The sequence below is a fragment of the Cohaesibacter marisflavi genome (assembly GCF_963665895.2).
GTDB classification, from domain to species: Bacteria; Pseudomonadota; Alphaproteobacteria; order Rhizobiales; family Cohaesibacteraceae; genus Cohaesibacter; species Cohaesibacter marisflavi.
Genome location: NZ_OY762534.1, coordinates 4,547,501 through 4,605,171 on the forward strand (window position 1 = coordinate 4,547,501; position 57,671 = coordinate 4,605,171).

The 57,671-nt window shown below is 53.5% G+C and carries 48 protein-coding genes and 2 rRNA genes (2 of these 50 running past the window's edge); 24 read left to right on the forward strand and 26 right to left on the reverse strand.

Translation table 11 applies throughout. The features are described from left to right. The 6 genes from ACKPCT_RS21180 to ACKPCT_RS21205 all read left to right on the forward strand — a co-directional run. Window positions 1–2,519, forward strand: a 23S ribosomal RNA gene (locus tag ACKPCT_RS21180) (it extends 218 nt beyond the left edge of the window). Between the two features lie 121 nt (window positions 2,520–2,640). Next, a 5S ribosomal RNA gene (gene rrf, locus ACKPCT_RS21185) occupies window positions 2,641–2,755 on the forward strand. Between the two features lie 509 nt (window positions 2,756–3,264). Continuing rightward, entirely contained in the window at window positions 3,265–4,662 is a 1,398-nt protein-coding gene (locus ACKPCT_RS21190; RefSeq protein ID WP_319567891.1) for a short-chain fatty acid transporter, read from the forward strand. Between the two features lie 320 nt (window positions 4,663–4,982). Further along, window positions 4,983–5,765: a hypothetical protein gene (locus ACKPCT_RS21195; RefSeq protein ID WP_319567892.1), complete on the forward strand. Its 783-nt coding sequence runs from the start codon at window positions 4,983–4,985 to the stop codon at window positions 5,763–5,765. Between the two features lie 123 nt (window positions 5,766–5,888). Continuing rightward, the gene (fghA, locus tag ACKPCT_RS21200; RefSeq protein ID WP_319567893.1) at window positions 5,889–6,722 is read left to right on the forward strand and encodes an S-formylglutathione hydrolase; all 834 of its coding nucleotides are present in this window, start codon (window positions 5,889–5,891) and stop codon (window positions 6,720–6,722) included. Between the two features lie 342 nt (window positions 6,723–7,064). Then, window positions 7,065–8,345 (forward strand): uracil-xanthine permease family protein, encoded by a 1,281-nt coding sequence (locus ACKPCT_RS21205; RefSeq protein ID WP_319567894.1) that lies wholly within the window; start codon window positions 7,065–7,067, stop codon window positions 8,343–8,345. A gap of 70 nt (window positions 8,346–8,415) precedes the next feature. On the opposite strand, the gene ACKPCT_RS21210 is transcribed toward ACKPCT_RS21205, so the two are convergent. After that, entirely contained in the window at window positions 8,416–9,351 is a 936-nt protein-coding gene (locus ACKPCT_RS21210) for a LysR family transcriptional regulator (RefSeq protein ID WP_319567895.1), read from the reverse strand. Window positions 9,352–9,463: 112 nt separating this feature from the next. On the opposite strand from ACKPCT_RS21210, the gene ACKPCT_RS21215 reads away from it, so the two are divergent. Beyond that, complete coding sequence (locus ACKPCT_RS21215; RefSeq protein WP_319567896.1) at window positions 9,464–9,598, forward strand: hypothetical protein; 135 nt, start codon at window positions 9,464–9,466, stop codon at window positions 9,596–9,598. Between the two features lie 109 nt (window positions 9,599–9,707). Here the strand turns inward: ACKPCT_RS21215 and ACKPCT_RS21220 are convergent, their stop codons facing one another. Continuing rightward, window positions 9,708–10,886, reverse strand: a complete 1,179-nt coding sequence (locus ACKPCT_RS21220; RefSeq protein WP_090073178.1) for a pyridoxal phosphate-dependent aminotransferase — start codon at window positions 10,884–10,886, stop codon at window positions 9,708–9,710. A 153-nt stretch (window positions 10,887–11,039) separates the two neighbouring features. Here ACKPCT_RS21220 and ACKPCT_RS21225 point away from each other — a divergent pair, with 153 nt between their 5' ends. From ACKPCT_RS21225 to ACKPCT_RS21240, 4 genes are all read left to right on the forward strand, one after another. Next, window positions 11,040–11,825 carry a creatininase family protein gene (locus ACKPCT_RS21225; RefSeq protein WP_319567897.1) on the forward strand — a complete coding sequence of 262 codons (786 nt, stop codon included), beginning with the start codon at window positions 11,040–11,042 and terminating at the stop codon, window positions 11,823–11,825. A 72-nt stretch (window positions 11,826–11,897) separates the two neighbouring features. Continuing rightward, window positions 11,898–14,141 carry a heavy metal translocating P-type ATPase gene (locus ACKPCT_RS21230; RefSeq protein WP_319567898.1) on the forward strand — a complete coding sequence of 748 codons (2,244 nt, stop codon included), beginning with the start codon at window positions 11,898–11,900 and terminating at the stop codon, window positions 14,139–14,141. Window positions 14,142–14,359: 218 nt separating this feature from the next. Beyond that, a complete protein-coding gene (locus tag ACKPCT_RS21235; RefSeq protein WP_175528068.1) occupies window positions 14,360–15,025 on the forward strand; it encodes a DUF1007 family protein in 666 nt (221 codons plus the stop codon). Then, the gene (locus ACKPCT_RS21240; protein WP_319567899.1) at window positions 15,016–16,089 is read left to right on the forward strand and encodes a nickel/cobalt transporter; all 1,074 of its coding nucleotides are present in this window, start codon (window positions 15,016–15,018) and stop codon (window positions 16,087–16,089) included. The genes ACKPCT_RS21235 and ACKPCT_RS21240 overlap by 10 nt, the downstream gene beginning before the upstream one ends. 50 nt (window positions 16,090–16,139) lie before the next feature. Here the strand turns inward: ACKPCT_RS21240 and ACKPCT_RS21245 are convergent, their stop codons facing one another. Both ACKPCT_RS21245 and ACKPCT_RS21250 read right to left on the reverse strand, forming a co-directional pair. Continuing rightward, window positions 16,140–16,802 (reverse strand): response regulator transcription factor, encoded by a 663-nt coding sequence (locus ACKPCT_RS21245; protein WP_319567900.1) that lies wholly within the window; start codon window positions 16,800–16,802, stop codon window positions 16,140–16,142. Between the two features lie 146 nt (window positions 16,803–16,948). Beyond that, on the reverse strand, window positions 16,949–18,238 hold the full coding sequence (locus tag ACKPCT_RS21250) for a cache domain-containing protein (protein WP_175528069.1): 1,290 nt from the start codon (window positions 18,236–18,238) through the stop codon (window positions 16,949–16,951). Window positions 18,239–18,501: 263 nt separating this feature from the next. Between ACKPCT_RS21250 and ACKPCT_RS21255 the strand changes: the two genes are divergently transcribed. The 3 genes from ACKPCT_RS21255 to ACKPCT_RS21265 all read left to right on the forward strand — a co-directional run bounded on the left by ACKPCT_RS21255 (window position 18,502) and on the right by ACKPCT_RS21265 (window position 21,958). Then, a complete protein-coding gene (locus tag ACKPCT_RS21255; protein ID WP_090073191.1) occupies window positions 18,502–19,590 on the forward strand; it encodes a TRAP transporter substrate-binding protein in 1,089 nt (362 codons plus the stop codon). Window positions 19,591–19,835: 245 nt separating this feature from the next. After that, window positions 19,836–20,372 (forward strand): TRAP transporter small permease subunit, encoded by a 537-nt coding sequence (locus tag ACKPCT_RS21260; protein WP_090073192.1) that lies wholly within the window; start codon window positions 19,836–19,838, stop codon window positions 20,370–20,372. Then, window positions 20,372–21,958, forward strand: a complete 1,587-nt coding sequence (locus ACKPCT_RS21265) for a TRAP transporter large permease (RefSeq protein WP_090073195.1) — start codon at window positions 20,372–20,374, stop codon at window positions 21,956–21,958. The genes ACKPCT_RS21260 and ACKPCT_RS21265 overlap by 1 nt, the downstream gene beginning before the upstream one ends. A gap of 114 nt (window positions 21,959–22,072) precedes the next feature. Here ACKPCT_RS21265 and arsH read toward each other — a convergent pair whose 3' ends face one another. The 4 genes from arsH to ACKPCT_RS21285 all read right to left on the reverse strand — a co-directional run bounded on the left by arsH (window position 22,073) and on the right by ACKPCT_RS21285 (window position 24,384). Then, complete coding sequence (arsH, locus tag ACKPCT_RS21270) at window positions 22,073–22,822, reverse strand: arsenical resistance protein ArsH (RefSeq protein ID WP_090073197.1); 750 nt, start codon at window positions 22,820–22,822, stop codon at window positions 22,073–22,075. A gap of 10 nt (window positions 22,823–22,832) precedes the next feature. Continuing rightward, window positions 22,833–23,240, reverse strand: a complete 408-nt coding sequence (gene arsC, locus ACKPCT_RS21275; protein WP_090073199.1) for an arsenate reductase (glutaredoxin) — start codon at window positions 23,238–23,240, stop codon at window positions 22,833–22,835. Then, window positions 23,240–23,617 carry an ArsR/SmtB family transcription factor gene (locus tag ACKPCT_RS21280; RefSeq protein WP_319567901.1) on the reverse strand — a complete coding sequence of 126 codons (378 nt, stop codon included), beginning with the start codon at window positions 23,615–23,617 and terminating at the stop codon, window positions 23,240–23,242. Before ACKPCT_RS21280 ends, arsC begins: the two co-directional genes overlap by 1 nt. A gap of 122 nt (window positions 23,618–23,739) precedes the next feature. Continuing rightward, on the reverse strand, window positions 23,740–24,384 hold the full coding sequence (locus ACKPCT_RS21285; protein ID WP_319567902.1) for a hypothetical protein: 645 nt from the start codon (window positions 24,382–24,384) through the stop codon (window positions 23,740–23,742). Window positions 24,385–24,781: 397 nt separating this feature from the next. Between ACKPCT_RS21285 and ACKPCT_RS21290 the strand changes: the two genes are divergently transcribed. Both ACKPCT_RS21290 and ACKPCT_RS21295 read left to right on the forward strand, forming a co-directional pair. Then, on the forward strand, window positions 24,782–25,753 hold the full coding sequence (locus ACKPCT_RS21290) for an SPFH domain-containing protein (RefSeq protein ID WP_319567903.1): 972 nt from the start codon (window positions 24,782–24,784) through the stop codon (window positions 25,751–25,753). Window positions 25,754–25,804: 51 nt separating this feature from the next. Beyond that, window positions 25,805–26,272 carry an NfeD family protein gene (locus ACKPCT_RS21295; protein WP_319567904.1) on the forward strand — a complete coding sequence of 156 codons (468 nt, stop codon included), beginning with the start codon at window positions 25,805–25,807 and terminating at the stop codon, window positions 26,270–26,272. A 105-nt stretch (window positions 26,273–26,377) separates the two neighbouring features. Here ACKPCT_RS21295 and ACKPCT_RS21300 read toward each other — a convergent pair whose 3' ends face one another. From ACKPCT_RS21300 to ACKPCT_RS21315, 4 genes are all read right to left on the reverse strand, one after another. Next, window positions 26,378–27,472 carry a cation diffusion facilitator family transporter gene (locus ACKPCT_RS21300; RefSeq protein ID WP_319567905.1) on the reverse strand — a complete coding sequence of 365 codons (1,095 nt, stop codon included), beginning with the start codon at window positions 27,470–27,472 and terminating at the stop codon, window positions 26,378–26,380. A gap of 80 nt (window positions 27,473–27,552) precedes the next feature. Continuing rightward, window positions 27,553–28,407, reverse strand: coding sequence for an OmpA/MotB family protein (locus ACKPCT_RS21305; protein WP_090073209.1), 855 nt, complete (start codon window positions 28,405–28,407; stop codon window positions 27,553–27,555). Window positions 28,408–28,467: 60 nt separating this feature from the next. Beyond that, entirely contained in the window at window positions 28,468–29,238 is a 771-nt protein-coding gene (locus ACKPCT_RS21310) for a MotA/TolQ/ExbB proton channel family protein (protein WP_090073210.1), read from the reverse strand. 224 nt (window positions 29,239–29,462) lie between these two features. Then, on the reverse strand, window positions 29,463–30,452 hold the full coding sequence (locus ACKPCT_RS21315) for a KpsF/GutQ family sugar-phosphate isomerase (RefSeq protein WP_319567906.1): 990 nt from the start codon (window positions 30,450–30,452) through the stop codon (window positions 29,463–29,465). 289 nt (window positions 30,453–30,741) lie between these two features. Here ACKPCT_RS21315 and ACKPCT_RS21320 point away from each other — a divergent pair, with 289 nt between their 5' ends. Further along, complete coding sequence (locus ACKPCT_RS21320; protein WP_319567907.1) at window positions 30,742–32,091, forward strand: outer membrane beta-barrel protein; 1,350 nt, start codon at window positions 30,742–30,744, stop codon at window positions 32,089–32,091. A 22-nt stretch (window positions 32,092–32,113) separates the two neighbouring features. Here the strand turns inward: ACKPCT_RS21320 and ACKPCT_RS21325 are convergent, their stop codons facing one another. The 3 genes from ACKPCT_RS21325 to ACKPCT_RS21335 all read right to left on the reverse strand — a co-directional run bounded on the left by ACKPCT_RS21325 (window position 32,114) and on the right by ACKPCT_RS21335 (window position 37,974). After that, on the reverse strand, window positions 32,114–34,099 hold the full coding sequence (locus tag ACKPCT_RS21325; RefSeq protein ID WP_319567908.1) for a DUF882 domain-containing protein: 1,986 nt from the start codon (window positions 34,097–34,099) through the stop codon (window positions 32,114–32,116). A gap of 361 nt (window positions 34,100–34,460) precedes the next feature. Next, entirely contained in the window at window positions 34,461–36,206 is a 1,746-nt protein-coding gene (locus ACKPCT_RS21330; RefSeq protein WP_319567909.1) for a L,D-transpeptidase family protein, read from the reverse strand. A 148-nt stretch (window positions 36,207–36,354) separates the two neighbouring features. Then, complete coding sequence (locus tag ACKPCT_RS21335) at window positions 36,355–37,974, reverse strand: sigma-54-dependent transcriptional regulator (protein WP_319569451.1); 1,620 nt, start codon at window positions 37,972–37,974, stop codon at window positions 36,355–36,357. A 413-nt stretch (window positions 37,975–38,387) separates the two neighbouring features. Here ACKPCT_RS21335 and ACKPCT_RS21340 point away from each other — a divergent pair, with 413 nt between their 5' ends. From ACKPCT_RS21340 to ACKPCT_RS21350, 3 genes are all read left to right on the forward strand, one after another. Further along, window positions 38,388–40,253, forward strand: coding sequence for a M3 family oligoendopeptidase (locus ACKPCT_RS21340; protein ID WP_407652502.1), 1,866 nt, complete (start codon window positions 38,388–38,390; stop codon window positions 40,251–40,253). A gap of 36 nt (window positions 40,254–40,289) precedes the next feature. Continuing rightward, a complete protein-coding gene (locus ACKPCT_RS21345) occupies window positions 40,290–41,708 on the forward strand; it encodes an ABC1 kinase family protein (RefSeq protein ID WP_319567911.1) in 1,419 nt (472 codons plus the stop codon). A 153-nt stretch (window positions 41,709–41,861) separates the two neighbouring features. Then, window positions 41,862–41,996 (forward strand): aa3-type cytochrome c oxidase subunit IV, encoded by a 135-nt coding sequence (locus ACKPCT_RS21350; protein ID WP_319514146.1) that lies wholly within the window; start codon window positions 41,862–41,864, stop codon window positions 41,994–41,996. Window positions 41,997–42,137: 141 nt separating this feature from the next. Here ACKPCT_RS21350 and ACKPCT_RS21355 read toward each other — a convergent pair whose 3' ends face one another. The 5 genes from ACKPCT_RS21355 to ACKPCT_RS21375 form a co-directional block, all read right to left on the reverse strand. Then, window positions 42,138–42,977: a tetratricopeptide repeat protein gene (locus tag ACKPCT_RS21355; protein WP_319567912.1), complete on the reverse strand. Its 840-nt coding sequence runs from the start codon at window positions 42,975–42,977 to the stop codon at window positions 42,138–42,140. A gap of 377 nt (window positions 42,978–43,354) precedes the next feature. Then, on the reverse strand, window positions 43,355–43,582 hold the full coding sequence (gene rpsU, locus ACKPCT_RS21360) for a 30S ribosomal protein S21 (RefSeq protein WP_090073227.1): 228 nt from the start codon (window positions 43,580–43,582) through the stop codon (window positions 43,355–43,357). A 156-nt stretch (window positions 43,583–43,738) separates the two neighbouring features. Next, window positions 43,739–44,821 carry a 5-(carboxyamino)imidazole ribonucleotide synthase gene (locus ACKPCT_RS21365; protein WP_319567913.1) on the reverse strand — a complete coding sequence of 361 codons (1,083 nt, stop codon included), beginning with the start codon at window positions 44,819–44,821 and terminating at the stop codon, window positions 43,739–43,741. 26 nt (window positions 44,822–44,847) lie between these two features. Continuing rightward, a complete protein-coding gene (purE, locus tag ACKPCT_RS21370; protein WP_090073230.1) occupies window positions 44,848–45,348 on the reverse strand; it encodes a 5-(carboxyamino)imidazole ribonucleotide mutase in 501 nt (166 codons plus the stop codon). 267 nt (window positions 45,349–45,615) lie between these two features. Next, window positions 45,616–45,822, reverse strand: coding sequence for a YdcH family protein (locus ACKPCT_RS21375; RefSeq protein ID WP_090073232.1), 207 nt, complete (start codon window positions 45,820–45,822; stop codon window positions 45,616–45,618). 202 nt (window positions 45,823–46,024) lie between these two features. Here ACKPCT_RS21375 and ACKPCT_RS21380 point away from each other — a divergent pair, with 202 nt between their 5' ends. Next, a complete protein-coding gene (locus tag ACKPCT_RS21380) occupies window positions 46,025–46,195 on the forward strand; it encodes a YdcH family protein (protein ID WP_090073490.1) in 171 nt (56 codons plus the stop codon). 190 nt (window positions 46,196–46,385) lie between these two features. On the opposite strand, the gene ACKPCT_RS21385 is transcribed toward ACKPCT_RS21380, so the two are convergent. Then, window positions 46,386–48,014: an acyl-CoA synthetase gene (locus ACKPCT_RS21385; protein WP_319567914.1), complete on the reverse strand. Its 1,629-nt coding sequence runs from the start codon at window positions 48,012–48,014 to the stop codon at window positions 46,386–46,388. A 211-nt stretch (window positions 48,015–48,225) separates the two neighbouring features. Next, window positions 48,226–48,981 carry a sulfite exporter TauE/SafE family protein gene (locus tag ACKPCT_RS21390; RefSeq protein WP_090073492.1) on the reverse strand — a complete coding sequence of 252 codons (756 nt, stop codon included), beginning with the start codon at window positions 48,979–48,981 and terminating at the stop codon, window positions 48,226–48,228. A 161-nt stretch (window positions 48,982–49,142) separates the two neighbouring features. Between ACKPCT_RS21390 and ACKPCT_RS21395 the strand changes: the two genes are divergently transcribed. Continuing rightward, window positions 49,143–51,041 carry a propionyl-CoA synthetase gene (locus ACKPCT_RS21395; RefSeq protein ID WP_090073236.1) on the forward strand — a complete coding sequence of 633 codons (1,899 nt, stop codon included), beginning with the start codon at window positions 49,143–49,145 and terminating at the stop codon, window positions 51,039–51,041. Window positions 51,042–51,155: 114 nt separating this feature from the next. Here the strand turns inward: ACKPCT_RS21395 and ACKPCT_RS21400 are convergent, their stop codons facing one another. The 3 genes from ACKPCT_RS21400 to ACKPCT_RS21410 form a co-directional block, all read right to left on the reverse strand. After that, window positions 51,156–51,872: a DUF1013 domain-containing protein gene (locus ACKPCT_RS21400; RefSeq protein ID WP_090073237.1), complete on the reverse strand. Its 717-nt coding sequence runs from the start codon at window positions 51,870–51,872 to the stop codon at window positions 51,156–51,158. Between the two features lie 180 nt (window positions 51,873–52,052). After that, window positions 52,053–53,675 carry a TadE/TadG family type IV pilus assembly protein gene (locus ACKPCT_RS21405; RefSeq protein ID WP_090073239.1) on the reverse strand — a complete coding sequence of 541 codons (1,623 nt, stop codon included), beginning with the start codon at window positions 53,673–53,675 and terminating at the stop codon, window positions 52,053–52,055. 219 nt (window positions 53,676–53,894) lie between these two features. Then, entirely contained in the window at window positions 53,895–54,923 is a 1,029-nt protein-coding gene (locus tag ACKPCT_RS21410) for an NAD(P)H-quinone oxidoreductase (protein ID WP_319567915.1), read from the reverse strand. Window positions 54,924–55,729: 806 nt separating this feature from the next. Here ACKPCT_RS21410 and rcdA point away from each other — a divergent pair. Continuing rightward, entirely contained in the window at window positions 55,730–56,278 is a 549-nt protein-coding gene (gene rcdA, locus ACKPCT_RS21415; RefSeq protein ID WP_090073241.1) for a protease adaptor protein RcdA, read from the forward strand. 189 nt (window positions 56,279–56,467) lie between these two features. Here rcdA and rpmE read toward each other — a convergent pair whose 3' ends face one another. Beyond that, window positions 56,468–56,692, reverse strand: coding sequence for a 50S ribosomal protein L31 (rpmE, locus tag ACKPCT_RS21420; protein WP_090073243.1), 225 nt, complete (start codon window positions 56,690–56,692; stop codon window positions 56,468–56,470). Between the two features lie 332 nt (window positions 56,693–57,024). On the opposite strand from rpmE, the gene ACKPCT_RS21425 reads away from it, so the two are divergent. Beyond that, window positions 57,025–57,671: the 5' end (the start) of an ABC transporter transmembrane domain-containing protein gene (locus ACKPCT_RS21425; RefSeq protein WP_319567916.1), read on the forward strand. It continues 1,147 nt past the right edge of the window; only the first 647 of its 1,794 coding nucleotides appear in the window; its start codon is at window positions 57,025–57,027; its stop codon lies off the right edge, out of view.

The window sequence follows — 57,671 nt, forward strand, 5'->3', positions numbered from 1 at the left end:
CAACAGAGACTCCGTTAGTAGTGGCGAGCGAACGCGGACCAGGCCAGTGCTTCATATTTTTTAACCTGAATAGTCTGGAAAGGCTAACCGAAGAGGGTGACAGTCCTGTAGGGGTGTTAAAGATATGAAGACTTGAGTAGGGCGGGGCACGTGAAACCTTGTCTGAACATTGGGGGACCACCCTCAAAGCCTAAGTACTCCTTGTCGACCGATAGTGAACAAGTACCGTGAGGGAAAGGTGAAAAGCACCCCGACGAGGGGGGTGAAAGAGATCCTGAAACCGAACGCCTACAAGCAGTCGGAGCCCGCAAGGGTGACGGCGTACCTTTTGTATAATGGGTCAGCGACTTAATTTATCGAGCAAGCTTAAGCCGTTAGGTGTATGCGCAGCGAAAGCGAGTCTTAATAGGGCGTTAGTTCGATGGATTAGACCCGAAACCGGGTGATCTAGCTATGAGCAGGCTGAAGGTGCGGTAACACGCACTGGAGGGCCGAACCCACGCCTGTTGAAAAAGGCGGGGATGACTTGTTGCTAGGGGTGAAAGGCCAATCAAACCCGGAGATAGCTGGTTCTCCGCGAAATCTATTTAGGTAGAGCGTGGGATGAATACCTTGGGGGGTAGAGCACTGGATGGGCTAGGGGGTCTCACCGACTTACCAAACCTAACCAAACTCCGAATACCCAAGAGTACTATCCTGCAGACACACGGCGGGTGCTAACGTCCGTCGTGGAGAGGGCAACAACCCTGACCGCCAGTTAAGGTCCCTAAGTCATGGCTAAGTGGGAAAGGATGTGAGGATCCCAAAACAACCAGGATGTTGGCTTAGAAGCAGCCATCATTTAAAGAAAGCGTAACAGCTCACTGGTCTAAATAAGGGTCTTTGCGCCGAAAATGTAACGGGGCTAAAGCCATGCACCGAAGCTGCGGGTGTAGCTTATGCTACGCGGTAGCGGAGCGTTCTGTAGGCTGATGAAGGGTGACCTGTGAGGGCACCTGGAAGTATCAGAAGTGCGAATGCTGACATGAGTAACGATAAAGAGTGTGAGAGACACTCTCGCCGAAAGTCCAAGGGTTCCTGTGCAATGCTAATCAGCGCAGGGTTAGTCGGCCCCTAAGGCGAGGCAGAAATGCGTAGTCGATGGGAATGAGGTTAATATTCCTCAACCAGTGGGATGTGACGAATTCCGGTAGTTGTATTGTCTTATTGGATTGATGATGCAGCGTAGGAGTTCCAGGAAATAGCACCCACATTAGACCGTACCCTAAACCGACACAGGTGGACAGGTAGAGTATACCAAGGCGCTTGAGAGAACTATGCTGAAGGAACTCGGCAAATTGCTCCCGTAAGTTCGCGAGAAGGGAGACCCGTTAGAAGGCAACTTTTAGCGGGTGGCACAGACCAGGGGGTTGCGACTGTTTATCAAAAACACAGGGCTCTGCGAAGCCGCAAGGCGACGTATAGGGTCTGACGCCTGCCCGGTGCCGGAAGGTTAAGAGGAGATGTGAGAGCATCGAATTGAAGCCCCGGTAAACGGCGGCCGTAACTATAACGGTCCTAAGGTAGCGAAATTCCTTGTCGGGTAAGTTCCGACCTGCACGAATGGCGTAACGACTTCCCCGCTGTCTCCAGCATAGACTCAGTGAAATTGAATTCCCCGTGAAGATGCGGGGTTCCTGCGGTCAGACGGAAAGACCCCGTGAACCTTTACTATAGCTTTGCGCTGACAGTTGTGTTGGCATGTGTAGGATAGGTGGTAGGCTTTGAAATTTGGGCGCCAGCTCAGATGGAGCCATCCTTGAAATACCACCCTTGTTGTCATGGCTGTCTAACCGCGGTCCGTTATCCGGATCCGGGACAGCGCATGGTGGGTAGTTTGACTGGGGCGGTCGCCTCCCAAAGAGTAACGGAGGCGCGCGATGGTTGGCTCAGACCGGTCGGAAATCGGTCGTTGAGTGCAATGGCATAAGCCAGCCTGACTGCGAGACTGACAAGTCGAGCAGAGACGAAAGTCGGTCATAGTGATCCGGTGGTCCCGTGTGGAAGGGCCATCGCTCAACGGATAAAAGGTACTCCGGGGATAACAGGCTGATGATGCCCAAGAGTCCATATCGACGGCATTGTTTGGCACCTCGATGTCGGCTCATCGCATCCTGGGGCTGGAGCAGGTCCCAAGGGTTTGGCTGTTCGCCAATTAAAGCGGTACGTGAGCTGGGTTCAGAACGTCGTGAGACAGTTCGGTCCCTATCTGCCGTGGGCGCAGGAGAATTGAAAGGAGCTGACCCTAGTACGAGAGGACCGGGTTGGACGCACCTCTGGTGGACCTGTTGTGGCGCCAGCCGCATTGCAGGGTAGCTATGTGCGGAAGGGATAACCGCTGAAAGCATCTAAGCGGGAAGCCCACCTTGAGACGAGTTCTCCCTGAGAGCCGTGGAAGACCACCACGTTGATAGGTCAGGTGTGGAAGCGCGGTAACGTGCGAAGCTTACTGATACTAATAGCTCGATAGGCTTGATTACTCTCATTTGTCTATATTCATTCAAAGCGGGTTGCTCTTTAGCAACACGAAAAAACTAAGCGCTAGGTGATTGGATAAAATCACCGTTAGCAACTCCAGCTTCTCTGTTTGTTATTCGCCGGCCCGGTGGTTATGGCGAGGACACCAAACCCGATCCCATCCCGAACTCGGCCGTTAATATCCTCTGCGCCAATGGTACTCCGTCTTAAGACGTGGGAGAGTAGGTCGCTGCCGGGCCTGCTAATAACAAACATTCAAAAACCCCCCGTGCTCCATAAGCCGGGGGGTTTTTGCGTATATGGACAATATATATAGGCTAGCACTAAAGTGGTGCGACGTCCGTAATTCTCCGATTTTCCTAAATTTCAAAAAATCGTTCTAATTGATTTCAATGAATTATGAAACTAGCGGTTTTTGAAACAGAATATATTTCTAAAATTATATATAAAGACAATATTAGACAAATTAGGGCCTGAAAGTGGGCAGCGTTGTGCTTTGTAAAATGGCGTGTCTAAGGACATTGGAACTTCGTTTTGAATAGTTAAATTATTGATTTAATTGGTGAAATTAAATTTACATAAGATCCTGCTTGTGTTCTGCAATATAATATCTAGTATTTATTTGTATCGTAATGCGATTAAAATGCATTATAATGTGGGCATTCTAATGACCTCCTCTTAGATCAGGCGACTATAAAGAGTAAGATTATCAGTATCTTACCGCGCTTGTGGACTGAAATCTACAAAGTGCATCACATTGTGGTTAATCATAAAGGGAGGAAATTTATGGAGCACGCCAAAAGTACGGATCACGGATCCTTTTTGTGGCGCTTTTCGAAAAAATTCAATTTTGCAGCAGATAAGTTGATCCCGGAATCCTTTGTTTTCGCTCTTATCCTGACTGCTATTGTTTTCGTACTTGCCTTTTTCCTGACTGACTCCGGTCCGATGAAGATCGTAAACGCCTGGTACGGTGGTCTCTGGTCTATGATCTCGTTTGCTTTTCAAATGACGATCATGGTCGTTTTGACCAGCATGGCGGCTAAATCGCCGCAGTTGGAAAAGATTCTTTCTTCTATCGCCAGTACCCCGAAATCGGCTGCCAGCGCTTATGTCATCTTGATTATATTTGCAACGGTCGCCAGTTGGATCAACTGGGCGTTCGGAACCATTCTATCGCCTGTATTGGCGATGTATCTGTCCAAGAATATCAAGAAGGTGCATTTCCCTCTGATGATCGCGGCTGGATATGCCTGCATGATCATGGTTCAACCGATTTGTCCAAGCATTTCGGCTGTAGCTCTGCTAGCTTCTCCTGACCACTTTATGGTGGATCAGGTGGGCGTGATGCCTGTGAGTGAAACCGCGTTCAACCCGCTTGGCTTGATCATGGTTGCTATCCTGTTTGTGGTGACTTTGATGGTTGCTATCAAGACAACTCCACCGGAGGATGAGGTTGTTTCTTTTGATGGTGAAATCAACCTACAGGTAGAGGGAAAAGATGAAGCGAATGAAACTTTCGCGGATAAAATGAATAACAGCCGGTTGGTGCTGGGTGTCTTTTCGCTCATAGGAATCGTCTATTTCATCTATCATTTCATGACAGGCAATGGCCTGACGCTTAACTTCATCATCTTTATCTTCCTGATTGCCGATCTTATTCTCTATAAGACACCGAAAAAGTTTGTTGATGCCGTCAAACATAATATGGTGCTGGCAGCTAACGTTATGATCCAGTTCCCCTTTTATGGTGGCATCATGGGGGTCATGGCAAAGACCGGCCTGACGGGGGTTCTCGCCAATGGCCTCATTTTTCTTGCCAGTGAACACACCATTTATTGGTTCTCCTATGTTTCCGCTTCGATTGTGAACCTGTTCGTACCGTCTCAGGGCGGTCAGTGGATTGTGCAGGGGCCAATTCTGGTTGAAGCTGCCCAGGCGTTTGATGCACATATGCCATCTATCGTAACGGCTTTCATGATGGGGGATGAAGCAACCAACCTCATTCAGCCGCTCTACATCATTCCGGCATTGGCGCTGGTTGATATCGAGCTGAAGAAGGTTTGGGGCTTTATGGCCTTTATTTGGTTTATCTGGTTCATAACATCCACAATCGGACTGATTTTGTTGCCGATGATTTTATAGAAGAGCACCCTCAACATACGATCGATAGGGCTCTCGAATTGGTTTTCGGGAGCCCTTCTAGGTTGTTTTATAGTTTTGGCTGATTCTGAAGAGGCTTTCCCATAAGGTGTCTTTTGCTCGTATCCTGGCCGATATCTATGCGAGCGGTGAAGAACTGACTCAATTTTTCGTGGATTTTGGCGTAGTATTGCCATAAAGCAGATGATTTTTTAACGGGACCCAAACGGAGCATTGCGAAAATAGCAAAAGCAGAAGACACTTTTGGTTAAGTTGTTACATTGCGTGTTTGTTGAACGCTTCGATGGGAAGAGGGAGAAGCTATGAGTTTGTTTTTCGTAAAAAAGGCTGCCAAACTGGCTCAGGTTTGTGCCGCTGCATTGTTGGTTCCTGCGGTTTTCTCCGGTCCCGTTCTGGCGGCAAGTGATACGCCTTTTTTCACCGGCGTGTGGGAGCTGAATGACGGCAAGACCGTTCGGCCTTTGGTCATGAGCGACTGGCTTATCTTTGACGGCAAATTGCCCAACACGTGGCTCTATATGGCAAAGGGTTCTGTTCCTGGGCAGCAATATCGCTTTCTGGCGCGCAATGTTGGCGTCAATGGCGTTTCGGCTGCCTTGGTCGATGTAGCCCGTGTCGATGATACACATATGACCTATCGGGTGAGTGCCAAGGGGGCGATCATCGAGCAGGGCGAAGCCACGCGTCTAAGTGTACCTAATGCCAATGACTCCTGTCTGGCCGTTGATACCGAGTTGAAGGATCTGCTTGGAAACTGGGTTGTAGCGAACGATAAGAAAAAACGGGTTAAATTGAGTGAAGCGGAGCTGAATTTTGATGGTCAGAAGCAGGCCGTTGAACTGCGCCCCATCCGTACGGGTCAGGTTGGCCTGGTTGTGAATGGGGCGCCTTATGCGCTCTTTACTGATGCAGGCGGCGATTATGCGGTCTTGCAAGTTTTGCCAACCGGTACTGCATCCTTTGCAGGCGGCCCGATCGGGCAGCATGTGAATTTCGCTCAAGAGGTTGTTTTGCGTCGGACCAATGGTCGGTGTGATGCTGCGATAGCAGGACGTCTCAAGCTGCTTGGCAAGCCGCATAAATAAGTGAAATCTCGCCTTTGCTAATTCTGCGCTGTCAGTGGTTGCTGGGCCTTGGCCTGTCATGAAACCGACAGCCGCAGTATTTAGCATGTCCGCTTTCATCTGCTGTGCAAAGGAAGGTCCGTTATGAAACTGATTTCAAAGGCCAAAGCATTTGGTGGAGAGCAGCGGCTCTATCGGCACCAGTCCAAGGTCACTGGAACCGAGATGGAATTCTCGGTGTTCCTGCCGCGTGAAGCGTTGGAGGGTTTCGTGTGTCCAACTCTCTTCTATCTGTCGGGGCTGACCTGTAGCTGGGAAGAAGTGGTAACCCAAGGCTTGCCACAAATGCATGCGGCCAAGCATGGGCTTATCTTTGTTGCGCCGGACACCAGTCCGCGGGGCGATAATGTTGCTGATGATGATGCCTATGATCTGGGACAATCTGCCAGCTTCTATCTTGATGCAACAGAAGAGCCTTGGTCGGACCATTTCAAGATGGAGACCTATCTGACATCTGAATTGCCCAAGCTTCTAATGGGGGCCTTGCCGGTGGATGAAGATGCAATGGGCATAACCGGCCATTCCATGGGCGGACACGGCGCCTTGACGCTGGCCTTGCGTCATCCGACACTGTTTCACTCGGTTTCTGCGCTGGCACCGATCTCCAATCCGGTTTCCTGCCTTTGGGGACGCAAAGCCCTTGAGGCTTATTTGGGCGATGAAGAAGCCCATTGGGACGATCACGATGCCTGCGCGCTGATCGCCAAACTAGGCTGGGAAGGGCAGATCCTCATCGATCAAGGGCTGGCCGATGAATATCTGGAAGACCAACTGAAGCCATGGGCTTTTGAAAAAGCCTGCCGCCTGGCAAATGTCGATCTGACCATGCGGCTTCATGGTGGCTATGATCATTATTATCATTTCATCGCCAGTTTCATGGCCGATCATATCGAATGGCACGCGAAGCGCCTCGAGTGATCCGGGCCGAGTGCGCTCGTCGTTGTTGCAATCCTGACGCGATGCTGAGACTGCCCGCCTGAGGGGAACTACGCACATTTTGCGGGTTATCCTCAAGCGGGAGCAGATTCCTAACGAATTGCTAATTTTTTTCTCCCCTTTGACGATCAGAATCAGGCACATGTGATTCTCGATCCATATATCCTGATTTCAACATGGACCAGCTGTCATCATGGGCTGGATCATCTGCGGCTGGTCGACCGTATGCTGCGAGGTGTGAGGCCTTTGCTTTTGGGGCATATGGGTAGAACGAGCCGTTCATTTGTCGCAAGGCTATTTGAAAAGGCTCCGAGGGAGATAATAATGTCCGAAGAGTCTACTTCGGTTGGCAATCAGGCCCAAGAGGGTCTTGGTCGCCAAGTGCTGTTGGGTGCGCAAATGCTGTTCGTGGCATTTGGGTCGTTGGTTCTGGTTCCACTCCTAACCGGTCTGAGTTCGTCGGTTGCACTGTTTACTGCAGGGGCTGGCACGCTGGTTTTCCAACTTGTCACAAAGCGTTCTGTACCGGTCTTTCTGGCTTCGTCCTTTGCCTTCATCGCGCCGATTATTTACGGCACCGAGCAATGGGGCGTTCCAGCTACGATGTCGGGCCTGTTTGCAGCCGGCTTGGTGTATGTGGCGCTGTCTTTCCTCGTGCGCTGGAAGGGGCAAAAGATCATTGACAGGGTGTTGCCGCCCATCGTTATTGGTCCGGTCATTATGGTCATCGGGCTTTCGCTTGCTCCTATTGCGCTTAATATGGCGCAGGGCAAGACAAGCGATGGGTCGGTACAGTTGGTGCCCTTTGATCAGTCTGTCATCATCGCGCTGGTATCGGTAAGTGTAACGGTGCTTATCACTCTGCTGGGCAAAGGCATGTTCAAGCTGGTGCCGATCCTGTCTGGTATCCTGTCTGGCTATGCGGTTAGCGTAATGTTCGGCGTGGTGGACTTTTCTGCCATTTCTGCCGCTCCTGTCGTGGCCGTTCCGCCGTTCGTCTTCCCGGAGTTCAATCTGGAAGCCATTCTGTTCATTCTGCCTGTTGCCATCGCTCCGGCGATTGAGCATATCGGCGATATTGCGGCAATTTCCGGTGTCGCCAAGAAAGACTTCTTCACCAAACCTGGCCTCAAGAACACGTTGCTTGGTGATGGTCTGGCCACCAGTCTGGCTGCCTTGTTTGGTGGACCGCCGAACACCACCTATTCGGAAGTGACCGGCGCTGTTGCCCTGACCAAGGCTTTCAATCCAGCCATCATGACATTCGCTGCGATCTGGGCTGTTGTGCTGTCTTTCTCCGGGACGCTTGGCGCTGTTCTGGCGACCATTCCGGTGCCTGTCATGGGCGGCATTGAGGTGATCCTGTTTGGTGCCATCGCCGTGGTTGGCGTTTCGACGCTTCTCAAGGTCGGGGATGAGCTAACCGAAGCCCGCAACCTGATCATTGCTTCTGTTGTTCTGGTGATCGGTATCGGCGGACTGGAAGTTGGTATCGGCGATTTCGCGATCAAGGGCATTGGCCTTTGTGCCATCGTGGCCATTCTACTCAACCTGATCCTGCCAAAGCAGAGATCTGAAGAAGCCAAGGTTGAAGCGGCTGAATAAAAGGGGCCCGCTCCCCTTGCTCTAAAACGAACACAAAAGGCCGCGTCGGACGATGCGGCCTTTTTGCTTGTCAGCATCCCACATGGTTTGCCTTGTCGGTTTCGTTATAAAAGCGGGCCAAGGTTTCTGAAACCAAGGCCTGAAGCCGGTCTTTTACATGGCGCTTGACCGGGTGGGCCTTAAGGTCCGGATGGTAGACAAGCCAGGCTTCCTGCGGGTGATAAATCGTATCGCTCACTTGAACAAAGCCTTCCTCATGGCCAATCCAGGCTGGAAGGATACCCATGGCATTGCCCTTCTTGATCATGTCGATGAGGCCTTCCTGCTGGTTGGCGATAAAGCGCGGAGATTTCCCTTCAAGGATTGAGGCAATTGCCTTGTTTGAACTGGAATGTGGGCGGGTGTGGCCAAAGCCGACCCAATTCTGTTGTTGCCAGCTGTCGGGATCGAAGGCGTCGGGATGGGTCTTGCAATAGTCCTGCGAGCCGAAAATACGATAGGTGAGATAGCCCAGCTTGATCGAGATGAGATTGCCCTGTTTGGGCACCTTGTTTCGAATGGCAAGGTCTGCTTCAAGGCGCGATATGCTGAGATATTCATCCTGAGACAGAAAGGTGAAATTGACGGGCGGCGTGTCTTCCGCCTGAAGCATGGACGGTGTCAGGCGCTCGATATGTCTTGATGCTAGCCGCAGGGACCATGGCCGCACCTCGATCGTCAGGCGAACGGATTCCCGGGCCGGATTGGCTGCACTGGCGCGGCGCTGCAGGTCTGCCGCAGACAGGGCCATATTGTTGGCAGCTTCGAGCAATTGCTCGCCGGCCTGGGTCAATTCAAAACCCTGCTGATTATGGTCGAACAGGCGGAGGCCCAAATTGTCCTCAAGGCGAGAGATATGCCTCCCCACCGTTGGCTGCGAGAGCCCCAGATCGGCGGCGGCTGCGCTGAGGGTTCCCGCTTTCGCAACACGCAAAAAGCTTCGGATGGCGTTCCAGTCAAAATCCATATTGCTTGCTCCTCGCTATTCAAAAATGAATAACAAGATAGGATATTATTGGATTATTTTTGATTGGCAAGGGCGTAAAAGGAAGAGGGTCCAACAGATACAGGAGGTCTTCATGCTTGTCTGGATTGGCACGAAATTCGGCATTGATTGGTTTGGCAAGGCCCGCGCGGCGAAGCGGCGACCAAAGGCGGATCAGCTTCCCGATTGCGACGCTATGCGCGATTTGATCAAGGGGCTCTATTTTTAAACGCGGGTTTTGTCGCTCCTGCGTTGATTGCTGACGTTGAAAAAAATCTGGCCAAACCGCCTGCTCACGGAGCGTCGGTTTGGCCAGATTTTTGTTTTCTCACAGCAATTCAGGGGCGGTTCTTTTCCAGAAAGGCGCCCATGCGCTCCACGGCCTTGAGAATATTTTCAAGGCTGTTGGCATAGGAAAGCCGGATATAGCCTTCGCCATAAACGCCAAAGTCCGGCCCGCCAATGGTGGCGACACCTGCTTCTTCGAGTAGACGCGAAGACAGCTCCTTTGCCTTGAAGCCTGTTTGCGTCACATTCGGGAAGGCATAAAAGGCTCCTTTGGGCATGACGCAGGAGACATTGGGCAGCTCATTGAGCGCTGCGACCACGGCTTTGCGGCGCGTGTCGAACTCAACCATCATCGCGTCGGCTGCGTCCTGAGGGCCGGTTATGGCGGCGATGCCTGCGAACTGGGCGGCGGAGTTGACGCAGGAATAGGAATTCACTGCCAGCTTGCGGACATGATCATAAAGGCTTTCAGGCCAGACCGAGAAGCCCAACCGCCACCCTGTCATGGCATAGGTCTTGGACCAGCCATTGAGCAGGATCAGCCTGTCTTCCAGTTCAGGATAGGAGGAGAGGCTCTGGTGTTCGAGGCCGTCAAAGGTCATGCGTGAATAGATTTCATCGGACATGATGGCCACCTCCGGCCAATCGGCGAGGCCCTTGACCAGTTTGTCGATCTCGCCTTTTGGCGTAACGCCGCCCGTCGGGTTGGACGGGCTGTTGACGATGATGAGGCGGGTATCCTTGGTGATCAGAGACAGCAACTCATCGGCCGAGAAAGCAAAGCCGTTTTCCTCGCGCAACGGTACTGGAATGGGCCGGGCGCCGGTGAATTCGATCATCGAGCGATAGATGGGAAAGCCCGGATCGGGATAGAGAATATCAACGCCGGGTTTTCCGAATAGCGTGATGGCCATATACATGGTGACCTTGCCGCCGGGCATGATCATGATGCGGTCTGGCGAAATATTAGCGCCATGGTGGGCCTTAAGATCTCCTGCCACCACCTCTCTGAGGCGTGGAATGCCAACGGCGGGGGTATAGCCGTGCTCTCCGGCCCTCAACGCCTCAATGGCGGCTTCGACAATATGGTCGGGGGTTTTGAAATCCGGTTGCCCGATGCCGAGATTGATGATGTCTTTGCCCTCGGCTGCCAACTGATTGGCGCGAGCGAGCACGGCAAAGGCATTTTCGTCACCGAGATTGAGGAAATTGTCGACGGGGTGGAGCATTGGGTCTCTCTCCGAGGCTGAATTGCTTTATGGTTGGCAACAGGATAGGGGCTGGGCAAAGGCGCGTAAAGTCTGTTGAGATACTGGTCTTTGCGCAAGCAAGCCGCTAACTTGGGCAGGACCAAATCAGTTTGACGATTAAGGGAGCCAACCATGATCAAAGCTTTGTGGAGTGAGATGGGGCGCGATGATTTCGCCGATCCTGCGCTGGCTGATGCGGTGGCCGTGCTTCCCATTGCGGCGATTGAACAGCATGGTCCGCATTTGCCTACCGGTACGGATGCTATTTTGGCTGAGGGCTATATCGAAGCGGTTCTTGCGGAAAAGCCTGATGATCTGCCGATCATATTCCTGCCCGTGCAACAGGTAGGCTGGTCCGAGGAGCATCTGGATGGGGCTGGTACCCTGACGTCGAACTGGAAGCATCTGCTCCCGCTCTGGACGGACATTTGCCTTTCCGTGAAAAGGGCCGGTGTCAAGCGGCTCATCATCATCAGCAGCCACGGCGGCAATGTGCCTTTGATGGATATTCTCATTCAGGATCTGCGCGTGCATCATGGCATGGTGGCTTCGGCTACCAACTGGCTGCGGCTGGGCTATCCGGAAGGGCTGTTCGAGCCGGACGAGATCGCCTATGGCATTCATGGTGGCGATGTGGAAACCTCCATGATGCTGGCCTTGCGGCCTGATCTGGTTTGCCTTGATGAGGCCGGGGTGTTTCCATCGCGCCAGCAAGAGATGGCAGAAGGCAACGAGCATCTGCGTTTTTATGGGCGCAAGCAGTTGGGCTGGATGGTGACGGATCTGAACGAAGCCGGCGTTGTGGGTGATGCTGCTCGGGCAAACGCTGAGAAGGGCAGAAAACTCATAGAGTATATTGCAGGGCAGTTTGTTTCCTATGCCAGAGAGGTTGTGAAAGTGGCGCCTTTCAGCTCTTGACCTTCCTGTTACTGGAACCCCTATATGTATTCTTGACTTTAAAATTCCTGTTAAAAGCTGGTCTTGATACTCATGTCTGAAACGGTTCTTTCTTCCCCAAGGGATGCTGCGCAAGCGGCGTCCGATACGCTTGTTTTTGATGTTAGCGGCATGCATTGTGCTGCCTGTTCGGCCCGTGTCGAGCGGGTGTTGAACGCCAAGCCCGGCATTGAGGCGCATGTGAATCTGGCGCTGGAACGCGCCGATGTCTCTGTGAGTGGAGGCCAGAGCGCCGATGACATCAAGGCGATGATCGAGAAAACCGGCTTCGGGGCCAGCCTCCGCCAAGGCAGCCTGTCTGAACGGCAGGCTCAGGCCGAACAGGTGGATGAAGGGCGCGAACGGGAAGAACGGCACTCTTTCTATCTTTTCCTTTTCTCCGCCCTTCTCACGTTGCCGCTCGTCGCACCCATGGTTGCTCACTGGTTTGGCGCAGCCTGGCACATGCCGCCATTTGTGCAGCTTGTGTTGGCGGCTGTCGTGCAGGTGGTTGTCGGGGCGCGCTTTTATCGTGGTGCGGCCAGCGCGCTTTCCAGCGGTGCTGCCAATATGGATGTGCTGGTCGCCATGGGCACCAGTTCGGCCTTTCTCTTCTCGCTTTATCAGATTTTTGCGCTTGGTGAAAACGCGGTCGGGCATCTCTATTTTGAAGCCTCGGCGGCTATCCTGACGCTGATCGTTTTTGGCAAATGGCTTGAAGGGCGAGCCCGGCGCAGCGCTGCCGATGCTCTGCGTGCGCTCATGGGGTTGCGTCCGCGCGAAGCGCGTCTGGTGTCTGTTGACGGAGCCGGTGATCAGATGGTGCCGATTGAACAGGTCAAAACAGGGGATCACGTGCGTGTGTTGCCCGGTGAGGTGGTTCCCGTTGATGGGCTGATCCTTGAGGGCCGTAGTGAATTTGACGAAGCCCTGCTTTCTGGCGAAAGCGAGCCGGTGTTGCGCGAAGAGGGCGAGAAGGTGATCTCCGGCGCGGTGAATGGTGAGGGGGCAGTGGTGCTGGATGTGGTCGCGCTTGGCGATGATACGGTGCTCGCGCGCATCATTCGTCTGGTCGATCAGGCCCAGACCGGCAAGGCCAAGATGCAGAATCTGGCGGACCGGATTTCGGCCGTGTTCGTTCCGGTTGTGATCGGGCTGGCGCTGCTCACCTTCATCGTCTGGCTTGCCATGGGCGGTGGCTTCGAGGCGGCGGTTGTGGCTGCTGTATCTGTTCTCGTGATCGCCTGCCCCTGTGCGCTTGGTCTGGCGACACCTACGGCGCTGGTCGCCGGAACGGGAGCGGCCGCCAAAAGCGGTGTGTTGATCCGCGATATCGATGTGCTCGAAGTGGCCGGCAAGGTGACCCATGTGGTGTTTGACAAAACCGGAACGCTGACTGAGGGCAAGCCAAGTCTGGTGGGCATCAATATGCTTGGTGCATCCAGGGATGAAGCCGAGCTTGTGGGGGCTGTTGCAGCCGTGCAATCGGGCAGTGAGCATCCGTTGGCCAAGGCCTCCGTTGATGCCGCCAAGGAAAGAGGCGCCCGTATGCCGCAGGCAAGAGGTGTGACGGCCCATGTGGGTGAAGGCGTTGAAGGAACAATTGACGGGAAAACCGTTCTGATCGGAACGCGCGCCTTTCTGGACCGGAATGGCGTTGATCTTGCCGCCTCCGAAGATGCATTTGCCGGGATGGAACAGGAGGGGCTATCGGTCTCGGCGGTCGCCATGGATGGAGCACTGGTTGCTCTGCTCGGGTTCCGCGATGAGGTGCGCGCTGAATCAAGAGGGGCGATAGAGGCGCTGAAGGCTCGTGGTCTGAAAACGGTTCTACTCTCTGGCGATGCACCCGAAACGGTGCGTCGGGTAGGTGAGGCGCTTGGCCTTGATGATGTCAAAGGCGGCGTAACGCCCAAGCAGAAGCTTGATTATCTGACTGACCTGCAACAAGAGGGGCATGTGGTTGCCATGGTCGGGGATGGTCTTAACGATGCTCCGGCACTGGCTCAGGCTGATGTTGGCATCGCTATGGGGTCGGGCACAGATGTGGCCATCGGCGCGGCGGCCATTACGCTAATGCGCGTGGATGTCGGACTGGTTGGCGCTGCCTTCGAAATCGCGCGCCATACCTATCGCAAGATCTGGCAGAATCTGTTCTGGGCCTTTGTCTATAACGTCATCGGTATTCCGCTGGCCGCCTTGGGGTTGCTCAATCCGGCGATTGCGGGTGCTGCCATGGCCTTCAGCTCGGTGTCGGTGGTCTCCAACGCCCTGTTGCTAAGGCGCTGGAAAGCGTGATCTGAAGGGTAGGGATTCTGGAAACAAAAAAGCAGTTCTGAAAAGGACTGCTTTTTTGGTATTTTGTTGCCTTTGTGATCGAGTAGATCTGACTGGCTATGGTCAATTTGCCATCTTCCTGTCTTAGTCGCGATTTAATACCCTCAATGCTGAATCATTTCTGCGGTACAGATACCTGCTCTGGACCACCCAACCCGTGATCACTGAGGATGTCTTTCATGCCTTTCCGCCTTTGGTTTCTCCCAGCCGCTCTTGTGGTGTCATGTGGCCTTTATACTACTGCTCAGGCGCATCCCCATGTTTGGGTCTCTGTTCAGAGTGAGCTGGTTATGGACGGGCAAAAGATCACGGCGATCAATCACCGCTGGACCTTTGATGAAGCCTTCAGCGCCTTTGCGAGCCAGGGGCTGGATGAAAATGATGATGGTGTGCTTTCGCGTGAAGAGCTGCAGCCGTTGGCACAAGTGAATGTGGAATCCTTGTCCGAGTATGGCTATTTCTCAGAGCTGTACCAAAAGGGGGCTCCTGATACCGGCGAGACGGCCTTCGGTGACCCTTATGATTATTGGTTGTCTGTTTCCGGTGATCAGCTTGTGTTGCACTTCACATTGCCGGTGGTTGCAGATGTCGACACCCATCAGGAAGCCGTTCTCGACGTCTATGATCCCAGTTTCTTCGTCGACTTTACCTTTGCCGACAAAAGCCCTGCCAAACTTTTGAATGCTCCCGCCAATTGTCATGCCCGTGTCGAGCGCCCCAAGGGGCTGGATGATGATGTGGCCAGCCAGCTGGCGGCGATCCCAGCTGATCAGCGCGCTATTCCTTCCGATCTGATGCAGTTTACGGTCGCCATGGCCAATCAGGTATATTTGAAATGCGATTAAGTCTCGGGCCGTTCAGGCCTTCTGTCGGCACGCTGTTTGCTGGCTTTGCCCTTGTTATGCTGAGCGCGGCCTTTCTGTGGGTGGCAATGCCCCTCGCTGCTCATGCAACGCCGTCGCCATTCGGAGTGGCCTTGCCGGATACGACTGGTCCTATGGCAACCTCTGGCTTATGGGCCGATATCCAGCGCTGGATTTTGGCGCGGCAGTCTGATTTCTATATGGCACTTAAGGATGCGGTGAAGCTGGTGCGCACGAGTTGGCCCGCCTTGTTTTTGCTGCTCGGGCTTTCCATGGCCTATGGGCTTTTTCATGCTGCTGGTCCGGGACATGGCAAGGTGGTTCTGACAACCTATTTGTTTGCCAGCGGAGCCTCGGCGCGCAAGGGGGCCATTCTGGCTTTGGTGGCGGCAATGGTGCAGGCCAGCGTCGCTGTTCTGTTGATCGGCATCGCTGCGGTTCTGCTCAATCTCACCTCCATCGTGATCACCCAGACAGCCCAATTGCTTGAATTGGCCTCTTACGCCATGTTCGTCATATTGGGAGGCTGGCTTATCCTGCGGGCGATGCGTTCGGCGAGTCATGAATGGGGGCGTTTGAAAGGTAATGAGCCTGCCGTTGCGCATCATGTTGATCATCATGGCCATGACCATGACCACCACCACCACCATGACCATCATCATGATGAGGCATGTGGCTGTGGCCACAGTCATGCGGCTCCGCTGGAGGTGATAGAGCAGGCCAAAGGTGTGCGCGGCATGGCGCTGGCAGTCATTTCCATGGGGCTGCGCCCTTGCTCAGGCGCGTTGATCGTTCTGGTCTTTGCCTTGTCGCAGAAAGTTTTCTGGGCCGGGGTGCTCTCTGCTTACGCGATGGGGCTTGGCACGGGATTGACGGTGGCTGCACTGGCTCTGATCGCGGTTTATGCGAGATCATTTTCGCAGGCGCTCGCCAACAGGGGGCTTCCCAGCAAAGCTCTGGACTGGTTCGGCGTGATCATTCTGTTTCTCGCCGGTGTCATCGTGTCGATGTTTGGTGGCATTCTGCTGCTTGCCAATCTGCTTTAGTGACATAGAGGCGTCAAACCTATCGCCCCGGTTTGGGGGGGGGCGAACAGTCAGGGTGCAAGTGTGCTTGATGTTGATTTGTCGACCAAGCCAAGTTCCATGGCCATGTGCGTCAATTGAGCCGCATTGCCTCCGCCGAGCTTTTCACGCATGCGCTGTCTGTGGCTTTCGACGGTTCTGACGCCGATGCCAAGGTCACCGGCGATCTCCTTGTTGGCCTTGCCCAAGGCGATGCCCCTGAGTACCTCAATTTCTCTCTCTGTCAGGTTGAAGGGGTTCTCGGGCTTTTCTTTCGCAGGCTTGAGGGCGTCAACGGAGATATTCTTGGAAAAATAATAGTCCCCTTGCGAAATGGTCTCGATCGCTTTCACCATGTCGCTGGCGCCAATATCCTTGAGCAGGAAACCCGAGGCGCCTGATTTGACAGCGGCGCGCACATATTCGGGATTGTCATGCATCGACAGGAACAGAATGCGACTGTCTGGCGATACGATATGGATCTGCTCCGCCGCTTCCAAGCCGTTGCAGTTGGGCATGGAGATGTCGAGCATCAGGATGTCTGGTTGGAAATCCCGTGCTTTCTCGATCGCCTGAAAACCATCTTCGGCCTCAGCGACGATTTCGATAGTCTCTTCAAGCTCTAGACGTGCGCGAATGCCGTCTCTAACCAGAGCATGGTCATCGGCGATGACTATACGAATTTTTTCTTTCATTTTTCGAACGCTGTTGGGAGATGCTTTGTAAAACGGGAGTGATTCCAGCCTTGGCTTGTTTCTCCGTTAGGATATAGTCACATTGTGGCAATTGAAAGCACACAATGTTCTGATTTGTACTTAATGAGTCATTTAAGGTATGGTTCTTAAGCTTGTGGTATCTTGATTGTGATTTTTAATCCACCCAACTCTCCTTTTGCAAATGTAAGGGCACCACCATGACTTTCAACCCTCTCGACCATGTTGCGCAGGCCAAGGCCGGAATCTGTGGTCAGTGAACTGGGGTCCGTGAAGCTCGTACCATCGTCTTCAATCGACAGTGTGATGGTCTTTTTTCCTTTTGTTCTTTCTTCAATGCAGAGGAAGATTTGTAACCGCTTGGCATCCGTGTGACGGACAACATTGGTGAGAGCTTCCTGGGTTATTCTGAACAAGGCTATCTTGGCCGCTTCAGGCAGCAGATAATCAACGCGGGTTGCTATGACATTTGTCTTGATCAGCGTGCTGTCTTCAAAATCCTGTCCCAATTCCCTGATTGCTTCGCTTAGGCCGATATTGGCCAGAGCCGAAGGGTGCAGTGCTTTTGAGATGCGGCGCACATCGGCAATCGACGTATCCAGAATTGCCAGACTCTTTTCCATGAGTGGTTGAGCCACTGCAGGTTTTGATATCTGCTCCACGGCCAGCTCAAGCCTGTGTCGGATGCTGACCAAGAGCTGGTTGAGACCATCATGCAGGTCATTTGATACGCGCTTGCGTTCCTCTTCCTGCACATCGATGATGCGTTGCGTTAATGCCTTGAGCTTTTCATCTGCTAGTTTGTGTTCGTTGAAATGCAGTGCGGCGATGGAAAGGGCTGTGATGCCTATAATCAGCAAGGACATGATCAGGAACGTGATTTCCGTATGGCGTGCCGTCGCGCGCATATCTTTGTTCAAAACCGATATTTCCTGCTTGATGTCGTCAAGGTAGGACCCGGTTCCGATCATCCAGCCCCAGTCCGGCAGAAAAGTTGCGTAGCCCAGCTTGAGGGTGTCCATTCCCGTTGATGGTTTGGGCCATTTGAAAGTGTAGTAGCCGCCACCATCGACGGCTCTTTTCATCAGTTCCTGAAGAAAAAAACGTCCTTGATCGTCGCGCTTGTACCAGAGATTTTGACCCAGAAGATCCGGGTTGGGGGCATTGACCAGATTGGTGCCGGCACGGTCATAGGCGAAAAAGTAGCCGTCTTGTCCGTAATTGAGATTGTGCAATATCTGGCGTACGGCCTCTCGGGCTTGTGGCGTCTCCTCGCCGTTGTTTGCATATTCATGGCGAATGGCGGTCAGGGCGAGTGAGGTATAGTTTTTCAGCTCCTGCCGACGAACCTCAAGGATTCGGTTCTCAACCAACTCGACTTCTTTTGAGATGAGGCGATTTGCCTCAGTGTGGATCATCCATCCTGTCAGTCCTGACACCAAAATGATAGGCAAGATAGCAATCAGCAAAATTTTGAGCTTAAATGCTAATTTTCCGTTGGCATTCGGGCAGTTTTGTGGTTGTTTCTTGCTCATGTTCCGACCCCGGACTGTTGTCTTGCATAGTGATACAGTATCTGGCTTTCTGATGCTATCATCGCAGCTTTTCGTTTTTTACATATTCGAACAAAATTGGCTAAGGCAGTCTGAAAATTAGAAAACAGCTCAAGGAGGAATCCTAAATGGATCGTCGCGATTTCTTGAAAAAAGCCAGCCTCGTGTCTGGCGGCGCCGCTGCAAGCACGCTCGCAGCTCCAGCTTACGCTCAGGGTAAGCGCACTTTGAAAATGGTCACGAGCTGGCCGAAAAACTTCCCCGGCCTTGGCACCGGTGCTCAGCGTTTGGCTGACAACATCACCGCCATGACCGATGGCCGCCTGACCGTGAAAGTCTATAGTGCTGGCGAATTGGTTCCTGCTTTTGAAGCCTATGATGCCGTGATGACCGGCACCGCCGACATGTATCACGCATCCGAATATAACTTCGTGGGCAAAAGCAAGTCTCTGGCTTTCTTTACCACCGTGCCAATGGGCATGACGGCAACCGAGTTTGACGCATGGATTCACCATCAGGGCGGTCAAGAACTCTGGGACGAACTGGCAGCATCATTCAATGTCAAATCCTTCCCTGCTGGCAACACCGGCGCTCAGATGGGTGGCTGGTTCAACAAGGAAATCAAGTCTCTTGACGATATCAAGGGCCTGAAAATGCGTATGCCGGGCATGGGGGGTGAAGTGCTTCGCCGTCTGGGTGCATCCGCTGTTTCCTTGCCGGGTGGCGAAATCTTCCAGGCTCTGCAGTCCGGCGCAATCGATGCGACCGAATTTGTCGGCCCTTGGAACGATCTGGCTCTGGGCTTCTACAAGACCACCAAATTCTACTACTATCCTGGCTTCCATGAGCCAAGTGGCGGTATCTCCGTTGGTGTGAACCTGGATGTCTTCAACGACTTCTCGAAAGCTGATCAGGCCATGTTGAGAACTGCCTGCATCGCAGAAAACAACCTGCTGTCTTCTGAATACAACGCTCATAACGGTGCAGCTCTGGAGCAGTTGGTCAACAAGCATGGCGTCGTACTCAAGAAGTTCCCGGATGACGTTTTTGACGCCATCGGTAAGGTTTGCGAAGAAGTGGTTGCTGAATTCGGCGCTCAGGACGAATTGTCCGGTCGTATTTATGAAAGCTATCTGGCTGCCCGCAAGAATGTTGGCGACTGGATGCGTATTACCGAGCGTCCGTTCTTGGATGGTCGTGACCGCGTTCTTGGCTAAAGCTTCTGAAATGCTTGCTCCGCTCTCCCCAGATTTGGGGGGAGCATCTTTATGCCTGAAATTTGTTCTGGTTTATTTCAACATTTTCAGGTTCTCACACATAAGACCTTCACATCCGGGTTGAAGCGCTCGACCGGGTTGTGTATGCCAAACAACAAAAGTTCCGACCTCCCTTTGAGCGAACAAAATGGGTTTGTTTGCTTTTGTCTTATTGTTTGTTTTCGGTCGTGGACAGGAGTTAAACGATGCGCGCTCTGGCAGACCTGATTGATCGGGTCAATGTAGCGACGGGCAAAGGACTTGCCTGGTTCGCTCTTATCGTTGTTCTAATACAGTTTGTTGTCGTGTTGATGCGCTACATCTTTGGTGTTGGCTCCATCTGGGCCCAGGAACTGATTGTATACGTACACGCTTTTCTTTTCATGCAGGCTTCGGCCTTCACTCTTTCCAGAGACGGCCATGTGCGCGTGGATATCTTCTATCGTGAAGCGCATCCGCGCACGAAGGCCAAGATCAATATGTTTGGCGCAGTTGTTCTGCTTGTTCCTGTCTGTGTTCTGCTCGTCTTTGTCTCCTGGGATTATGTCTATAATAGTTGGGCGATTCTGGAAGGCAGTGCCGAAACATCCGGTATTCAGGCGCGCTTCCTGCTTAAGAGTGCCATCATCGTGTTCGCTATACAGATGGCCCTGCAGGGCTTTGTGATGTTCATGAGATCATGGTGTGCCCTTCAGGGTGATGAGATTGAATTGCAGCGCTTGCAGCAGATGGGAGAAGGCTGATGGAAGCGATTGCGCATTCTCTTGACCTGATGATGTTCGCTGCGGCTTGTGTCGTGCTCATGCTCGGCTTTCCGGTGGCTTTTAGCCTTGCTGGCGTTGCTCTTATCTTTGCTCTGATCGGTTGGGGCTTTGGTGCCTTTGAAATGTCGTTCCTGTCGGCCCTGCCGCAGCGTATTTTCGGCACCATGACCAACGAGACCCTCGTGGCTGTTCCTCTGTTCGTCTTTATGGGCGTTGTTCTGGAACGCTCGAAGGTTGCTGAAGAATTGCTCGATACGATGGGGCGCATGCTCGGGTCGGTCAATGGTGGTCTCGGTATTGCCGTGTCCATCGTGGGGGCCCTGCTGGCAGCGTCTACCGGTATTGTCGGTGCGACGGTTGTCACCATGGGGCTCTTGTCTCTGCCGAGCATGCTCAAGCGTGGTTATTCTGCTGAACTGGCCTGTGGCTCGATCGCCGCTGCCGGTACCTTGGGGCAGATCATTCCGCCATCTATCGTGCTCGTCATTCTGGGCGACCAGCTCTCCAACGCCTATCAGAAAGCGCAGCTGGATATGGGTATTTTCTCGCCGGATCCGATTTCGGTGGGCGACCTTTTTGCTGGTGCATTGATACCGGGCTTGATGCTGGTTGGTTTCTATATCATCTATCAGATCGTCATTGCGACGGTGAAGCCGAGTGTTGCGCCTTCTATCCCGAAAGAAGAACGTGAGAAAGTGACTGTAACGGAAGTTTTCCACGCGCTGCTGCCACCACTCATCCTGATTCTTGCTGTTCTCGGCTCCATTTTGGGTGGTGTTGCCACGCCAACCGAAGCGGCCGCTGTTGGTGCCGTGGGTGCCATTTTGCTCGCTGGCTACCGTTTGGATGAAAAACGCGGCAAGAGCATCATTGCTGCCGCAGTTGGCCTTGTTGTTGCTCTGTTCCTGTCAGAATTCATGGATCTGCGCATTGCACGGGATCATATCGAGCCAATGGATCTGGCGGCCATCATCGTGGCAGCGATCTGCGTATTGCTTTTGGGCTGGGGTATGCTGACCGCGCTGATCCGGACCTATAAGAACGGTGTTCTGAGAACCGTCATGGAAGGCACCACTGAGGTGACAACCATGGTGTTTCTCATTCTGATCGGTGCTTCGCTCTTCTCGCTGGTGTTCCGAGGACTTGGCGGCGAAGAGATGATTCAGGAAGCCCTGGCCAGCATGCCGGGAGGCGCTGTGGGGGCTATGATTGCGGTTATGCTGCTGATGTTCTTCCTCGGCTTCTTCCTCGATTTTCTTGAAATCGTGTTTGTGGTTGTGCCGATGGTTGCGCCTGTGTTGCTGCAGATGGAAATGCCAAATGGCGATACCATGAGCCCGATCTGGTTGGGTATCATGATGGCGGTCAACTTGCAGACCTCCTTCCTGACGCCACCATTCGGCTTTGCGCTGTTCTATTTGCGCGGTGTGGCGCCTGCCTCCGTGCGCACGGGCCAGATTTATCGCGGTATCATTCCGTTCGTCTTCATTCAGGCGTTCGCCCTGTTGATCCTGTGGTACTTCCCGGAATTGACTACATGGTTGCCGCATCTGATCTATCGATGATCGGACGTCACTGACGAGAATGCATAAAAAGGCCCGCTGGATGAATCCGGCGGGCCTTTTTCATGGACATGACTATATGTTGCTGCGCATTGGGCTGTTTATGCGTTCGTCAGATCAAATCTTCTTCATATTGACCCGGTCGATCAGCTGTTGGCCGGTTTCGACCCGTTCTGAATATCGGTCAACCAGATAGTCGGAACGACTGCGGGTCATCCATGTGAATTTCATCAGCTCTTCGCAGACATCGATGATGCGGTTGTAGTAGGGCGATGGCTTGATGCGATCATCCTCGCCAAATTCGGTAAAGGCCTTGGCTATGGAGGATTGGTTCGGGATGGTGATCATTCGCATCCAGCGCCCTAGAAGCCGCATCTGGTTGACGGCATTGAAGCTTTGGGAGCCGCCTTCCACCTGCATCAGTGCAAGGGTCTTGCCCTGTGTCGGGCGCACGGCACCCAGCGATAGGGGAATCCAGTCGATCTGCGCCTTCATGATGCCTGTCATGGCACCGTGGCGCTCTGGTGAAACCCAGACCATACCTTCGGCCCAGGATGAGAGGTCTCGCAATTCCTGCACCTTGGGGTGGCTTGCATCGGCATCATCGGGCAGGGGGAGCCCTGAGGGGTCAAACAGGCGGCATTCCGCGCCAAGTGCCGTGAGCAGTCGGGCTGCCTCATAGGCAACGAGACGCGAGAAGGAGCGTTTGCGCAGGGAGCCATAGAGTAGCAGAATGCGAGGCGGGTGGCCATCGTCACTCGGGCTGGCCAGATAGCTGTGGTCTATGGCATGCAAAAGCGCAGGATCGGCAAGGTGATCCTGTGCATCAAGTGCGATGCCGAAGGGCTTGTCTGTCGTGATATCCATGACGGTTCGTCTAGCTCTTATCGGACGTTACCACTTCACCATCTTCCTTGGTGAAGCTGCCGATATCAGTGGGAAGAAGCTCCATGACCTTTTCTGACGGGCGGCACAGATTGACTCCCTTATCGCTGATGACGATTGGTCTGTTGATGAGGATCGGATGGTCCATCATGGCATCAATCAGATCATCGTCAGTGAGCTCTGGATCAGCCAGCCCCAGTTCATCATAGGGAGTACCCTTCTGGCGCAAAAGGTCTCTGGCCGTGATGGGCATGGCATCGAGCAGCGCAACCAATTCGTCGCGTGTCGGTGGCGTTTTGAGATATTCAATGATGGTCGGCTCGATACCGGCTTTGCGGATCATCTCAAGGGTGTTGCGTGATGTGCCGCAGGCAGGATTGTGATAAATGGTGATGCTCATCAAAATGGTTCGCTCAATTCACTGGTTCTAGATGGAATTGGGGTGCAGCCGAGGCTACAGGTTGCTTCAATAATCGGTGCGCATTGTTCGGCATTGCCTCCGCAGCAGTCTTCAAGCAAGAAGCTGACGAGCGCGCCAATGCCTTCCATGTCAGCAAAATAGCGCACGGATCGTCCCTCCCGCTCGTTGCGGATCAGGCCCGCCCTGAGCAGAATGTTGAGATTTGTCGACATGGTGTTCTGCTTGACGTCAAGCATCTGTCCCATCTCTCCGGACAAAAGGCCGTCAACACCCGCCTTGATGAGCAGGCGGAAAACGTCGAGCCTTGTGGGCTGGCTTAGAGCCGAAAATGCAATCGTTGCTTCATTAGTATCCATATTTCATGAATATTTGATATAATTTAATCTGTCAAGAATGACCGGGTCTATCGGTGTGGGCGACATAATGATTTGTTGCTTGCATCCGCTTGGTGTCTGGAAAACTGATGAAACGAGGGGAGCTAGATCAGGAATGCATCTGCTTCGGCTTTGGTTTTTTCTTTCTCAGACTGGCCACTAGCGGTTCGTCTTTGAAAGATTTCGTCATAATCATCGAACATGTCATTTTCGAAAAAGTCATCCTGCTGGATAGGGCGCGATGATGAGGTTATGCTGGAGAGAGAAACAGGATCAAGATCGCGATTGGCAATGCGGGCTGCCTGTTGTGCCTGATTGTCTTTGAGCGATCTGGCCACTGGGGCGTTGGTATCCAGATGGTCCGGATTCATCACTGCTCTGATTCTGGCATTGAGGGCATTCGTCGAGAAGGGGCGAGAAATGATCCAGTGCGCGCCATGGGCGATAGCGCTGGTGACACGATAGCGGGTTGGATTCTCCATGATAAAAATCAGGTAGGTCGCTTCTCCTAAATAGGTTTTGCTGATATCCGGCCGCCCTCTGAGTAATTCGGAACTGGAAGCTGTGTTGTAGTCAAGAAAGAGAAAATTCGGAAACGTACGTTTGGCTTCATCAAGGCCGAATTCGAGTTTGTCGAATTCCGCAACACGAATGAACCCCGAAGTACGCAAGACCGAGCGCAGCAGCTTGCGCTGAAACGTGTTGCCATCGACAATCACGGCAGAGCCATGTTGAACAGCAGTCGGCATCAGTCGTCCCCACTTTCTGTTTGTGAGCAGACCCCCATCTGCTCTCTTGTCATAATTTACAATGACAACTAAAAATCGGTAAATTATTTGATGTGTCATCAAGATTGTTTCTAATATCGGAATTTTTGAATGATTTGTTGGTTTCAGTAAACCTGAAGGTCAGAGAGCCGAGGCTTTTTCTTTTGTTGGTATGGTTCTGCCAAACAATTGGAACCAATGGGGCTTGTTCAGGCATTGGAGCTCGTTAAACAGGGAAGGGCATTTTTTCAAAGCCATTGCTTTGTCAACCTGCTACAACACTCGGAATTGGCAAGTGCGTCGCTTGTAATTCAGGCGTAAGATACAATCTTCATAATGGTCGCATCTTTTGTCTTCCTCTCACATCGGAGATCGTTCAGTGGATATTACGGGATTTGATATTTTTGTTATCGTCCTGGTGGTGTTGTTCATTCTCATCCTGCTTGCAGGGGTGAAGACCGTACCTCAGGGATATAATTTTACCATCGAGCGGTTTGGCGCCTATAAGCGGACGTTGAAACCGGGGCTGTCGCTGATCGTGCCGTTTATAGACCGGATTGGTGCCCGGATGAATATGATGGAGCAGGTGCTTGATGTGCCCAGCCAAGAGGTTATCACGCGCGATAATGCCAGCATCACCTCGGATGGCGTGGCCTTTTATCAGGTGATGAATGCCGCTGATGCCGCCTACGAGGTTAATAATCTCGAACAGGCTCTGCTCAACCTGACCATGACCAACATCAGAACCGTGATGGGCTCGATGGATCTGGATGAATTGCTCTCCAATCGCGATGAGATCAATTCCCGTCTGTTGCATGTCGTTGATGAAGCGGCAGCTCCATGGGGCGTCAAGATTTCCCGCATCGAGATCAAGGACATCAACCCGCCTACAGACCTTGTGGAAGCCATGGGACGTCAGATGAAGGCAGAGCGCGAAAAGCGCGCATCCATTCTTGAAGCTGAAGGGGATAGACAGTCTGCCATTCTGAGAGCTGAAGGGGAAAAACAGGGCAAGATCCTGCAGGCTGAAGGCGAGCGACAAGCACAGTTTCTGGCTGCTGAAGCCAGAGAACGTGTTGCCGAGGCGGATGCCAAGGCGACTGAAGTGGTCAGCAAGGCTATTGCCGAGGGGGACATTCAGGCCATCAACTATTTTGTTGCCAGCAAATATGTCGATACTTTGGGCGAAGTGGTCAAGGCTCCGAACCAAAAGGTCGTCATGCTGCCGCTTGAGGCGACATCCATTCTGGGCGCTCTTGGTGGCATAGGTGAATTGAGCAAACAGGTGTTTGGCAAGGATGGCACACCGCCTGCCCGCGCTGGACGTGTGCCCACGGTCAAGGAAGACTGATCGGATGGCTGCATCAGGGCTTTACGGGCTCGGCAATTGAAGGATGGATCAATGATTGCACATTGGATGGTGGTGCTAGGGCCATGGTTCTGGGTTGTTGTGGGCGTGATATTGCTGGTGCTGGAAATATTGGCGCCGGGGACCATGTTTCTCTGGTTTGGCGTGGCGGCACTGCTCGTGGGCGGCTTGTCATTCGTGATCGATTTCGGGTGGCAAAGCGCGCTCATTCTGTTTGCAGTCCTGTCGCTGCTTTCTGTCATCGTGGGGCGTTTCATTCTGAGCAAGACGGCCAAGAGCGGCACGGACAAGCCCCTGCTCAATGATCGGGCCCAAGCGCTGGTCGGTGATGTCTATCAACTGGACGAACCGATTGTGAATGGCCATGGGCGGGTCAAGGTACGCGACAGCTATTGGCGTATTTCCGGCCCTGATTGTTCCGCAGGGAGCCGCGTCAAGGTGATCGGCGGAGAGGGGACAGAACTCGAGGTCGTCCTTGTCGAACCAGACAGTCAAAGCTGATAAGTCAGAGAAGCTCGTTAAGTCAGACAAGGTCGTTGAATAAAGAAAGCCCCCGAAGAGCATGGTCTTTTCGGGGGCTTTCTTTCTTTGGCTGTGTGCGCAGGGTCAGGCTTTGCGATCTTGCGGGCTCACCTCAATGCAAGATACCCCTTCGCACTGGTGTATTTCCACCGTGATGTGTGCGAGTTCGGGAATGGTGGCCAGCATTTCTTTATAATGCTCCACCGCTCTTGGATAGTGAGTGACCAGTGCCACGATCGCGGCATATTTGTTGGCGCCGACATACCAGACATGGAGGTCAACAACACGGTTGTCGGCTCTGTTTTCAATCTCTGCTTTGATCCTGTCGGCAAGATCCATTTTGCTGACGCGATCCAGCAGGATGCCGCCGGTTTCCTTTATCAGCAGGAAGGACCAGCGGCCGATGAGAGCCGCGCCAACCAATCCCATGAGAGCGTCGGTCCATGTCCAGCCAAAAAGCTTGCCCATGAGCAGCGCCGCAATCGCCAGAACAGAGGTCAGCGCGTCTGCCAGCACATGAAGATAGGCGCCCTTGAGATTGCGATCATGGTTTTTGTCGTGGGCGTGTTCATCGTGGCTGTGATGGGCAGCCGCATGGCTGTCGTGGCTATGGTGGTGATCGTCGTGATCATCATGCGTATTATGATGGTGGTGGTGGTGATCATGATCATGATCATGGCTATGATCATGCGAATGACCATGACTATGCCCGTGATGATGATTGTCACCCAATAACCAGACGCTCGCAACGTTAACCAGCAAGCCGACGAAGGCCACCAGCATGGCTTCGTTGAAGGCAATAGCGCGTGGGTTGATCATGTGATCGATGGATTCATAGGCCACAAACAAAGCTACGATGCCGAGCAGAATAGCGTTCGTGTAGCCCCCAAGAATTTCCACCTTGCCGACCCCGAAGGTGAACCGCACGTCCTGGGCGTGGTTTCTGGCATAGCGATAAGCAAAGATCGTCAGGCCCAGCGCTCCCGCGTGGGTGGCCATATGCCAGCCATCTGCCAGAAGAGCCATGGAATTGAAGATGATGCCTGCCGATATCTCGATCAGCATCATGACGAACGTCAGAAGGACAACATACAATACGCGTTTTTCGTTGGCCGCGCTGGCTTTGGCGTTCAGAAAGACGTGATTGTGCTTCCATTGGTTCAGGTGATGAATATGCATGGCCCGGATCGCAAAAAGGTATCAATGTCAGAGTATATTTGTACCTAATAGTCAAGATTATTGCAAATCTGGTCTAACGCTTAGGGCTGGTGCGTTGGCGGCAGAGGAGGGGCCTCGCTCATCAACAGAATGGAGATGCGACGGTTGGCTGCCAGATAGGGATCATTGGGGAAGAGAGGCTCGGAGTCGGCCTTGCCGACCACGCCGAAGATCTGATCTGCCGGAAGCCCGTGTTCCATCAGAATGGAGCGCACAGCATTGGCCCGATCCGCGGAAAGCTCCCAACCGGTATAGCCGGTGTTAACCGGTACGTTGGAGGCGGTCGTGTGGCCGGTGATCTTGATCCGGTTTGGCATGTTGGCCAAAACGGGCGCCATGGCTACGATCAGTCGACGGGTGAAGTCATACGGGAACTTAGACCCTTCGGCGAACATGGAACGGCCATCCTGATCCACCAGCTGGATGTTCAGGCCATCTTCCTGCTCTTCGATGATGATATGCTTGGAAAGCTCGGAGATTTCCGGCAGCTCCTGCCATGCCTGCCGCAAGGAGGCTGCGGCCGTGGCAAACATGCGAGGCTTTTCAATTTCGGTCTTTTCGATATCGTGGGTGTTGGCTTCCGGTCCCTGCTTGGTGCGCTGATCATGGCGTTCCTGGGAATAGTCGGAGTCATTCTCCTGCGGGACGGCGGCCACTTCCTTGATATATTGGCGCACCGGCATGCCTTCGATCTCGATCATGCCGGCTTTCCGCATGACAGGCTTCACGCCGAACGCGTCTTTCATGGAGCCGGCAACGACCTGCAGCTTTTCATTGTCCTGAATGGAAAAGGAAATGATGAGCACGAAAAAGCAGACGAGCAGAGACATGAGGTCGGAGAAAGTCACCAACCAATCGGGAGCACCGCCTCCGCCTTGTGGTTTTTTCTTTGCCATCGCCTTGCTCTTTTCTCGTCTCGGTTCGCTTCGTTATGCGGTCTTTAGGGACGGGCTGCCTTAAGCGGCCTCGTCCAGAAGTTCGTTGCGTGCTTTTTCTGGCAGATAGGCCAGTAGCATTTCGCGGATGAGGTTCGGGCTCTTGTTTTCTCGGATCTGCATGACGCCATCAATGATCAGCGTCTGATTGAGGTCTTCCCCGTCCAGCTTGGCGTCGAGCTTGTCGGTAATGGGAATGCAGATGATGTTGGAAATCAGGGAGCCATACAGGGTCGTCAACAAGGCAATCGCCATGGCCGGGCCAATGGCCGACGGGTCATCCATGGCGGCGAGCATCTGCACCAGACCGACTAGGGTGCCGATCATGCCAAAGGCTGGTGCGGCGTCGCCCAACTGTTTGTAGAAGCGTTTGCCTTCCTGCAGGCGTTCGATGTAGAGATCGCGCTCCCGTTCCATGCTTTCACGGATGAAGTTCGGTTCGTATCCGTCGGCGATGAACTGCACGCCCTTGGCCAGCACGGGGTCGTCAACGTCGACACCTTCCAAGCCAAGAGGGCCGCTTTTGCGGGCAACGTCAGCGAGCTCGGTGATTTTTTCAATCATCTCACGGGGATTGGCAGATTTGCCGCTGAAGGCAACCTTGCCGCCGGTCATGATTGCTCCGCCGATGCCGCCGAGTGTAAAACGGATGAGAGTCGCAGCCAATCCGCCCCCAACCACGATGAGGACGGATGGAATATCAATGAACTGCCCGAGTGTGCCGCCCAGAAGGATAGCGGTTACAACGACGCCACATGCCGCAACCATACCGATAAGCGTTGCAATATCCATTGCTGTTTCCTGACTAATTTGAGGACCTTGGGTCCACTGCCATTTTTCTTATCTGGCAGTCTATGGAAACAGCTCTAATGGATTGCTAATGGATTGCTGAAAAACGCGAGTTTAATGATTAATTTCTATTAGGGTTACCAAAGAGATAACACGGTTGCAGACGCTCCGGATTCATCCATTTATGCAGTGGTTTGGCCGTAGCGTCGCTGCGAGAAATCCACAGGTCAGGCGACGCCTGCACGCAAGAAATCGTGCATATGCACAAGACCGACAGGTCGGTTGTCTTCAACCACGAAGATAGACATGATGGCCGCGCTGTGCAGCATTTCGATTGCGGTGGGCACCAGAATGTCTGGCGTCAGGGTTTTGGGATCTTTGGTCATGACGTCGCAAACCGGGCGCGTCAACAGATCGTCTCTAAGATTACGACGCAAGTCACCATCTGTGACCATGCCTTGCAAATGCCCGTTGTCGTCCAGCACACCCACACAGCCAAAGCCTTTTTGCGACATGATCAGAATGACTTCGCTCATACGGGTATCCGCTGCAATCAGAGGCAAGGCGTCACCGGTATGCATGATGTCGCGAACATATTGCAGGCTCGCACCAAGGCTGCCACCGGGGTGGAAAATCTTGAAATCATGGGCCGTGAAGCCGTGGCTTTCCAGAAGGGCAATGGAGAGTGTATCGCCCAAGGCGAGCTGCAGAATGCAGGAGGTGGTCGGCGCCAGACCATGGGGGCAGGCCTCTTCTACCTTGGGCAGGCAAAGATGGATATCGGACTGTGTGCCCAGCGTGCTGTTCGGATTGGCCGACATGCCGATCAGTGGAACCTTGAAGCGGCGGGTGTAGGAAATGATGCTCGCCAATTCGGCTGTTTCGCCGGACCAGGACATGGCCAGAACAACATCCATGTCGCGGATCATACCCAAATCACCGTGGCTGGCCTCGCTTGGATGAACGAAAAAGGATGGGGTGCCGGTTGAGGCCATCGTGGCGGAAATCTTGCGTGCAATATGCCCGCTCTTTCCCATGCCGGTGACGATGACGCGTCCTCTGGCTGCCTGAATAATGGAGATCGCTTCCTGAAAGGGCGCCTTCAGAGGGCCATTCAGAGCATCGCGCAGGGCGCTCAATCCTTCGATTTCGTTGTTGATGGTGTTATGGGCCGAATTGATTGGCGAAATCGTCTCGCCTTGCGACTGGGTAAACATGGATTGTCCTGATGGTTCAGCTGAGTATGGGTCGTGTTCTATACCATCGAGATGCTGAAGAAAAGGGAGTCTAAGGTTTGTTCGCGGTATCCTTTTTACCAGAATTGGGTGCTTTTAAGGCAACCTTGTTGGCAAGGAGTTGTTAACCAAATTTCTTTACGATCTGGAAAGGTTTGAAAACTCTTTTCAGGCGTTTGGTGCCTGCCTGAAAAGGACCGTGAAAAGCATGTGACTGCGGCTTCGGTGGCAGGTCCAGTAACTCGGCACACAGGTAGCAGGGCGCTCAGGCATGCGGCAAATACTCATCTCCGGCTTGTTGGTTTCGGCCTGTTTGCCTTTGTCTCCGGCTGTGGGGCAGAGCCTCTCTGATTCTGTGTCCAATGCAGCGCTCCGCACCGGCTATGAGGACAATGGGGCTGTCGACGCTGAAGGAGCCGGTTTTCTGTCAGGTGAAGATGCCACGGGCAAGGAGGCTGTGCCTGAGCCCTCTCAACGTGTCAACCGTCCGGTTCAGAGAGAGCAGGGGCGCACAGGCCCCACCAGTCAGACTGTGGGGCCTTATGACCCTCTTGGTGTGCGTGTCGGGCAATTCCTGTTTTATCCATCTCTCACCCTTTGGGGGGAGCTGACCGATAATGTCGATGCTTCTGCTGTCGGGCAGGAAGGACGGACGGTCAATCCCGAGTTCGAATTGCGGGTTGAATCCGACTGGATGCGGCATTCCCTCTCGCTTTCCGGCCGAGCTGGCATGACCGCCTATGACACCCCTCAGAGGAAGCCGGAGAGTGATCAGTCGTTGAGCGCCGCACTGGGGCTTGAGCTGGCTTCTGAAACCGAACTGACACTGGATGGTTCATTTTCCCGTCTGCAGGAAGACAGCAGTGTGGAGTTGAACGCCACCGGACAGACGGCGACCTATGAAACCAGTCTTTCCGCTGGTGCGACCCTTGATCAGCGGCTGGGGCAGCTGGATCTGCAATTGCGCGGATCTGTGGGGGCCTTGCGCTATGAAGGGGAATCCAGCCGTGACTATGACACCTATCGTCTGGGCGCGCGCATCGGTGTGCCCGTTACCGATCAGGTAAAGCCCTTTATCGATGCAGAGATCTCTCGCCGCCAATATAGCGATACAAATAATCGTCAGAATGGGAATAGCCTACGCGGTGCCATCGGTATCGAGGTTGTCAATCGCGAGAAGCTCTCGGGCGAGATTTCTGCCGGACTTGTCGCTTGGGATCCCGAACAGGCTGGCCAGTCCGGCGATACAACCCTGTTTGCCGACGCCAGTCTGGTCTGGTCACCCAACGGGCTATGGACCATTCGTGGTGGGTTGGAGACAGAGCTGACCTCTACGGCAACAGCAGCCCGCAGCGTTGCCACTCATCGGGTGAGCGCTTCTGCCGAATATGCTGTTTTGCGTAACCTGACCTTTACCGCAAGCGGTGACATCAGCCGTGAGAGCTATAACGGGTTAAGTCGGCGTGACTGGGTGTTTGACGCTACGCTCAATGCGACCTACTCCTTCAATCGCAATCTCCAGCTCATCGCCAGTATTGAGCGCTCCCAACGCGAAAGCAACTGGGTGGGCGAAGACACCGAGACCAACACTGTTCGCGTTGGCCTCAAGCTTCAGCGCTGAGAAGACATTCTTTCTTTCCGTATCAATTGAAGCGACGCACAGCGAGGCGGGCGATGGCCGGGCCTTCAAAATGCATGTCATCAAGTCTGTGGGCCAGTTGATGTCCAAAGCCCTGATTGATCATGCTGTGCGGCTTGTAGACCAGCGCGCGCAGATTGTTTGGCGTCGGACGCGAAAGGCGGGCAAATGTCGCCGTGCTGGTTGGCTGCTTGATATGGGCAAAGTGAGCCATGCCCGACGGGCCATAAGCAAAGGTTAGGCGTGCCAGCTGATCGGATTCATCGTCTGACGGGTTGGTATCAGAGTGGGAAACCTGTGCGCGCGGCTCTGGCAGAGGCGCTGCATCAAGCGCGCTGGCAAGGCTTGCCTGTTGCTGTTCAATCGCTTGGGCCGGACCGGATTTGTTAGTATTTTCTCTTGGGCTGTCCGATGGCAGTGTGGAGAGGAATGTGTTGCCAGCTGAAGCGTATGCAAAGCGGTTTGGCGTAGGCTCTTCCTTGCTGCCAACCATTTGGGCAAGTACTGCTTTTGAATTTTGTGTCTGTGCCTGTTGTTGGGGCAGGGCTGCGACGCGTGTTGCGTCGGCTTGCGGCTGCGGTGAGAGCTGGGTGCGTGCCCGCGGGAGCGAAGCCATCTGAACCTGTTCAGGCGCTTCAGCCGGTGAGGACCCGCTTTCCTGTGCTGGCTCCTCGGTCACAATCCCACTCGGCGCGTTGGTGCTGACGGTGTTGTCTGTTTGCTGCGCATCCATCTGTTGCTCAGCTGGTAGCGGCGCTGTTTCTGCGCTGGCAAGCTGATAGCGGACGCCGAAAAGGGTGTCCGGTCTGGTGCGCGGCAGGGACGCAAACTGGATTGGCGCACTGTCTGGCGTCTGGTCACTCTCGGCCGATGTTTGATCAATCGCCGCGTCTGCATTGGCTTCAGCTGTTGGTTCTGCTTGGGCCAGATTGATGGTTGTGCTTTCAACAAGGCGCACTCTTGGCAGGGTGGCGAGGCTTTGCGGCAGGAGCAGGGCCTGCGCCGATGGGGATTCCTCAAGCAATTCGTCAGCCACGGCTTCCGGATCGGAATCGCTCAAAGGTTCATCGTTAGAGAATTGTGGCTTTGGCGGCTCCTTGGGTGTTTGCCGAAGAAGCGTTTGCAAGAGGCCGCCTTTGCTTTCCTCTTCCTTGCGCGCCAGTGAGGCCACTTGCGTGCGGGTCAGGTTTTTTTTCGGTGCCGCAGGGGCTGCCGAGGCATATTGCGTAAAGCGCCGGACCGAACGCGTCGAACGGGCCATTTCCGCCTTGCGCTTATCCACCTGTATCTTAGCTTGTTTATAGCCAGAGAAGGGCTTGCCATCGGTAGGCACATGCACGGTTACCCCGTCCGGGAAGACCTTGGCCAACTGTTTGCGCGTCATGCGGGGCCAGTGGCGCACATTGCCAGTATCGATATGGATAAAGCGGGAGCCGGGGTAATACCCAACGCCACCAGCCTGCATTTGCAGGCCAACGCGGCGGATGGTCGCCAGTGGTACGCCGGGCAGGTAGAAGTCCATTGCCTGCCCCATGGTGTGGCGGCTGTTTTTGGCTACGCCTTTGCTGCGCGAGCGCAACATGCCGTTTGTCGCGGGTGAACGGTAGCCCGAGAAAACGGTGATCGGCTGCTTGGCTCCGGTTTTCTTGTAGACCTCCCAGATCAGATCAAAGAGGGCCGGATCCATTTCGGTTTTCTCGTTACGGCGCCAGTCGCGCAGAAACTGGTTGAGCTTGCGCAGGCCATCAGCATCAAACTTGCCATTGCGCTTATAGGTGATAGTGGCTGTTTCCTTGGTGTGGGCGTTGGACAGGCGTAGACTGCGCGAAGAGGCGTTGGCTTGTGACGCCATCATCAGCATAAGCACACTGAGCAGCACAAACAGGCCTGTCAGGGCATGGCCTGAAAGGAGGCTGAACGGGCTCTTGGCTGAATGGCTGGCCTCGGTTGCAGGCTGGCTTCTTGTTAGGAATGATGCTTGTCTGGCCACTGGACATCCAATATCTGGTCAACAGGAAGGAGCATCAACCGGCTCAATCACCGGGCCTTGCGGTCCCTTCCATGTCAAAATGCGCTCACCCCACAAGAGCTGCTTTTCATCAGCTGCCCCGGAACGTGAACGCGTCTTGCTTCTGCCAACACCCAAACAGGTTTAGCAGAAAATCAGCTCTACTTCGACAATATTATGCTTAGCAATTGGTAAATGAAACCGAAATGGAAGCGAATATTGATGTGAAATGCTGATGTCTTGATGGTGTTTTCGCCAGTATGTTGTTGAAATGCGGCAAAACAAAGCATAGGCGCACTGAAAAGCGCGCCTTACTGGTCATGATTAACAAAGATTTAAAGGCTTACAGGCCCAGAGCTGCTTTGACTTTTGCATTGTGCCCATAGATATCCGAGCGCAGCTGCAGGGTGCCTTCATGAGACATCCATGTGGTGAAATAGGCCAGATGCACCGGTATCTTCTTAGTCAGATTAACCCGCCGTTCATTGGAGCCCAGCATCGCCTTGATGCGGGAGGCATCCCATTTTGAAGTCTGGGACAGAATCACATCTGCAAATTCAAATGGCTTGTTCACTCGGACGCAGCCGTGGCTGAAGGCACGATAATCGCGATTGAACAGGCTTTTGGATGGGGTGTCATGCAGATAGACCGCATGCTGGTTGGGGAACATGAACTTGATGTTCCCCAGAGCGTTGCGTGTTCCCGGAGTCTGGCGCAGGCGCACCATATCGGCTTCCACGCGATCCCAGTCCAGTTTGGAAGGATCGATGACCTGAGTGCGGCCTTTGACGCTGGCCAGAACCTGATAATTCTGGTTGGAGAAAAAGGCTGCCGGATTTGCCTTGATCTTGGGAAGCAGTTCCTTGGACGCGATAGAGCGTGGCACGTTCCAGTATGGATTGACGACCACATATTCCATCTCATCGGAGAAAACCGGTGTCTTATGCGCCTTCTTGCCAACGACAACGCGGGTTTCATGAATGGTTTTGCCATTCTTGACCACTTCAAGGTTGTAGGTGGGGATGTTCACCATGACATGGAAGTCGCCCAGATCGCGGGGCAGCCAGCGCCAGCGCTCCATGTTCGCAATGATGTCGGCAATCAGATCCCTGCGATTGTTGTTGAGCACGCTAAGGGTTGCGTTGCCTACGATGCCGTCTGCAATGAGGCCGTTGTCGGACTGATAGGTTTCGACGGCCTTGGCCAGCTCCTTGCTGTAGAGCGTGTTTGACGATTCATCTTTAGCGGCAGCAAGGCCCAGCTTGCGGCGCAACAGGGGCACGCGATCATCGCGCATGCCAACCCGCAGGCTCTTGCCGGAGGCAATCGGCGGCGTGTCATCTTCGCTGCCCTGTGCCCTGAGGTGATTATATTCCGCGCGTAGGGCAAGGAAGCCCTTGTGCTGGGGGTTATAGCTGCGCATTTTTGCCACCGGATTGTCGGCTTTGACAATCTGGTTCAGGGCATCAATGGAATCAGGATAATGCGGTTTGATCGTCACTTCTTTTTTGGAGAAGATACGCGGATCAACCCGGCCCGCATAAGCGTGGCGCGTATAGCGCGTCAGAGCCAGAGAGAGGGCAAGATCAGCCTTGGCGATGACGTCAGGGCTGGTGCCCCTTTTGCGCGAGGTTGCTAACGAAGGCGTTTTATAGTCGGACGGATCAAGACCATCGCGTTCTGCCCGGGCGAGATTGAAAATCAGCTTGCGGGCTTTGGCTGTCCATTCGCCATTGTTGAACCACGCAGGCGCGAAGGCGCGCTCTTCATAGAAGGCGACAAGGGCAGCATTGTCTCTCTTTGTCAGAAAGTCCGGCGCCTGAGGCATGGTGTCGATGGCGGCGGAGATCGCATCGGCCAGATCCTGATCGGCCTGCTGATCAATCGCGCCCAGTGTGACGCGGTGCATATTATCAATGACGCTTTGGATTCTGATCTGATCCTGGATCTGCGTGGCAACGGGATCGGCAGGTTCTTCTCCAAACAGAACCACCGGCTGGGCCGTGGGTTCATTGGCTGTTGGCGTTGCCAGAGCTGCGCTCGTCGGGCAAATGGCACATGCCAGAAGAGCTGCAAGAGTCGGTTTCATCATCATTATCCCGCACGTAAGTGAATCAAGCTAAGCAAGGTTATTGAGTCCAATATACGTTTGATGCAATCTTTTTCTCATCACATTTGCGACATGAACATGATCGCGTTGACGTGTGTAGCCTTCCTGCAACGATCCCGATGACCGGTCAGGACGCGGCAGCGTTATCATCAGCCTGATCCAGCCCATATTCCTTGAGCTTGCGATAGAGCGTAGAACGGCCGATTGCCAGGCGGCGCGCAACATCGGACATGCGGTAGTCGTGGTGTTCGAGCGCTCGTTTGATGATCTCCGCTTCCAGCTCGGCCAAAGGGCGTATGTTCCCTTGTTCATCGAGCAATCTGAGAAAGCCCCATGGGTCTTGCTGCTGGGCTGATGGTGCTGGAGAGGGCGCGGCGTGGCGCGGATCTGGTGCCGTGGGGTCGATAGGTCTGGTCAGTATGGTTTCATGGCCGCCCGCCTCCGGCTGGGAGGCCGGTGATGCGGGCATTGACGGGGCTGATTGAGGCTCTGTCTGCTCCACATAGGCCAGTTCGGAAGGGTTGGGCGAACGGGCCTTGACGATGGACGCACTGAAGGCACTGACCTGACTGGCGATCTGCGGGAATTCATCCACAGTCAGTTGATTGCTGTCACACAACACGACGGCACGGAAGACCGTGTTTTCCAACTGGCGGATGTTGCCGGGCCAGTCATAGCTTTGCAGCAGGGAGAGGGCCTCGGGCGTCACATGCGTCAGATTCTTGCGGCCTTCCTCGGCGGCAAAGCGCGCAAGGAAATTGCGGGTGAGGGCGGGGATGTCATCCTTACGGTCGCGCAGAGGCGGCACCCGGATGGGGAAGACATTGAGCCGGTAATACAGGTCTTCGCGGAATTTGCCATCCTTGACCAACTGGATGAGATCTTTGTTGGTCGCCGAGATCAGGCGAAAATCGACCTTCACCGGCTTGGCGGCACCGACCGGGTCGATCTCGCCTTCTTGCAAAGCCCGCAAAAGCTTGACCTGCGTGTCGAGTGGCAATTCCCCCACTTCATCCAGAAACAGCGTGCCGCCATTGGCTTCGACGAACTTGCCGATATGCTTGTCGTTGGCGCCGGTAAAGGCCCCCTTCTCATGGCCAAAAAGAATGCTTTCGACCAGATTGTCGGGAATGGCGCCGCAGTTGACCGTGACAAAAGGTTTGCTGGAACGATCAGAGGCATGCTGGATTGCCTTGGCTATCAGTTCCTTGCCGACGCCGGATTCCCCTTCGATGAGAATGGGGATATGGGATTTTGCCGCGCGCTGGCCAAGATTGATGACGCGCCCCATCGTATCGCTTGAAGAGATGATGCTCTTGAAGCTGAGATTGCCGTCGCGCTTGGAGCGGATGCGGGTGATTTCATCCTCAAGGGCATTGACCTTGAGGGCATTGCGCATGGCAACTTGCAGGCGCTCGGGGGCAACCGGCTTGATGACAAAGTCAAAGGCCCCTGCGCGCATGGCATTCACCGCAGTGTCGATTCCTGCATGGGCTGTTTGTACGATGATCGGTGCCTTGATGTCTGTCTTTTGCAGAGCCTGAAGCACCCCCATGCCATCGAGATTCGGCATGACCAGATCCAGAATGATCAGATCGAAATGGGTGGAGGGATTTTCTTGCAGAATGGCAAGCGCTTGCTCTCCATTTTCAGCACAGGTCGTCTCAAAGCCGCTCTTCTCGACCACAGCTTCAAGCAGGCGTCTTTGTACCGGGTCATCGTCAACAATCAGGATGCGTTCGTTCATCTTGCCCTCGATGGCTGATTTCTGTCTGATCGCCTTGCTCTTTTGGGGGCGATAATGCATGGGCCCCGACTGCGCTATCTGGCAGTGGCGATTCTCGCATCATGAATGCGATCTGTTTCATTTTGAACCACGATGAGCGCAATCGGTTAATAGCGCGTTAATGCGAAGACGGAGGGAGAGATATGTTCATATTTGATTAAATGATTGATTGCGCGGCCTCTGCGCCGACATTCGGACCTATATCTGGCCTGTATCTGGGAGTGAATGCGGGTTATACGCCTTTATCCTGATTTCTTATGATTTAGATGTTTGACCTTGAGGTAGGAATTCCTATCTTAGAGAAGTCGGTTCTTCGACTGCCGGAGCTTGATCCGGTTTCAGACACTTTCACTTTATTGCTGGATGCCCTTATGATCTCTGAACGCTTATTTCGATCTTCGCTTGACGCCCATCTCGCCACTTCCGACGCAGCCGCTGCTGACAAGACAGGAGAAGTCCTGCCGGAATGGTCTCTGGATGATCTCTATAAGGGGCTCGACGATCCGGCGATCGAGGAAGACTACAAGCTGGCGCAAAGCGAAGCCGAAGCGTTTGCTGCCGATTATCAGGGCAAGCTGGCGGATGGACTGGCCGAGGGTGGTGAGCAGCTTGCTGAAGCGCTCAAACGCTACGAAGCGATGCAAGAGCGCATGGGCAGGCTGATTTCCTATGCTGGCTTGATGTATAACGGCAACACCACCGATCCGAAAATTGCCAAATTCTACGGCGATGCGCAGGAGCGCCTGACAACGATTTCCACCTTGCTGCTTTTCTTCGAGCTGGAGCTCAACCGCGTTGAGGATGCCGTACTGGACAAAGCCATTGCCTCAAGCGCAGCGCTTGCCCATTACAAGCCGTGGCTTGATGATCTGCGCATGGAAAAGCCATATCAGCTCTCTGACGAACTGGAAAAACTCTTCTATGAGAAGTCCGTGACCGGCGGCATGGCCTGGAACCGATTGTTCAATGAAACCATGGCCGGCTTGCGCTTCACTGTTGAGACTGACGGTGAGAGCAAGGAGCTGGCCATTGAGCAGACATTGAACCTGATGTCTGACAGTGATGAAGCCAAGCGCAAGGCTGCCGCTGAAGCGCTGGCCGTGACCTTCAAGAAAAATATTTCTACCTTCGCACTGATTACCAACACTCTTTCCAAAGACAAGGCCATTTCTGACAGCTGGCGCGGCTTTCAAGATGTGGCAGACAGCCGCCATTTGGCAAACCGTGTCGAGCGCGAAGTGGTGGATGCGCTGGTGGCTGCTGTGCAAGATGCCTATCCGCGTCTTTCCCATCGTTATTATGCGCTCAAAGCCAAGTGGTTCGGCAAGGACGTGTTGGATCATTGGGATCGCAATGCCCCTCTGCCTAAGGTGCCGATGCGCACGATCAACTGGCCTGAAGCCAAAACCATTGTTCAGGAAGCCTATGCAGGCTTTGCGCCCGAGATGGCCGAGATTTCCGAGCAGTTCTTTGACAAGGGCTGGATTGATGCTGCCATTCGTGATGGCAAGTCGCCGGGTGCTTTTGCGCATCCGACCGTTCCAAGCGCTCACCCTTATGTGCTGCTGAACTATATGGGCAAGCCACGCGACGTGATGACCCTTGCCCATGAGCTGGGCCACGGTGTGCACCAGGTTCTGGCTGGCAAGCAGGGCGCCCTGATGGCACCAACGCCGCTGACATTGGCAGAAACGGCCAGTGTGTTTGGTGAAATGCTGACCTTCCGCTCATTGCTTGCCAAGACCAAGACGACAGAAGAGCGCCGTTCCATGCTCGCCAGCAAGGTTGAGGATATGCTCAACACGGTGGTGCGCCAGATTGCCTTCTATCTCTATGAACGCAAGCTGCATATTGCGCGCAAGGAAGGAGAATTGACCTCCGATGAGATCTGCGACATCTGGATGAGCGTACAAGCAGACAGTCTGGGGCCGTCCATTCGGCTGGGTGAGGGCTATGAGACCTATTGGGCCTATATTCCGCATTTCATCCATTCCCCATTCTATGTGTATGCCTATGCATTCGGTGATTGTCTGGTGAACTCGCTTTATTCTGTCTATCAGGACAGCAATGAGGGCTTTGTCGATAAATATTTCGACATGCTCAAGGCGGGCGGCACCAAGCATCATTCCGAATTGCTGGCGCCGTTTGGGCTGGATGCGCGGAATCCGGATTTCTGGTCCAAAGGCTTGGCTGTAGTTGAAGGCCTGATCGACGAACTGGAAGCGCTGGAAAACGCATAAGGAACGTTGGGGCCGGAGTTGGAGTGCTTGTGACAAATGGTTGATGAGACCCTTCTTGACCCGAATGAAGATGGTGCATCTTACGACGACCAGAATCGTTTTGGTCGCCGTTTGAAGCGCTATGCGCGCGTGAATGCAGGCATGGGAGGCTTTGTGGCGCGGGCCGCAGGGTCTCGCCTGTTCGGTGGCAGCTCCAGCGATATCGAGCGCGAGGCGGCTGATCTGGCGCGGGTGCTGGGTACGCTCAAGGGACCGCTGATGAAGGTGGCACAAATGATTGCCACCGTACCCGATGTGGTGCCGCCTGAATATGCTGCCGAGCTGGCGCAGCTTCAGTCCGATGCGCCGCCGATGGGGTGGGCCTTTACCAAGCGGCGGATGCGATCCGAGCTCGGGGCTGGCTGGCGCTCGAAATTTGCCGAGTTCGATCATGAACCCTCTGCCGCTGCGTCTCTGGGGCAGGTGCATAAGGCGTTGCATGAAGATGGAACGGTGCTGGCCTGCAAACTGCAATATCCGGATATGGAAAGTGCGGTTGAGGCCGACCTCAAGCAGCTCAACATGGTTTTTGCCCTGCATCGCTCCATGCAGTCTGCCGTGGACACGCGGGAGATGAGCGCAGAAATTGCTGAGCGCGTGCGCGAAGAGCTGGATTATGTGCGCGAAGCCTGGCACATGAGCCTTTATGCCGAGATCTTCAAAAATGAAGACAGTATCCGTGTTCCCAAACTCTACTCTGACCTATCAACGCCGCGTCTTCTGAGCATGAGCTGGCTTAACGGGCGCAAACTGCTTGATTACAAGCAGCATAGTCAGGAAGTGCGCAATTTCATCACCGAGCGGCTGTTTCATGCCTGGTGGTATCCTTTTGCCCATTATGGGGTGATCCATGGTGATCCGCATTTGGGCAACTATTCCGCCTTTGAAGAGGCAGGGGAGGTTGGTGGGCTCAATCTGTTCGATTATGGCTGTATCCGCATCTTTACCCCGCGCTTCGTCAAAGGGGTTGTCGATCTTTATCACGGGCTAGAAAAGGATGATCGCGATCAGATCGTGCATGCCTATGAATGTTGGGGCTTTTCCAATCTCAGTGATGAATTGATTGATGCGCTCAATCTATGGGCTCGTTTCATCTATGGGCCGATGCTGGATGATCGCGTGCGCTCGATTGCCGATGGTGTCAGTCCGGCTGAATATGGCCGTAAGCAGGCTTTCAAGGTGCATCAGGAATTCAGGCGGCTGGGTCCGATTACCGTGCCGCGGGAGTTCGTGTTCATGGATAGGGCTGCCATCGGGCTCGGTGGCGTGTTCCTGCATCTGGGGGCGGAGCTTAATTTCTATAAGCTGTTCAATGAGCAAATCGAGGATTTCACCGAAGAGCGGGTGAGCAATGCACGGCGCCATTTGCCAGCATCTCCCAACAATCTTGATCCTTCTTTCGGGCCAGAGAGCTGATAGGCAACGCTCTTGCAGTATGCAGGAAATGAGAATGGCAACGGGGTCTCACGAGATCCCGTTTTTTGTTGCAGCCCCCTTCGATAGGTTGGCTTTGCATGGGATTTCGGGTGTGCTAATTTGTCGCAACAGGCTTCTTGAGGAGGAATTGGAATGAGCGACCAGACGAACAAGATCATGGACTATCCCGAGCATTATCGCACCTATGATCGATTTATCGGATTAGTCAAATATGGCACAATACTCAGCGTTGGGGTTGTTTTGCTGATGGCGATTACGCTTTTGTAGGGCAGAAGTGCAATATAGCGATATAGTCAGATCTGGAAGACGCGGTGCGGCTGCTTTATGGCAGGCGCGCTTTTTCTATGTCGGCCCGTTGCACTGACAGGGTTGACCAGCCTTGCTTCTCAAATAGTTGAGCTGAAAGCTCTATTTCTTGGCAAAACGCAGCTTGCGAGTCCGGTTCATGCCGTTGACTGCGGGGGAGTAGTTCGGATTAATGACTTTGGCGCGTGAATAGGAATCATACGCCTTCTCATAATTGCCCGCTTTTTCCAATGCTATGCCTTGGTTGGTCCAAGCGCGATAATTGTCCCGATCCATGCGGACAGCGTTGGAGAAATCGCCAAGAGCCCCGCGCATGTCGCCTTGTGCGAGGTAGCTAACGCCGCGCGAGTTGAAGGCATCCGGATTGGAGGCGTCCAAGCTGAGCGCAAAGGTGAAATCTTCGATCGCCTGTGCGTGATTGCGTTGCTGCTGGAAAATCAGGCCCCTGTGGTAATAGGCGCGCGGGTCGCGCGTCTTGGCAATGATGGCCTGATTATAGTCAGATACGGCGCGGCTCAGCTGATTTTCAACCCGGAAAATATCGCCGCGACCAATAAGGGCAACGTCATAAGTCGGGTCGAGCGCAATGGCCTGATTGTAATCAGCCATGGCAGCCTGCATGTTGCCCATCTTCTTGTGAATCAGAGCCCGGTTTGCATAGGCCTGATGGAAGTTCGGGTTCAGCTGAATGGCGCGGGTATAGTCTTGCAAGGCAAGATCATATTGTCCGGAACGCCCATAGGCTGTACCGCGAATGTTATAGGCATTCGGGTCGTTGGGGCTGCCGGCGATCACCCGGTTGAGTGATTCAATATTGTCTGCCGTGCCTGCATTGCGATCGAAATCTGCGCTGTTTTCCATGCCGGTGGTTTGGCATGCGGCCAGCGCAACACATAGGCTCGTAACGGCAAGGAACGATTTGATATGTTGCTTGCAAAGCATTATGAGACCTCGTTCGGTTTTCGCAAATCAGAAGCTTCTAATATCCGGTCCGAAACTTGCAGCCCAGTCTGTCCAAATTGGGGCAGACTTCACTGAAATATGTTTCTTCTACAAAATTCAGCATAAAAATGCTTGCAAGGGAGTGGAGCCGGAATGGCATCGCTTTCTCATCAAGCCTTGCTTATGTCGGCTAGTCAAGCCAATAAAACGAGATCAGGCCCCGTCGGGGACCTGATTTCGATTCATCGCACCTGCGCGCTCGTAATATATTACAAGACAGGTTGAGACAGCTCTGCAGGCGTTCCAAGATTTGGGACGCCAAATCCGATGAAGACTGTGTCTATCGCATTGCGCAGAGAGGGCTCCGCGCAAGGATATTAATGACCACGGCCTTTGGACGGAAGCAGACCTTCGCGCTGAAGGCGCTTGCGAGCCAGCTTGCGTGCACGACGCACGGCTTCAGCTTTTTCGCGGGCCTTCTTCTCGGAAGGTTTTTCATAGAAATTCCGCATTTTCATTTCGCGGAATACGCCTTCACGCTGGAGTTTCTTCTTCAGCGCCTTCAAGGCTTGATCAACATTGTTATCGCGGACGAGTACCTGCACGCGTCAATCCCTAAGTTCGTGATGTGTGGATTTTCTAAAAAAAATCGGTCACCGCCTCGGCAGCGCCCGAACTTTGATCGGCGTTCTACCAGACCGATGGATGCTTGTCCATAGTAAGTGGTCTGTTTTGAGGAAAAAACACCGAAAAGTCGGAGATTAGCTGCTCTTTATCGGTTTGATATGGTTGCTATGTCCCATTTTTCGACCGTCTCTTGTTTCTGCCTTGCCATAAGAATGGAAAGAGGTTGCCGGATTGGTCAGTAGCTCCTCGCGCCGCTCGATGTCATCGCCGATCAGATTCGTCATGACAACATCGCTGTGGCGTGTGGTATCACCCAGTGGCCAACCTGCGACAGCGCGGATATGCTGTTCGAACTGGGAAACCAGACAGGCGCTTTCGGTCCAGTGGCCGGAATTATGCACCCTTGGCGCCATTTCGTTGGCGATAAGGCGCCGTTCGAATGTCTCTGGCAAGAGGAAAAGCTCTACCGCCAATACGCCGATATAATCAAGCGCCTCGGCCACCTTCTCGCCGATCTTGCGGGCCTCTGCAGCGACCCCTTCGCTGATATCCGCTGGTACGGTTGTGGTGTCGAGAATCTGGTTCTTATGCACATTCTCGGAAATATCATAAGAGACAACCTGTCCCTTTTCATTGCGCGCCGCGATAACCGAGATTTCGCGTTCGAATGGTACAAAGGATTCCAGAATCGCCGGTTGCGCCCCGATGGCGTCAAAGGCTCCTTCAACATCTTCAATTTTCTTGAGAAAGACCTGCCCCTTGCCGTCATAGCCAAAGCGACGAGTTTTCAGCATGGCAGGGAGCCCCATGGCTTCCACGGCTTCTTGCAAACTCTCCTGAGAAGTTATGTCGCGGAAGTTGGCGGTCTTGACATCGATGGACTGGAAGAAATTCTTTTCTGTCAGGCGGTCCTGCGATGTCTTGAGGACATTGTCGTCAGGCAGTACGGGCAAACGTTTCTTGAGAAATTCCACCGTCGGGGCGGGGATATTCTCGAATTCGTAGGTAACGCGCTGGACGGACTGGGCGAAGGCTTCCAGAGCCTCTTCGTCTTCATAGTCCGCACAGGTGTGATAAGCAGTGACATCGAAGGCCGGGCTATCCGGGTCCGGGCAATAGATATGGGTCTTGAGCCCGAGTTGGCTGGCTGCCAAAGCCATCATACGGCCCAGCTGGCCGCCACCAAGGATGCCGATTGTATCGCCGGGATTAAGCATGTCATATGTGCCTTTTTGTTGAACGGTTAAGCCTCTTCGTCGACCGGGGCCAGTGCGATGGAATCGGACTGTGCCTTGCGCCATGCGTCCAGTCGGGTCGCCAGATCGTCGTCATGAGTAGCCAGAATGGCTGCGGCCATGAGGCCTGCATTGACCGCGCCTGCGCGACCGATGGCCAACGTGCCCACCGGAATGCCCGCAGGCATCTGAACGATGGAGAGAAGGGAATCCTGTCCGCTAAGGGCGCGGGATTGGACCGGAACCCCCAAAACCGGTAGGGAGGTCATGGCGGCTGTCATGCCTGGCAGGTGCGCAGCACCACCGGCGCCAGCAATAATGACCTTGAAACCATCCGCACGGGCGGCCTTGGCAAAGTCTGCCATGCGATCAGGCGTACGATGGGCGGAAATGATTTTCGCCTCATAGCCGACACCCAAAGTGTCGAGAATGTCTGCGGCATTTTTCATCGTTGGCCAATCGGATTGGCTCCCCATGATGATCGCTACTGGACAGTCAGAATGTGCCATGAACGGGGCCTCCCGGGAAATATGCTGTTAAGACTGTAACACCTCAAGGGCAGTCAGGGTTCCCAAGAATGTGCCAAGTCATGGTCTGTGTCATTTAGGACGTTTGTCTATTCCGGAACCGGAGCATTTCCCTCGGATTTGCCCCCGTGGTGCGGAAGTCGCGCAGTATAGTCAAGTTCATATCAGGCACAAGGCGAAATATGTGTACAAAGATGTGCGAAATGCTGCTGATCGGGGAGCAATTTGACGAAGATGGGGTGCGCTATTTTAGGCGATGATATCTGGAAAAAGTTCATTCTCCAGACGCTCGATTTCGTCCTTCAAAAGGAGTTTTTTCTTCTTCATGCGCTGTATCGGCAAAGCGTTTCCACCAGGGCGGGATTCAAGGGCCTGAATGGCCAGATCGAGGTCGCCATGCTCTGTTCTCAGATGCGTGAGCTTGTTGCGAATTTGAGCTTCTTTTTCTGGTGTCATCGTTTTGTGCCGAGTTGATAATCTTCAATTATTTCAATAAATTATATGATATGACAATGCAAGAGCGACGATATGCTACATCGAAAGATGAAATCAAAGGTAAAAATTTATTTTGGCCTATCTGTTTAAAAAATAGAGAGTCGACAGTATGTAATATGTATGACACAATTAAAGTGTCTCAACCGAACCTATGGAGGTGTTCATGTCGTTAGATTCTCGTATCCAAGAATTGCAGCGTAAGCATGATGAATTGGATAAGGAAATTGAGGAAGCCATCGCCCACCCTTCTGTCGATGACCTTGAGATAGCGGAGATGAAACGACGAAAATTAAGTATGAAAGATGAGATCGCGCAGCTTAGGACTGCCAGCTGATCCAGATATTCATCTTGATTGATCAAGCCGCGGTTTGCTTCCGCGGCTTTTTTGTTGTCCAGTTTTTCTGATACTTACCGATAAAGTTGTTGAACTTGAAAAGGTTAAGTGCTGGTAAAGATAGCCATCTTGCCAGAAGGGGGAATACATCGCGCAAAGGCGCGTTGCTTGACCGTGACCTATTGTCACGCTATTGACTTCTTGCTCTCTTGCGCAAGACATATTTCTTGATTTTTCCGGTCGGCGTCTTGGGTAATTCTCCGAAAATGATGCGTTCTGGTACCTTGTAATGGGCCAGATGATCGCGGCACCAGGTGATGAGATTGTCTTCGCTCGCGTCATGTCCCTCGGTCAATTCGACAAAGGCGCAGGGGCGTTCTCCCCATTTTGCATCGGGCATGGAAACAACCGCGGCTTCTTCTACGGCAGGGTGCTTGTAGAGGGCATCCTCAACCTCGGTTGAAGAGATATTCTCGCCGCCGGAAATGATGATTTCCTTGGATCTATCACGCAATTCCAGATAGCCATCAGGGTGCACAACCGCCAGATCGCCTGAATGGAACCAGCCGTCATAGAAGGCCTGATGGGTGGCGCCTTCGTTTTTCAGATAGCCCTTCATGAGTGTGTTACCCCGGAACATCACTTCGCCGGGAGTTTCGCCATCCGCTGGCACGGGCTGCATTGTGTGGGGGAGCATAACCGATAGGCCTTCAAGGGCAGGGTAGCGTATGCCCTGTCGCTTCATCATGGCCGCTCGTTCTTCGCTTGTCAGGCTATCCCAGCTCTCGTTCCATTCGTTGATGACGGAAGGTCCGTAAGTTTCCGTCAGGCCATAGACATGAGTGAGGCGGAAGCCGAGCGCCTGCATGCCTGTCATGACGTCTTCAGGCGGAGGCGCAGCGGAGGTAATGAAATGGACCTCTTGTTCGAGCGGACGCTTTTCCACTTCTTTGGCGGCAAGCAGAATGGACATGACAATTGGCGCACCGCAAAGGTGGGTTACCTGTTCGGTCTCTATGGCTTCGAAGATCTGTGCTGCCCGCACTTGCCTGAGACAGATATGCGTGCCGCCAACCAGAGAGAGCGTCCATGGGAAAGACCAGCCGTTGCAGTGGAACATGGGGAGCGTCCACAAATAGACTGGATGCTTGCCTAGCTCTGCGGTGATCAGATTGGAATAGCCCATCAGATAGGTGCCTCGGTGGTGATAGACCACGCCTTTGGGGTCTCCGGCCGTGCCTGAGGTATAGTTGAGGGAAATAGCGTCCCATTCATCCTCGACACCCGGCCAGATGAAATCGGGATTGCCCTCTGCAACCAGATTCTCATAGCTCAGCTCAGCGATGAAGGGCGCTTCTTCTTGAAACTCGGAATCCTGATATTGAATAATGATCGGGTCGATGTCGACCAGATCAATGGCGGCGCGCATGACTGCGGCAAATTCACTGTCGACGATGATAACCTTGGAGGCGGCATGCTCCAGCTGGAAGGCGATCAGGGCGGCATCGAGCCGCGTGTTGATGGTATGCAGCACAGCGCCGATCATGGGCACACCATAGTGCGCTTCCAGCATGGGCGGGACGTTGGGCAGCATGACAGAGACAACATCGCCCTGAGCTATACCTCTTGCGCTAAGGGCTGCGGCCAACTGTCTGCACCGTCTGAAGAAATCCTTGTAGCTTGTGCGCTGTGCTCCGTGCACCCAGGCTGTATGCTCAGGGTAGATCGTTGCCGCTCTCTCCAGAAATGAAACCGGAGAAAGAGGTACATAGTTGGCTGGGTTCTGATCAAGATGCGTTGAAAAGCGTTTGCCAGTCATGTCCTTATTCCTCCTCTTGCTGGTTTCTTATGCTTTTTTCCTACTCTCCATCAAAACTGAGGAACGGGTTTGATTCAATTGGCCATTCGGCTCTTTTTGACCGGTTCTTGATCTTGCCCGCGTGGAACGGATTACCACTACCTGCAAAAAAAAGCCCGCTGGAGCGGGCTGTAATGTGGGGGAGGATTTTGGTGACTGATCCTGGCCGTGGCTAGAGAAGTTGGGAGACGCTGTCAAAGCACAGCTTAATGGCGATCAGGAACATGGCTGCATAGGAGATGCGATAGAAACCATCCTGGCTGATCCGCTTGACAAGGAATATGCCAATCATGGTGCCAATCGGTGCAAAGGGGATAAGCACCAGCGTGGTCCAGAGATTCTGCGTCGAGAACTGTCCGAGGGCAAAATAGGGGATCAGCTTGACCGTGTTCATCGTGGTGAAGAAATAGACCGATGTCGCCGCGAACACCAAAGGCTTCATGCCCAAAGGTAGGGTATGGATCTGGTAGGGAGGGCCTCCGGCATGGGCGATGAAGCTTGTAAGGCCCGTGACACTGCCCCAGACCGCCGCAGAAACAGGGCCGCGCGTGGCGATGGTCTTCTTGCGTAGCGTACGCCAGGCATAGTCGGCAACGAAGGCAAGGGCCGTCAGGCCAACCATGAATTTGATGATGTGCTCATCCAGATAGCCCGCCATTAGCCAGCCAAGGGCTATGCCGAACAAAGCAAAGGGGAGCATGGCTTTCAGGACGGCCCAGTTCGCGTTGCCACGATAGGCTATCAAACCGACAAAATCCATGCAGATCAAGATAGGAAGCAGAATGGCTGCAGCCTGAACAGGAGAGATAATCAAGGATAAAATGGGCACGCCGAGCATGGCTACGGGAGTGCAGAAACCGCCCTTGGCAACGCCCACCAGAATGATGGCCGGAATTGCGGCGATGTAGAATGAAAGATCGGTAATCATGGCGATTCTTGGTTTGCTATGTGATGCAACTGTACCGTTGTAATGCAGATACATCAAAAAGTCGAATGAAATTAAAGACTAAACCCTTCTTTCGCCGAATAGACCAATTTTAAAGGCGCAGGTAATCATAAGCGAAATGGATTAACCGCTGGGAGGCGTGAATGGCAGCTTACAAGGAAGTCTATGAGGGATGGAAGCAGAATCCGGAAGAATTCTGGGCGAATGCGGCCAAGAAGATCAGCTGGCACAAACCGGCTGACAAAATATTCGACGCGAATGCCGGTACCTATGGTCGCTGGTTTGCCGGGGCCGAATGCAACACCTGCTATAATGCGGTGGATCGCCATGTCAATGCGGGCCATGGCCAGAGGGATGCGATCATTTATGACAGTCCGATTACCGGTCACAAGGAAACCTACACCTATAATGACCTGAAGATGCAGACACAGGCACTGGCTGCGGTGTTGCTGGATAGTGGTGTGGAGAAGGGCGACCGGGTGATCATCTACATGCCGATGATCCCTCAGGCAGTGATCGCCATGCTCGCCTGTGCGCGCATTGGCGCTGTGCATTCGGTGGTGTTTGGCGGATTTGCTGCCAATGAGCTGGCCACGCGCCTCAATGATGCCAAGCCCAAGGCGATTATCTCGGCATCCTGCGGTGTGGAGCCGAACCGGATTGTTGCCTACAAACCATTGTTGGATGAAGCCATCGAGCTGGCCACGCACAAGCCTGAAAAATGCATCGTCTTCCAGCGCAAGGAACTGGTCTGCGATCTCAAGGAGGGGCGTGATATCAATTATCATGCTGCCATCGTTGATGAAATCGAGCGTCATCGTGTGGTTGACTGTGTGCCTGTCATGGCTACGGACCCGCTCTATATTCTTTATACCTCAGGCACCACTGGCCAGCCTAAAGGCGTTGTGCGCGATAATGGCGGGCATATGGTCGCCTTGCAGTGGAGCATGGAATATCTCTATGGCATCAAGCCCGGAGAGGTCTTCTGGGCGGCGTCTGATGTGGGCTGGGTGGTTGGTCACTCCTACATCGTTTATGCGCCGCTGATCTATGGGGCGACCACGGTGGTGTTCGAAGGCAAGCCGGTGGGCACGCCTGATGCGGGAACCTTCTGGCGAGTGATCAACGAACATAACGTAGTTGCGCTGTTCACCGCACCAACGGCTTTTCGTGCCATCAAGAAGGAAGACCCGAACGGGGAGTTCATCAAGAAATATGACCTCTCGATGTTGCGCACCCTGTTTCTTGCGGGTGAGCGGGCCGACCCTGATACGGTGCAATGGGCCGAGGATATGCTCAAGGTGCCGGTGATCGACCATTGGTGGCAGACAGAAACCGGCTGGGCAATTGCTGCCAATCCGGTCGGGATCGAGCTGATGCCGATTGTGCATGGCTCGCCGACGGTTGCCATGCCGGGATATGATGTTCAGATCGTGGGTGCCGATGGGCATCCGGTGCCTGCCAACGAGATGGGCAATATCGTCATCAAGCTGCCATTGGCGCCGGGCAACCTGCCGGGCTTGTGGCACAATGATGAACGCTTCAAGTCCAGCTATCTTGATGAATTCCCCGGCTATTACCAGACTGGTGATGCGGGCTATATGGATGAGAATGGCTATCTCTATATCATGTCGCGTACCGATGACATCATCAATGTTGCGGGCCACCGCCTCTCGACCGGAGCCATGGAAGAGGTTCTGGCGGCTCACCCCGATGTTGCTGAATGCGCCGTGATCGGGATTGCCGATAAGCTCAAGGGGCAGTTGCCAGCTGGTTTCGTTGTTCTGAAATCCGGTGTGGATCGCACGCCGATGGATATCGAGAAAGAGCTCATCAAGCTGGTGCGCGAGAAGATTGGGCCGGTGGCTGCTTTCAAGATCGCCGTGACCGTGGATCGCTTGCCGAAAACCCGTTCAGGCAAGATCCTGCGAGGTACGATGCGTGCGATTGCCGACCATGAGGAATACAAGATGCCGGCAACAATTGATGATCCGACCATTCTCTCCGAAATTGAGGATGCGTTGCGGGAGCACGGGATCTGATGTGTCGCATTCCGTCTTTTAAAGACCAAGAAAAAGGCCGGGTTATTAAACCCGGCCTTTTGAATAATGGCTTCTGGATTGAAGCGATGTGCCTGAGAAGCAGAGCTGTCGCTCTTATTCTTCGTCGTCCTCATCTTTGGATGATGGCTGGAAGTTGGCAAAGACCGAAGCGGCATCCGGGATCGCTTCTTCGTCTTCAGCAGGCTTCTGAGTTGGTTTGAAGTTGCCGAACGGATCAGCTGCAGGCGCCAGAGATTCTTCAGGCGACAACAGGGTCGGATCCTGCTGATATTCCTGCTGGGCAGGGGCATCGGCTGCAGATTTCTTCACTTCCAGATCGAGGTCAAGCTGTTTACAGATGCCCAGAGTAACCGGGTCCATCGGTGTCAGCTGGCCGGAGTTCCAATGGGTCCGGTTGCGGATGGCTTCAATGGTCGGCTTTGTGGTGCCGACCAGACGCACGATCTGCTGATCTTTCAGTTCCGGATGATTGCGCACCAGCCAGAGAATCGCATTGGGGCGGTCCTGACGCTTGGATACCGGCGTATAGCGCGGGCCACGACGCTTGGGCTCGGGCACGGTAACTTTCGGTGGTGCCAGTTTCAACCGATATCTTGGCTCATTCTGGGCTTTCTCAATTTCTTCACGGGTCAACTGACCAGTCATGATGGGGTCCATGCCCTTGATACCCTGGGCGGCCTCTCCATCTGCGATCGCTTTGACTTCCAGTGGATGCAATTTGCAGAAAGCAGCAATCTGGTCGAAAGACAACGCCGTGTTATCGACCAGCCAAACTGCGGTTGCTTTCGGCATCAATGGTGCATTCGACATGGTACATCCTCATTGTAGCTTGACCGGGAATATCCTTCCAGATCAGCCTCTCAAGATTCGTTAGAATTGACAGGGAATGATGGGACTATACTTGCATTGGGGTCAATGCGCAAACAAGAAAACGTCCCTAATTGTAGTTTAGGGACGTTTTGGGTTGTTTTTTACCCTCAATTCTCGCGGTTATTCGACGAGTCTGAGATTGCTCAACTCGGATGCGATATTCTGGAATACCTTGGTTAAGTCCGAGGCATTGCTTACGCTTTTGTACCATTCAGCCTTGCTGGCGCAGCCCTTGAGCATGTTTGCTGTCGAGACGGAGGGGGAGCCGAAGTAGATTGTGAAGATCTTTATCTTTCTGGCCTTGTCCGAAATGGCATCCTTGGCCGCTTGGCAAGCCTCGGTGGTGCGCTTGTTCATTTCGGCGACAATTGAGGATGAGCCGGAAATGCGACCGTCACTATACCAGCCATAGGCATGATAATAGTTGTTGTAATAGGTGTTGTTGCCATCCGTCATGATGATGAGAGCCTTGATATTTTCTTCATCATCATAGGCGCGCCCTTGCGTATAAGGAGCTTGAGGCGAGAGTAGGCGCAGCCCCCAGATGGTGCCCATATGGATGTTGGTTGCACCGTTGGCCCGCATGGTGGAGATGTGGCTCTCAACAGCGGCCGTGTCATGGGTTAGCGGCATGATGCGCGGCATGTCGCACCAGTAGTTGGGGCCGTAATTACTTTTTCTGATCGTCTGATTGAAATAGTAGCCGTAGGCTAGTTTTTCTGCATAGGTCTGTCCGTTCGCCCAATCGTCGCGCGGCAAGTAATAATCGTTGCTCCAAGTGGAGCGCCTGCTGTTATATTTTTCGCGACGATCCGGGTGGAAAAATGGCACGAAATAACTATCTGGCTCATTCGCGTTCGGTGTTGAATCCCTGATATCCAGCGGATGCGGGCGCGCTTCCACACAGCCTGCCCATTTGATCTGTTGGTGCGTGTAGGGGTCCTTGAGGGTGGCGAACAGAGAAAGGCGGTTGGAGTTGGGTGGATGGTTTTTGCCGTTGATGGAGGAGACGCCATTCTGGTCGATCCATTGGACTTGCTTCCAGTCCTTGCCGTCAAGGCCAGCTGTGAGGCGCACCATCTGCGTAAAGGGGACCAATCCGAAGCTCAGGGATTCTTCATCCTGTTTCTTCTCATCCAGAATTTCGATCAGTTCTTTTGAAGCATCTTTCAGAGCCTCAATTCTGGTCTTTGATCCCGCACTGCTAGCCATGGAACCCGAGTTGTCCAGTACCATGACGACTTCTAGTGTTTTGTTGCCCGCGACCGTTTTCGACGTGACCGTGAAATCGATATTGTCGATATTGGCGAACTGCATCAGGGTCATTTGTGTCGAGCCAGATGCCCAGACTTGCAGGGAAGTCGGGTTATCCTGAATATCGATCTTGTCGATTTTGATATTGCTGTCTTTGGGGCCGTTGGCAGACACATAGGCCGAGATCAGGTCGGAGATGTCTTTTTCATCCAGCGCACCGATTTGCTTGACCGCTGCGAGGGTTGCCGCATCCAGGGCATCTTGGGCTTCTGAGCGAGCCAAGGCTGCACGTGCATAGTCGATAGCGGCGCCCAGCATCATGATGATGGGGAGAAGCGAAAGGACGAAGATGATAGCAATCGCGCCGCTCTGGTCACGACTGAAAGAGCGTTTGCCTTTCTGTTCTTCTTGCCTCGGGCTGGAGGAAGAGGTGGCAGAAAACAGCGTGTCGAGATGGCAGCGAGAAACGATGCGCGCAAAAGTATGCATGGCCTATCCTGTTTGGGCACTCCCCGATGCCCTATGGGGAAAATCGCTTCCTACTAAACCGGACAGGCCTTACCAATTCATTGCAAATTGATCGCAATAGATGGTGCGGCGGCGTCTTCTTTCGATTGGCGTTAACAAAGGCTTAAAATAGCTTGCCCCCATCGCCAGATGGCAGCGATGAGGGCATGATTGGTGCAGGCAAAGGGCGGAATTGAGCCGTTACAATTCCAGCATGATCTTGCCGATATGGCTGGAGCTTTCCATCAATTCATGCGCTTTTACGGCTTCTTCGAAGGGGAAGCATTTGTAGATCTGAGGTTTGACCAGACCACACCGGAGCAGCTGCCAAACCTCCATGCGGAGTTCCTTGGCAATGTCAGCCTTGACCGCATCGGACCGGGCTCGAAGCGTGGAGCCTGTGTGGATGAGGCGCTTCATCATCAATCGGCGGAAATCAGCTTCGACGACCCCGCCATTGAGGAAGGCAATCTGGACGATGCGTCCTTCTTCCGCTGCGACGATGTAGTTTTTAGAGATGTAATCGCCGCCAACCATGTCAAGAATGACATTCACGCCCTTGCGGTTTGTCCAATTCTTGATTTCGGTGACGAAATCCTGAGTCTTGTAGTTGATTGCGAGATCTGCCCCCGCATCGAGACAGGCCTGACATTTCTCATCGCTGCCAGCCGTAACTGCGACTTTGGCGCCAAAGGCCTTGCCTAGCTGAATGGCCGTGAGGCCGATGCCTGAAGAGCCGCCATGGACCAGCAGGGTTTCTTCGGCGCGCAGCTTGCCACGCTGGAATACATTGTGCCAGACGGTGAAAATATTCTCTGGCATGCTGGCCGCTTCGGTGAAGCTCCAGCCCTTGGGAATTTCCAGGGCACTGCCTGCATGAGCGAGGCAATATTCTGCATAACCTCCGCCCGAGACCAGAGCCGCAGCACTATCACCCTCTTTCCAGTCCGTGACATTGGCGCCTACTTTTACGATTTCGCCGGCGACTTCCAGTCCCAGAATGTCGGATGCGCCCGGAGGGGGTGGATAGTTGCCCGCCCTCTGGATGCAGTCAGGACGGTTCACTCCGGCTGCCTTGACCTTGATCAGTATCTGGTCGTCTGCGGGGGTGGGAACGGGGCGGGTGATGACTTGGAGTTTTTCCGGTCCTCCCGGCTCAGAGGCTATGATGGCTTTCATTTCCGTTGCGTCCTGCATGATCATTCCTGTCTGACTGGAGTTTTGTGACATTGTGTCATTTCTAGCGGATATTCTCTATCTAGGGAATGCGCTCAATGGCTTAAAGGCTTGAAGCTGCAGGGTCGGCCTAAGGGGTAGGCTGGATCGGAAGTTGAAGTTTTAAAGTATAAAATTTTGAAATCGATGTATTTATAAGGTTTTATTGAAAATAATTTTGTTTGGTTGTGATTAAATTTGTTCTCTATTTGGTTGTGGGAAGGAAAAATTTTAAATTAACAAAAAATTAATCATTATATGTGTAAAGTATAGTATCCATGATTTATGGATTTCGAGTGGCTCCTGTCACTCTGTTTGACGCCTCCCTGTTAACTCCTGAGAGCCGCTCTTGCGGCTCTTTTTTTGTGTGTCGAATTTTATCAACCGGTATTCAGGTAATGCATGGGGTGTCCTTTCCTTTTCTTTCAGGCCCCGCAACTGATGCGTTAGTGAATTGTTAACCAATTGAATTAGCTTTTATTTTCTCACCGCCTGTTTTTGCTGGAATCGTGTAAAATCACGACTGTCTCATTATGGAGCTGTTTGTGTCTTGTTTTGGTGATGGCTTGGTGTGACCGGTCAGGCCGTTTGGTTTTATGCGATCGGCGGGAATCATTGGCTCCGTGAGATCGTTTCTGCTAAAGTCAGCACGTTACCTGACCAAATTGGCTTGTTTCTAGCGGTCTGGGCATCTGTCAAGATTGCAAAATGTCGATGGCATGGTTTGTGCTTGTTATTCTGCGAAATGACAATTTGGTGTAATGTCTGTTTGAATTTGACACATCGGACATGGTAGGCATGACCAGGCATTTGGAGGTCACATGAACGACAAGCGTAAGCAAACGAATATAACGGCTCCGGTTTCCTTTGGAGCAAAGCTTGCAGATTCCGATAGTTTTAAAACCCTGTTTCGCGATGGTATGGCGCTGGTAGAAGAAGCCGCCGATTATCTGGACGGGGAAGGGCGCGCTGAGGCAAAGAGCCTGCCGAGGGTCGCTTCTCTTGCCTATGCTACCGAATCCATGCGGCTGACAACGCGCCTGATGCAGATGGCATCCTGGTTGCTTCTGCAGCGCGCCGTCAATGAAGGCGAAATGACGCTGGAGCAGGCCGGGCAGGAAAAGAACAAGGTTCGTCTGCATGGGCTTTCTTCTTCCAAGGACAGCCCGGGGTGGGATGAACTGCCGCCGCGTCTGCGCGATCTGATCGAACAGTCCATGCACATGCAGAAACGCATCCGGCATCTTGACGAGGTCATCTACTCCAAGCGTGATGCGGAAGAGACGAGAGAAGACATTGTACAGGCCAATCCGGTTGGCGACCAGATCGGTATGATCGCGAATGCCTTTGCTGCTAGAGCTGCCGAATAGGCCGCTGTTACAAAATCAATAGTAAATCAAAAAGGGGTGTCAAATTGGCGCCCCTTTTGTTTTGCCTTGAAACACTGCTCTTTGCCTGTTGCTGATGGGCCCAGCCTTATCCTGTCTTTCAGACAAAAAGAAAACCCGATGCCGGATGACATCGGGTTTTCAAATGCACAACAAATGCGGCTGACTGGCTTAGGCGCCCAGGAAGCCTGCGAATTTGTCTTTGAAGCGGGAAACGCGGCCACCACGGTCGAGCAGCTGGTTGGTAGAACCAGTCCATGCAGGATGGGAGGTTGGATCAATGTCCAGGTTCAGGGTATCCCCTTCGGAACCATAGGTGGAGCGAGTCATGAATTCGGTGCCATCGGTCATGACAACTTTGATCGTGTGGTATTCAGGATGGATATCTTTTTTCATCGTCAGGACGTCCTTAGGGTCAACCGGCCTGCAACAGGATACATCCTTTTGCCTGCGGCCAATCTGAATTGAGGTTCGGAATATGCCTGGCTGAAACCGGCCACCATATTCTATGGTTCCGGTATGATGCGACCACGTGGGCTAAGCGATCAAGCGGAACCAAAAAGCTAGGCTGCGGGCGGGCTCGCCACACAGCCATCAAAATAATTTGCGTTCGTATACCGCAGTGCGTTGAGTTATACAAGCCTGTTCCCTACTTTGAGGGTGAAAAAAGCTTATTCCTTCTTCGATTTCCTGCTTGTTGCGAGCATTTCTTTTATGGGAGCGCCTTTATGACCGAGTCCAATTCCCAATCCAGGGTTCGATTCCAGCCTTTACGGCGGCTGGCGCCATTTGCCTGGAAATATAAAGGGCTCGTTTTGGCCGCTCTTGCTTCGCTTGTTGTTGCCTCTCTGGCGACGTTGTCCCTGCCGATTCTCGTGCGGGGATTTGTTGATCGGGGCATCTCCGAGAATAACATCGCCGACGTGAATCATTACACCGCGTTGCTTGTTCTGGCTGTGGTCGTGCTCGCGCTCATGTCCGCCAGTCGCTATTATTTCGTGATCATTCTGGGGGAGCGCGTGGTCAATGATCTGCGCACGGCTGTTTTCGCCAAGCTGACGCTGCTCTCGCCGGCATTCTATGATCGGGTGCGCAGCGGCGAGATTGTCTCGCGCCTGACGGCAGACGCCACCCAGATTCGCTCAGCCGTCGGGGCCTCTGCCTCCATGGCCCTGCGGAATTTCTTGTTGTTTGCCGGAGCGGCTGTGATGATGGTGGTCACAAGTCCGCGCATGTCTCTGCTGGTGCTGGGGGCGATTCCCTTCATTGTCATTCCGCTGGTGCTGTTGGGGCGTTGGGTGCGCAGGCGACAGCGCTTTGCGCAGGATCGGTTGGCTGACAGCTCGGCCTTTGCCACGGAGGCTATCGGGTCCAT

Bases quoted from the DNA above. Each gene is read 5' to 3' on its own strand.
- ACKPCT_RS21355 (WP_319567912.1), bottom strand. From the start codon at position 42,977: ATGCTTTGCAAGCAACATATCAAATCGTTCCTTGCCGTTACGAGCCTA.
- ACKPCT_RS21235 (WP_175528068.1), top strand. From the start codon at position 14,360: ATGCCTTTCCGCCTTTGGTTTCTCCCAGCCGCTCTTGTGGTGTCATGT.
- rpmE (WP_090073243.1), bottom strand. From the start codon at position 56,692: ATGAAAAAAGATATCCATCCTGAATACCACACGATCAAAGTTGTCATG.
- ACKPCT_RS21300 (WP_319567905.1), bottom strand. From the start codon at position 27,472: ATGCATATTCATCACCTGAACCAATGGAAGCACAATCACGTCTTTCTG.
- ACKPCT_RS21330 (WP_319567909.1), bottom strand. From the start codon at position 36,206: ATGAAACCGACTCTTGCAGCTCTTCTGGCATGTGCCATTTGCCCGACG.
- fghA (WP_319567893.1), top strand. From the start codon at position 5,889: ATGAAACTGATTTCAAAGGCCAAAGCATTTGGTGGAGAGCAGCGGCTC.
- ACKPCT_RS21210 (WP_319567895.1), bottom strand. From the start codon at position 9,351: ATGGATTTTGACTGGAACGCCATCCGAAGCTTTTTGCGTGTTGCGAAA.
- ACKPCT_RS21225 (WP_319567897.1), top strand. From the start codon at position 11,040: ATGATCAAAGCTTTGTGGAGTGAGATGGGGCGCGATGATTTCGCCGAT.
- ACKPCT_RS21395 (WP_090073236.1), top strand. From the start codon at position 49,143: ATGGCAGCTTACAAGGAAGTCTATGAGGGATGGAAGCAGAATCCGGAA.
- ACKPCT_RS21315 (WP_319567906.1), bottom strand. From the start codon at position 30,452: ATGTTTACCCAGTCGCAAGGCGAGACGATTTCGCCAATCAATTCGGCC.
- ACKPCT_RS21335 (WP_319569451.1), bottom strand. From the start codon at position 37,974: ATGAACGAACGCATCCTGATTGTTGACGATGACCCGGTACAAAGACGC.
- ACKPCT_RS21410 (WP_319567915.1), bottom strand. From the start codon at position 54,923: ATGTCACAAAACTCCAGTCAGACAGGAATGATCATGCAGGACGCAACG.
- purE (WP_090073230.1), bottom strand. From the start codon at position 45,348: ATGGCACATTCTGACTGTCCAGTAGCGATCATCATGGGGAGCCAATCC.
- ACKPCT_RS21245 (WP_319567900.1), bottom strand. From the start codon at position 16,802: ATGAAAGAAAAAATTCGTATAGTCATCGCCGATGACCATGCTCTGGTT.
- ACKPCT_RS21285 (WP_319567902.1), bottom strand. From the start codon at position 24,384: ATGCCGACTGCTGTTCAACATGGCTCTGCCGTGATTGTCGATGGCAAC.
- ACKPCT_RS21265 (WP_090073195.1), top strand. From the start codon at position 20,372: ATGGAAGCGATTGCGCATTCTCTTGACCTGATGATGTTCGCTGCGGCT.
- arsH (WP_090073197.1), bottom strand. From the start codon at position 22,822: ATGGATATCACGACAGACAAGCCCTTCGGCATCGCACTTGATGCACAG.
- ACKPCT_RS21230 (WP_319567898.1), top strand. From the start codon at position 11,898: ATGTCTGAAACGGTTCTTTCTTCCCCAAGGGATGCTGCGCAAGCGGCG.
- arsC (WP_090073199.1), bottom strand. From the start codon at position 23,240: ATGAGCATCACCATTTATCACAATCCTGCCTGCGGCACATCACGCAAC.
- ACKPCT_RS21320 (WP_319567907.1), top strand. From the start codon at position 30,742: ATGCGGCAAATACTCATCTCCGGCTTGTTGGTTTCGGCCTGTTTGCCT.
- ACKPCT_RS21390 (WP_090073492.1), bottom strand. From the start codon at position 48,981: ATGATTACCGATCTTTCATTCTACATCGCCGCAATTCCGGCCATCATT.
- ACKPCT_RS21400 (WP_090073237.1), bottom strand. From the start codon at position 51,872: ATGTCGAATGCACCATTGATGCCGAAAGCAACCGCAGTTTGGCTGGTC.
- ACKPCT_RS21380 (WP_090073490.1), top strand. From the start codon at position 46,025: ATGTCGTTAGATTCTCGTATCCAAGAATTGCAGCGTAAGCATGATGAA.
- ACKPCT_RS21205 (WP_319567894.1), top strand. From the start codon at position 7,065: ATGTCCGAAGAGTCTACTTCGGTTGGCAATCAGGCCCAAGAGGGTCTT.
- ACKPCT_RS21250 (WP_175528069.1), bottom strand. From the start codon at position 18,238: ATGATCCACACTGAGGCAAATCGCCTCATCTCAAAAGAAGTCGAGTTG.
- ACKPCT_RS21215 (WP_319567896.1), top strand. From the start codon at position 9,464: ATGCTTGTCTGGATTGGCACGAAATTCGGCATTGATTGGTTTGGCAAG.
- ACKPCT_RS21345 (WP_319567911.1), top strand. From the start codon at position 40,290: ATGGTTGATGAGACCCTTCTTGACCCGAATGAAGATGGTGCATCTTAC.
- ACKPCT_RS21295 (WP_319567904.1), top strand. From the start codon at position 25,805: ATGATTGCACATTGGATGGTGGTGCTAGGGCCATGGTTCTGGGTTGTT.
- ACKPCT_RS21305 (WP_090073209.1), bottom strand. From the start codon at position 28,407: ATGGCAAAGAAAAAACCACAAGGCGGAGGCGGTGCTCCCGATTGGTTG.
- ACKPCT_RS21310 (WP_090073210.1), bottom strand. From the start codon at position 29,238: ATGGATATTGCAACGCTTATCGGTATGGTTGCGGCATGTGGCGTCGTT.
- ACKPCT_RS21280 (WP_319567901.1), bottom strand. From the start codon at position 23,617: ATGGATACTAATGAAGCAACGATTGCATTTTCGGCTCTAAGCCAGCCC.
- ACKPCT_RS21195 (WP_319567892.1), top strand. From the start codon at position 4,983: ATGAGTTTGTTTTTCGTAAAAAAGGCTGCCAAACTGGCTCAGGTTTGT.
- ACKPCT_RS21405 (WP_090073239.1), bottom strand. From the start codon at position 53,675: ATGCATACTTTTGCGCGCATCGTTTCTCGCTGCCATCTCGACACGCTG.
- ACKPCT_RS21240 (WP_319567899.1), top strand. From the start codon at position 15,016: ATGCGATTAAGTCTCGGGCCGTTCAGGCCTTCTGTCGGCACGCTGTTT.
- ACKPCT_RS21260 (WP_090073192.1), top strand. From the start codon at position 19,836: ATGCGCGCTCTGGCAGACCTGATTGATCGGGTCAATGTAGCGACGGGC.
- ACKPCT_RS21365 (WP_319567913.1), bottom strand. From the start codon at position 44,821: ATGCTTAATCCCGGCGATACAATCGGCATCCTTGGTGGCGGCCAGCTG.
- ACKPCT_RS21350 (WP_319514146.1), top strand. From the start codon at position 41,862: ATGAGCGACCAGACGAACAAGATCATGGACTATCCCGAGCATTATCGC.
- ACKPCT_RS21375 (WP_090073232.1), bottom strand. From the start codon at position 45,822: ATGACACCAGAAAAAGAAGCTCAAATTCGCAACAAGCTCACGCATCTG.
- rcdA (WP_090073241.1), top strand. From the start codon at position 55,730: ATGAACGACAAGCGTAAGCAAACGAATATAACGGCTCCGGTTTCCTTT.
- ACKPCT_RS21255 (WP_090073191.1), top strand. From the start codon at position 18,502: ATGGATCGTCGCGATTTCTTGAAAAAAGCCAGCCTCGTGTCTGGCGGC.
- ACKPCT_RS21385 (WP_319567914.1), bottom strand. From the start codon at position 48,014: ATGACTGGCAAACGCTTTTCAACGCATCTTGATCAGAACCCAGCCAAC.
- ACKPCT_RS21220 (WP_090073178.1), bottom strand. From the start codon at position 10,886: ATGCTCCACCCCGTCGACAATTTCCTCAATCTCGGTGACGAAAATGCC.